This window comes from Pseudocitrobacter corydidari, from assembly GCF_021172065.1.
Taxonomy (GTDB): Bacteria; Pseudomonadota; Gammaproteobacteria; order Enterobacterales; family Enterobacteriaceae; genus Pseudocitrobacter; species Pseudocitrobacter corydidari.
This window is the reverse complement of record NZ_CP087880.1, coordinates 1038088-1094608: the sequence shown is the minus strand read 5'-3', so window position 1 is coordinate 1094608 and position 56521 is coordinate 1038088. Positions and strand designations below refer to the sequence as shown.

Sequence of the window (56521 nt, the reverse complement as noted above, 5' to 3'; positions counted from 1 at the left end):
CGCCCACGGGCACCACCCGGACGTCCACCTGCTGATCCGCAAACCACGGGTTGTAAATCATCGGCGCTTTAAAACCTTCCGTCGGATAACCCAGATGGGCAATTAACCGCGTGTGACCACTAATTTGCATCGGTTTCTCCCTGCGGAATATCCAGTTCGATACGTTTTACATCGCCAAGAATAAAGAGATACGCCACCACACCGAGCAGCGCGGCCCCGCCGATGTAGACAAGGGCGTAAAAGAAATCGCCAGAGACGGCGACGATAAACCCAATCACCAACGGCGTCAGGATACTGGCGAGGTTCACGCAAAAATTGAACAGCCCCGCGGTCAGGCCGCCTAGCCCTACAGGTGCCATATCTGAGATGAGCGTCCAGCCAAGCCCCACCATTCCCTGACCAAAGAAGGCGAAAGACATGACCAGGATCACCGCCGTGTTGCTCTCCAGCCAGTTAGCGGTGATGATGCAGCTTGCCATTAGCAGCCCCACCACGATCGGCAGTTTGCGGCCCAGGTTGGCGCTGCCTGTCGCTTTGAGGATTTTGTCCGATACCCAACCGCCAAACATCACCCCGCCCGCCGCTGCCAGGAACGGCAGAATGGCGAAGAAACCCACTTTCAGCCACGGCATATGGCGCTCGGTTGCCAGATAGGTGGGGAACCAGGTCAGGAAGAAGACCAGCACCGTGTTGCCGGCAAATTGACCAATACTGACGCCAATAATTTGCCGTTTGCGCAGCAACTGGCGCACCAGCGGCCAGCTGAAATGCGTTTTTTTCTCTGATCCGGTGGTGAAGCCACCGCCTGCAGCAATGTAGTCTCGCTCCTGAGTGCTCAGATATTTATCTTCGTGCGGTTCGCGATAGCAGCGCCACCACACCAGTGCGAACAGCAGGCCAAACACGCCGACGGTGATGAAGAGCGTTCGCCAGCCAAAACCGTCCATGATCCAGAACAGTAATGGCGCGAAGCAGGCCAGCCCGAGGTATTCTCCCACTGTATATACCGCCGTGGCGCGGGCACGTTCGTGCTGCGGGAACCAGGTGCTGACCACCCGGCTGTTAACCGGGAAGCAAGGCGCTTCACTCATCCCGAGGCCAAAGCGGCACAGCAGCAGCGTTTTCAGGCCGATGGCGAAACCATGCAGCAGCGTAAACAGAGACCAGAAACTCAGCGCCAGGAAGTAGGTCACTTTGTTCCCAAAACGGTCAAGAAACATCCCGCCGGGAATTTGCGCCAGCGCGTAGGTCCATGCGAACGCAGAGAACATCACCCCCATCAATGCCGCGCCAATGCCTAAATCTTGCATTAGCTGCGGCGCGGCGATACCCAACACCGTTCTGTCGAGATAGTTGATCATGGTGCCTGCGGCCAGTAGCGTCAGAATACCAAGACGCCGCCGTGAGCGGGGAACTGCCGCCACCGCCTCAGCGGTTGCCACGCGATTATGGCTATATGTGTTCATAGGGCTTACCTGTCGTTGTAGAGTGCAGATGAATGTTTATTGTTATGGTATTACGCCGGTGCGAACCGGATGGTACAGCTACAGCATCTGACGGTACTGCATCGCCGAAAGGCGTACGGCGGCATTGACGGCACCGTACTGGGCGTAACCGCCCCGCCTTTCGGTCAATTCGAAAAAGAAGCGTCCTTCGCTGAACGGCCAGCTATAGCGGTGGAAAAACTCGCCGCCCTGCGCATCGCGGTCATAAAGAATTTGCTGCTGTTGCAGCGTTGCCATCCCTTCCGGCTGACCAAAACGCGCCACCAGATCCTCGTAATAGTTCGCGGGAACAGGCAGTGAAATGGCCGGGGAGAATGGCGGCATTGCCGGTAAATCGCGGCAGGAAAAAGCGGCGTGCTGCAGGCCCGCGCCCTGATAACAAGCAACAGAGCGCGCAATCTGCGTAGCGCGGCTTTGCGAAATATTGAGTGCGAAGCGAATGTTGCCCTGCGGGCTTTGCACCGCCAGGCTGCGCACCAGCCCATACGGGTCGGGCATGGTTTGTTCGTGCTCAAGCTCAAAGCCAAACACCGATCGAAAGAACATCACCCAGTTATCGCGACTGTCGGCTTCCATGCCCAGCGCCAGATGATCGATGCCCGTAAAGCCATCAGGATTGTCATCAGGCGTCAGGGTGAAGTCCTGGGTGTAGATATTCTGTTTTTCATCAACCAGATAGATAAGACTTCCGTCCGGCGCGCACACCGCCGGAATGGTGCTTTCATTCGGGCCGACCTCCCCTTGCCTGGTGGCGTAGCCGTACGCACGTGCCCTGGCGATAACCGCCGCGCTATCGCTGACGCGCAACGCCATCGCGCAAAGAGAGACGCCGTGACGTTGATAGAAGTGATCCGCCCAACTGTGCGGTTGATAGTTGATGATGACTCGCGCATCGCCATTGCTCCACAGCGCCACCTGCTTGGAGCGGTGAGTGCCGGTCTGGCGAAAGCCCATTCCCGCCAGCATCGCGCCCAGTTTTTTGGCCTCTGCGGCGCTGGCGGTAAACTCGATGAATTCCATGCCAAGCCACTGCGGCAGCGGCTCGCTGACAAACAGATCCGCGTCGCTTTTACTCAGCGCCATGCGGGTTTGTTCCTCCAGCCACAGCAGAGAGCGATACCCATCTTTCGCCGTTGCACCGTTGGGCGAGGCGCGAAAACCGTCGTTAAAAATTTCCAGCGACCAGGGGCCGCGATAGCCACGGCGCGTCAGTTCGGTCGCAAATTCGATCAGCGGCAGCTCGCCCTGACCGGGGAAGCAGCGAAAATGGCGGCTCCACTCCAGCACATCCATCTTCATTAACGGCGCATCGGCCAGTTGCAGGAAGGTGATTTTATCCAGCGGTACCTCATTCAGGCGCGAGAGATTATCGCCAAGCGACAGCACGTGAAAACTGTCCAGCACGATCCCCATTGCCGGGCTATTGACCGCTTTGACGCGCTCCCACGCCTGATACCAGTGATTGACGTGTGTCCCCCATGCCAGCGCTTCGTAGCCAATACGGATATTTTCCTGCTCCGCCAGCGTCGCCAGCGCCCGCAGGTCGGCAACCTGCAGGTCAAAATCCGCCGAGCAATTCGGCGACACGTTGCTGCACAGCAGCAGGGTGTCGCACCCCAGTTCATGCATCAGCGCGAATTTACGTTTCGCGCGTGCCAGATTGGCGGCGAACTGTTCGCGGCTTGCGCCTTCGAAGTCACGAAATGGCTGGAATAAGGTAATTTTTAAGCCCAGATCGTCGGCCAGCATTCGGATATCGGCGGGCGTACCGGTATAATAGAGCAGATCGTTTTCAAAGATTTCAACGCCCTGATACCCCGCCGCCGCAATGGCGCTCAGTTTTTCAGGCAGCGTCCCGGAAATGGAAACGGTAGCAATGGAGCGCAGCATAGGTTTCGCCCTGTGTGAATGAAGAGATGAAACGAATATGAATCATTTGGTTCATTTATGCCAGATTCGGTTGCTAAATTGTGATCATTGTGTGTATTTTTTGTTCTTGAGAATAAACAGGAGTTGCTATGTCCGCCGTTGCTCACGATGAAGCACAGTCTCTGAAAGACAGGATTTTTACCGCCGCGATCGCCGTTTTCGCCGAGCATGGGCTCGCCGGGGCGCGTATGGAACAAATCGCCGGGGAAGCGCAAACCACCAAGCGTATGGTGGTGTACTACTTCAAAACGAAGGAGCAGCTTTATCAGGCCGTGTTGCAGCACGTTTATGCGCGTATACGCGAAACGGAGCAGCAACTAGGGCTCGAAAATGTGCCGCCGGTCGAGGCGCTGGTGCAGCTGGTGAAATGGAGCGTGCGTTATCACGCCACGCACGCCGATTACATGCGGATTATCTGTATGGAGAATATGCAGCGCGGGAAATGGCTATTATCGTCCGATGACTTTAAGCGGGTGAATAAAAGCGCACTTTCGCTGCTGGAGAATATTCTCCAGCGCGGTCAGCAGCAGACGATTTTTCAGCCCGGCGTGGAAGCGCGTGATGTGCACCGCCTCATCAGCAGCTTCAGCTTTTATCAGGTCTCCAACTTTTACAGTTTTAATAGTCTGTATCTGGACGGCCCGTTGCCTGAAATTGATGATGAAGCACTAATTGCGCACCATAGCGATATTGCCGTTAAGGCGGTACTGCGTTTTGTGATTGCCTGAAAACATGGCCCGGCGGGGTTACTGCCCTGCCAGCGCTTTGATCACTTTTTCCATGGCTTCACGCGTCAGTTCTGAACGCTGAATTTTGCTGTTGGCCAGTGCTGTACGCACCACGCCCGCAATCACGATATGTTTCGGTTCCTGGCCCAAATCGCGCATTTCGAGCACAACTTTACCGACCACTCGACACATCTCCTGGTACAGAACCTCGTCTTTACTCAGATTTCCCATTGCGCGCGCTCCCTGTTTTCCATTAATAATCAAAATATTATTGATTCAAATTTAATATAAATCAAATTGATGAATCTACGCCTCTTTCTGCCGTAAAACCGCCTTTTGCGGCGAGGAATTCATCAATAAACCTTACCACGTTGTTATAATACCTTACTGGAAAGGTTTTTATTTTGTTAATGTTAATCTTTCGAATTTTGAAACGCTGTTTTTATTTTCTTTTTGTGATGTTACACCGTATAATACGCGCCGATTCTTTCTTGAATGGTTTCAGCTCATTGAACTGTATTAATAACCAACATAATTATCGTACCCTTCAGTTTGCTGAACCACGAGCACACTTTCCTCTGCACGCTTTTTTGATGTCACCTATCCTTATGATGGCGTGGCGTCGCAAGTTTCGTAACACAGGTTTGACTCCGTGGCTGTGCGCTTATGGAGCGAGATTCCCATATCCTTCTCAACTTACTCAACTTAAAGACTAAGACTGTCATGAAAAAGACCAAAATTGTTTGCACCATCGGTCCGAAAACCGAATCCGAAGAGATGTTAGGCAAAATGCTCGATGCGGGCATGAACGTTATGCGTCTGAACTTCTCCCACGGTGACTATGCTGAACACGGTCAGCGCATCCAGAACCTGCGCAACGTGATGAAGAAAACCGGCCAGAAAGCCGCTATCCTGCTGGATACCAAAGGTCCGGAAATCCGTACAATCAAACTGGAAGGCGGCAACGACGTCTCCCTGAAAGCAGGCCAGACCTTCACCTTCACCACTGACAAATCTGTTGTCGGTAACAACGAAATCGTTGCTGTAACCTATGAAGGTTTCACCACCGACCTGTCCGTTGGCAACACCGTTCTGGTTGACGATGGTCTGATCGGCATGGAAGTTACCGCTATCGAAGGTAACAAAGTTATCTGTAAAGTGCTGAACAACGGCGACCTGGGCGAAAACAAAGGCGTTAACCTGCCGGGCGTTTCCATCGCGCTGCCTGCACTGGCTGAAAAAGACAAACAGGACCTGATCTTCGGTTGCGAACAAGGCGTTGACTTTGTTGCGGCATCCTTCATCCGTAAACGTTCTGACGTTGTTGAAATCCGTGAGCACCTGAAAGCGCACGGCGGCGAGAAGATCCAGATCATCTCCAAAATTGAAAACCAGGAAGGCCTGAACAACTTCGACGAAATCCTCGAAGCATCCGACGGCATCATGGTTGCGCGTGGCGACATGGGTGTTGAAATCCCGGTTGAAGAAGTTATCTTCGCGCAGAAAATGATCATCGAAAAATGTATCCGTGCACGTAAAGTCGTTATCACTGCGACCCAGATGCTGGATTCCATGATCAAAAACCCGCGCCCTACCCGCGCAGAAGCTGGTGACGTTGCCAACGCCATCCTGGACGGCACCGATGCGGTTATGCTGTCTGGCGAATCCGCTAAAGGTAAATACCCGCTGGAAGCTGTGACCATCATGGCGACCATCTGCGAACGTACTGACCGCGTGATGACCAGCCGTCTGGAGTTCAACAACGACAGCCGTAAACTGCGCATCACTGAAGCCGTTTGCCGTGGCGCGGTTGAAACTGCTGAGAAACTGGACGCGCCGCTGATCGTGGTTGCGACCCAGGGCGGTAAATCTGCTCGCGCAGTGCGTAAATACTTCCCGGATGCCACCATCCTGGCCCTGACCACCAACGAAACCACCGCGCGTCAGCTGGTGCTGAGCAAAGGCGTTGTGCCGCAGCTGGTGAAAGAAATCTCCTCCACTGATGATTTCTATCGTCTGGGTAAAGAAGTCGCTCTGGAAAGCGGCCTGGCGCAGAAAGGCGACGTTGTCGTGATGGTTTCTGGCGCACTGGTACCAAGCGGAACCACCAATACTGCATCCGTACACGTACTGTAATAATTTACAGATCTATTTCAGATGCGAATAAAAAGCGCCCTTCGGGGCGCTTTTTTTATTACGTCTAATCACCATGCTCAATAAAAAAGCAAATCGGATTTTACTATTTAAACTAAAATTATCTAAGACGAATCCGATGGAACTCCCCTGTTTTCATAGAGTTTTTCTTTCGCCAGAGCAAAAGTCGATGCTTCTTTGAGCGAACGATCAAAAATAAGGGTTTTCGGATAAAAAAATATTCTCAAGATAAAAAAGTTTGTGTAATACTTGTAACGCTACATGGAGATTAACTCAATCTAGAGGGTATTTATAATGAATCGTACTAAACTGGTACTGGGCGCGGTAATCCTGGGTTCTACTCTGCTGGCAGGTTGCTCCAGCAATGCTAAAATCGATCAGCTGTCTTCTGACGTTCAGACTCTGAACGCTAAAGTTGACCAGCTGAGCAACGACGTGAACGCAATCCGTTCCGACGTTCAGGCTGCTAAAGATGACGCAGCTCGCGCTAACCAGCGTCTGGACAACCAGGCTCACTCTTACCGTAAGTAAGAGTTCTGGTAATAAAATGGCGCACATTGTGCGCCATTTTTTTTGCCTGTGATTTAGCAACCGCTATTGCGTTACCGTCCCTGAAACCTCGCCTTCCGACACCGCATCACCACGCTGACCACTCTGCATCGATAATGACGGCTCTGTCGCACGCGCTGCGCCATTTTCTCCACTCACAGCGACCGGATACCCCGCCCGACGTGTCAACGCCTTCTGGAGCTGCTCCTTGCGCACATCAGCATGTTGTGCAAACTGCGTGAAGTCAGACGAGAGCGTGAAGCTCAGATTCTGCGTGTCCTGTTCCGGGTTCTGCGACAGCGGACGATGCACTTCAACGTAACGCATGCCATTCGGCTCAACCGAATATTTCACCGGCTCATTGATGACGCGCACCGGCGTACCGCTTCGAACCTGGCTGAACAACGCTTTGATATCCGGCGCGTTCATGCGAATACAGCCCGAACTCACACGCAGCCCTACGCTGTCCGGCGCGCTGGTGCCGTGAATCAGGTATTCACCGTTGCCGTAAGCCAGACGCAGCGCATAGCGCCCCAGCGGGTTATTGGGCCCGGCGGGTACGACGGCAGGTAGATGAATCCCCTTCGCCGCAGAACGTGCGCGAATGCCTGCCGGAGGCGTCCAGGTTGGATTAGGGATCTTCTGCCCGACGCGGGTCGTCATCTCCGGCGTTTCGAGCCCCTGCAAGCCGATACCAATCGGATAAACCTGTACCTGATTTTCTCCCGGTGGGAAGTAGTAGAGCCGCAGCTCGGCCAGGTTGACGATGATACCTTCACGCGGGGCATCCGGCAGCAGCATCTGCGATGGGATGGTCACGACCGTGCCCGGTCTCGGTACTGGCGCCATGGTGTTATTGGCTTCAATAAGCAGCATCGCCGCCGTATCGAAACGTCGTGCAATGGCCTGTAAGTTACGATCGCTCTCCTGAACCGTGTAAGTTTGGTTCTGACCAATCAGACGACTGTTGGCCGGAGGCAGCGGATAATCAACAGCCCAGGCGCTATGTACAGCACTAAGAGCCGCTAAGATGCTAAGAGTTATAAGAGACGCGCGCTTCATATGGGATTCCTTATTCACATTCACTGACAAACCGCCAGAAAGCAGAACGGCCAGCGAGGCGGTTCCTGCCTCGCGTAACTGTATGAAAGCTGTCTATATTATATTAGCTGAAGTTAGCGACTTGCGCGCGGATCGCGCGAATCATGGCTTCCAGCCCCTGCGAGCGCGAGGGCGTAAGGTGTTGGGTCAGCGCCATCTGGCTGAACCACGGGCGAACGTCAAAAGAGAGAATATCGTCTGGTGTCATTTGGTCGTAGAGAATAAACACCACGGCAATCAATCCCTTCACGATGGCCGCATCACTGTCACCCTGTAGTTCGACTACGCCGTCTGCATTGCGGGATACTACGATCCATACCTGACTTTGGCATCCCTGAATGATGTTTTCCGGGTTATGCGCCTCTGAGCTTAACGGCGCGAGACGCTGACCCAGCTCGATAATGTAAAGATACTTCTCCTCCCAGTTTGCGCACCGGCCAAAATTACGCACCAGCTTCTCTTTATCCGGTAAAGCAGCCATCGTTCCTCCCTGTTATCCCAATAAGTGATGAATGCGTCGCAGCCCCGTCACCAGACGGTCGACCTCTTCAAAGGTGTTATACATCGCCAGCGACGCCCGGCACATTGCAGGAACCTGATAGAACGCCATCAGCGGCATCGCACAGTGATGCCCGGTACGCACGGCAATGCCGTAGTTATCAAGGAAACTGCCGACGTCATAGGCGTGATGCGTGCCGAGGTTAAAAGCAATGACACCCAGTCTGTTCGCCGGGCCATAAAGATGGAGATCGGGCACGTCTGCCAGCGCGGCCAGAGCGTAATGCATCAGCGTTTGTTCATACTCGCCAACCGTTTCAAGGCCCAGCGCATTGAGGTAATCGAACGCCGCGCCGAGCCCAATTATGCCGCCCGTATTCGGCGTGCCAGCTTCGAAGCGCCAGGGGGCCTTCGCCCAGGTGGTGCCTTCCGTCAGGCTGACGGTCGCAATCATTGAACCGCCGCCTTCCCACGGCGGCATCGCCTGCAGTATCGCTTCTTTCACATACAGCACGCCGATCCCCGTCGGCCCGTAGAGTTTATGGCCCGAAAAAGCGTAGAAATCGCAGTCCAGCGCCTGCACATCTACCGGGTGATGCATCACCGCCTGTGCGCCATCGATCAGTGCTTTCGCGCCATATTGATGCGCCAGCGCGATAAGCGCCGCCACCGGGTTTTCTGTTCCGAGCACGTTCGACACCTGGGTCACTGCCAGCAGCCGGGTACGCTCATCAAACAGCGTCGGCGCAATATCCATCTGCAATGTGCCATCGACATTGAGCGGGATCACGCGCAGTTCCGCGCCGGTACGGGCGCAAAGCATTTGCCACGGTACGATATTGGCGTGGTGCTCCATCGCGGTAATCACAATGTTGTCGCCTGCACGCACGTTGTCACTGCCCCAACTGTTGGCCACCAGGTTTATCCCTTCGGTGGTACCGCGCACAAAAACCAGCTCTTCAGCGGAACGGGCGTTAAGGAAGTTTGCCGCTTTCTGGCGCACCTCTTCCATCCGCTGCGTCGCTTCAGCGCTCAACGTATGAATGCCGCGATGCACCGCCGCGTAACCGTGACGATAGAACTCCGCCTCTGCGCGGATCACCTGCTCCGGTTTTTGCGCGCTGGCAGCGGAGTCGAGATACGCCAGCGGTTGACCGTTCACTTCCCGGCTTAACACCGGGAAATCGGCGCGCACCTGTTGTACGGAAAATGTCATTGTGCTCCTCCTGGCAAGCGCTGACCGATTCGCGTCAGGACTTGCTGTTTTAGCGCATCGTTGGCGATGGCTTCCGTCAACTCGGCGGCGAAGGCGTAGATAATAATTTTGCGCGCGTCGCGATCGCTTATCCCGCGCGAACGTAGATAAAAGAGCTGTTCATCATCAATGCGCCCCACCGTCGCCCCGTGGCTACATTTGACGTCATCGGCATATATTTCCAGCTGCGGTTTGGTATCCGCCTCGGCCAGCCGCCCCAGCAGCAGATTGTTATTGGTCATCTGCCCGTCGGTTTTGATGGCGTGTTTCGCCACGTTAATCAGGCCATTAAATACCGCGCGGCCTTTATCGCTGACGATGGTTTTGTGCAGCTGACGGCTGTTGCAATAGCCTTTGTTGTGCTCAAGCCACGTTCGGGTATCACACACTTCCGTATTCACCGGCATCGCCAGGCTGTTCATACGTAAGGTGGTGTTTTCACCGTTTAACTGGCTGCTGGTGTGGTGGCGCGTGACCGCCGCACCGAGCAGAAAACTGCTGCTGTGGGCGCTGGCATCCTGACCCAGCCGAATGTCGTTATGGGCGAAGTGGAAGCTCTGCGGATTTTCAAAACCCAGCTTCAGATGATGCAGATGCGCGTTGTCCGCCACGTCCATGGTGAATCGCGCCCCGGTAAAGTGGCGTTGATCGTTCAGGCTGACGTAATGTTCTATCACCGTGGCCTCCGCCCCGGTTTCCAGCGCAATGTGGTGGCGATAATGGGCGGTGTTCATCTCCTCGCCCGCCAGCCCCCGCGTGATATGCATCAGCAGCAACGGTTTCGCCGGACGTTGATTGCGTGCAACGCGAATATGCGTCACCGTCGCCGCCAGACTTTCGGTGAGGTGCAGGAAAATCTCGCTATTCACCGCGGCAGGCAGGTCTTCATGCACATTATTAACGACAACCTCGAACCCGCTCTCATCCAGCCCATCGCTCACCCCCGGCGCAAAATGACCGTCGACAAACACCAGACGCCACGCATCCACCGTTAAGGCCAGCGAATCGGGCGCAATATCTTCAAGCGTGGTCAGCCGTGGCGCGACGAACTGGCTACTGAGCAAACGATCCAGCGCGGTGTATTTCCAGTCTTCATCTTTACGCGTCGGCAACCCGAGACGCAGCACCTGTTGCAGATGTTCACGCGCCTGTGGAGAACGCTGTTCGCCCTGCGCTTCAAACAGATGATGCCACTGTTGCAGCGCGTTACTGCTGTTCGGTAAGCCAGCCATAGCCCTGCTCCTCCAGTTGTTTCACCAGGGTGAAGTCGCCAGATTTCACAATCCGCCCCTGATAAAGCACATGCACCACATCCGGCTTGATGTAGTCGAGAATGCGCTGGTAGTGGGTGACGATAATGAACGACCGTTTACCGTCACGCAGGGAGTTCACGCCGTCTGCCACTATCTTCAGCGCGTCGATATCCAGCCCGGAATCCGTTTCATCCAGAATGCACAGCTCTGGCTCAAGCACCGCCATCTGCAAAATGTCATTGCGCTTTTTCTCACCGCCCGAGAAGCCGACGTTTACCGAGCGGGTGAGCAAATCCTGCGGCATTTTCAGCAGGTTGATTTTCTCTTCCATCAGGTCCTGAAAATCAAAACGATCCAGCGCATCCAGACCTCGGTATTTACGCACCGCATTCAGCGCCGTTTGCAGGAAAAACTGGTTGCTGACGCCCGGAATTTCCACCGGATACTGGAAGGCCATAAAGATGCCTTCCCCCGCCCGATCTTCAGGAGAGAGCTCCAGCAGGTCTTTGCCCTTAAAGGTGACCGCGCCGCCGATCACTTCATAGTCTTCGCGCCCGGCGAGCGTGGCGGAAAGCGTACTTTTCCCGGAGCCGTTCGGCCCCATAATGGCGTGCACTTCCCCTGGTTTTACATCAAGGCTCAAGCCGCGCAGGATTTCTTTCTCTTCAACGGCAACCTGTAAATCTTTAATACTTAACATAGAGATCCCTTAATCCTTATCCGACGCTGTGTTCGAGGCTTATCGCCAGCAGTTTTTGCGCTTCCACGGCAAACTCCAGCGGCAGCTCGGAGAAAACGTCCTTACAGAACCCGTTAACGATCATCGAGATCGCATCGTCTTCGCTGATCCCGCGTTGCAGGCAGTAGAACAGCTGATCTTCACCGATGCGCGAGGTGGTGGCTTCGTGTTCCAGCTGTGCGCTGTTGTTGCGGCATTCGACATACGGGAAGGTGTGCGCACCGCAGTCCGGGCCAATCAGCATCGAGTCACACTGGGTGTAGTTACGCGCGTTGGTCGCGGTTGGCATGATTTTCACCAGCCCGCGATAGCTGTTTTGGCTATGTCCGGCGGAGATCCCTTTCGAGATGATCGTCGATTTGGTGTTTTTGCCGATGTGGATCATTTTGGTGCCGGTATCGGCCTGCTGATGCCCGCTGGTCAGCGCCACGGAGAAGAACTCGCCAATCGAGTTATCACCGCGCAGTATGCAGCTCGGGTATTTCCAGGTGATGGCGGAACCCGTTTCCGACTGGGTCCACGACATTTTGCTGTTTTCGCCTTCGCACAGGGCGCGCTTGGTGACAAAATTGAGAATACCACCGGTGTTGTTATCGCCAGGGAACCAGTTTTGTACCGTGGAGTATTTCACTTCCGCATCTTTGTGGATGATCACTTCCACCACCGCCGCGTGCAGTTGATAACTTTCACGCACCGGGGCGGAACACCCTTCGATGTAACTCACATAGCTGCCTTCATCGGCAATCAGGATCGTGCGTTCAAACTGGCCGGTTTTTTCGGCGTTAATGCGAAAATAGGTCGACAGTTCCATCGGGCAGCGCACACCTTTCGGGATGTAGATGAAGGTGCCATCTGACGCCACTGCCGCATTCAGCGCGGCAAAAAAGTTATCGTTAGACGGCACCACGGTGCCCAGATACTGTTTCACCAGTTCGGGATGATCGTGGATCGCTTCGCCGAACGAACAGAAAATAATGCCCTGCTCAGAGAGTTTTTCCCGATAAGTGGTGGCCACAGAAACCGAGTCGAAAATCGCATCGACGGCCACTTCTTTGCCTTCGCGCACCGGTACGCCCAGCTGATTAAACGCCGCTTCGACTTCATCGGTGAGGAAGGTATTGGCGCCCGTCTGTTGCACCGCGCCCGGCTCAGAGGCACAGGTTTCATCACAGTTGCCGCAGGACGGCGCAGAGTAGTAGCTGTAATCCTGGTAATTGAGCGAAGCGTAGTTCGCTTTCAACCAGTGCGGCTCTTGCATCTGCTCCCAGGCGTGGAAGGCATTCAGGCGAAACTCGAGCATCCATTCGGGCTCATTGCGTTTTGCCGAAATGGCACGGACCACCTCTTCGTTGATCCCTTTTGCCAGTTCGTCGGTCTTTAACTGGGTGAAGAAGCCCTCTTTGTAATTCAGCGGGCCGCCGGTCCAGGTTTTGACATCGTCAGTTGCTTCAGTATTGCGCGTCATAATCGTACCGCCTATACCCCAAAACTTTCGCCGCAGCCGCATTCGTTCTGCGCTTTCGGGTTATGAAATTTAAATATCTGATTTAATCCTTCGCGCACATAATCCACTTCGGTGCCGTCGATAAACGGCATCGCCGAAAGAGGCACCCACAGTTTTGCGCCGTCAGACTCAAATAACAGATCATCGGCATGGGGCTCGGTTACCGTATCCAGCACATAGCCAAACCCGGCACAGCCGGTCTGCTTCACGCCGAGACGCACGCCCTGCATACCCGGTTGTTTGCTAACCAGATTGCGAATTTGTGTTGCTGCCGCAGGCGTTAACGTCAGGCCACGCCAGGCAAAATCATTCGGATCAAACGTTCCAGAATCTACTTCCATTGGTCTACCTCATCGGTTAAGCCATCGAAGGCATAACACTATGTTAGTGATAATGATTATCACTTCAACCCATCTGCAACAGGGGTATTACGTTCGAACCTGTTTTACAGCGCCTTTTTATAAGCATAGACCCTCATTCTGCGGGCAACCGGGATAGATGATTTTTTACAACACTTTGAAAAATAATAGATTAAGAAGAGGTGATTACTGGAAGTGGTTGATGGATAAAACATGCATCGCTAATGCCTATTTATTTGATAGCTTTTGCTGACCTTCTCTGACTGGCAGCAGCCATCCCCTTACGCAGGGGTGATACCCATGCATTTATTGTGTGTTTAATGTTTATTTATTAACCTCCCGGATTCAGATCAATTTCTACAAATAGCAGATGTTTTGCATGTTTGATTATCATCAAAATTCTCTAAAAGATGCATTTAAAGTAATTGTTTAACAGTGAATGTGATTTATATCAAAGTGGATATCACAACGATGAAATAGATTGATGCCAGGACTTAAAAATAAAACACGATTATTTATAAATAACGTACCCAAGGAGTATCGCGATTATGTTTTACGCTATATTCAAAAAAATTAAATTTCAGCGTTTAATTTTTATTCCCTTTCTGTTTTTAACGGCGTTTAGTTTACATGCTGAATTATCAGGAACATTAACTATCCGAGGCGCGGTGGTAGATGTTCCCTGCGTGATTGAAACCGGCTTTAACCAGTCACACCTGCTATGCCGCCATAATGGGCAAAGAAAGCGTTATGCCGTTGCGACTGAAGGTGTGACAAATACGCACCAAGAATCGACCATCAGCGAAATCAAAACGCAGATTATTAATAAAGCCAACAATGTTTACCTTACGAGTATTTCCTATCGTTGAGCACGATTATTATTTGTGCCATTCAGTTGTCTTAATCGTATAAAAAAAGGCCCATCATTGAGCCTTTATTTCGTTTAAATTACCGCCGTAGTCAGACGCGATGTACAACATAAGCGCCCTTCTTCATCGAATATTTCGATTTGCCACACCTGGCTGCGACGCCCGGTATGAATAGCTTTACAGACACCGCGTACGCGCCCGCTGCGTACCGCGCGAATATGGTTGGCATTAATTTCCAGACCGACTACTTTTTGATCGCCCTCGGTACAAAGATAGCCCGCCATTGAACCCAACGTCTCAGCCAGAACGACCGACGCCCCACCATGCAACAAACCGAATGGCTGATGCGTGCGATGATCAACAGGCATGGTCGCCTCCAGAGAATCATCGGTAAGGGCCACATAGCGAATATCCAGCAGCGCCATCATCGTCCCTTCGTTCATCGCATTCAGGGCATCGTGGGTCGTCTGTCGTCTCCAAATCATCCAATAATCTCCAGAAGTGCCTGTAACGGATGGCGCACGCCATTACCTTCCACGCGCTTCACCTGACTACGACATGAGTATCCGGTAGCCAGACAGCGATTACGCGGCAGGCGTTGCATGGCCTGCTGCCATGATAGCGCATAAATCCCCAGCGAGTTTTGGTGGTTTTTCTTTTCGTGGCCATAGGTTCCCGCCATCCCGCAGCAGCCGACGTTGACGTTTTCCAGCTTCGCGCCAAACCGGGCAAAAATAGTGGCCCACTGTTTTGGCGCAGAAGGCAGCGCGGTAACCTCGGTACAGTGCCCAAACAAATACCAGGGCTCGCCGCCGAATTCATGGCTATCGATACCGTCCAGCGCCTGAGGCAGCCATTCATGGACCAGCATGACGTTGAAGTCACCGCGTTTATCGCCCAACACTTGCTTGTATTCGTCGCGATAACACAGTACCAGCGCCGGATCGACGCCCACCATAGGAATGCCCAATTCCGCCACGCGGTTCAGGTACTCCGCCGTTTTACGTGCGGTTTTGGTAAAGCGGGTGACGAAGCCTTTAATATGCTGTGCTTTGCCATTGGGCGAGAACGGCAGCAGTACCGGCTGAAGGCCCAGCTTATCGATAAGACGAATAAAGTCGGCCACCACCTGTGCATCGTAGTAGCTGGTGAAAGGATCCTGCACCACCAGCACGGTCATCGCTTTTTGTTCTGGTGTTAGCGCCTCCAGCTGTTCCAGCGTCATATTGGCGGAGCGGTGCGAAATCATCTGCTTTTGCAACGACGGCGCGGAGAGCATCGGCAAGTCAATCATGCCAATGTGTTTTTCCGACAGCTTGCGTACCAGCGGTTGATTCATAAAGAAGTTAAAGGTTTTCGGCGCGCGCGCCATCAGCGGCGCATAGCTTTCAACCGTCGCCACCAGATGATCGCGTACCGGACGCAGATAGCGCGTGTGATAAAGCTGTAAGAAACGTGCGCGGAAATCCGGCACATCAATTTTGATTGGGCATTGAGTGGAACAGGCTTTACAGGCCAGACAGCCCGACATCGCCTCCTTCACTTCATGGGAGAAATCGTATTCTCCCTTACGCGCGTGCCAGCTGTTGCGGGTACGCTCAATCAATGAGCGCAGGCTGGCGCGTTTGCCCGGCAGTTCTTTCTCAAGCAATAACGGATCGACCCCACGATCGGCCAACAAACGCAGCCATTCACGTACCAGCGTGGCGCGCCCTTTCGGCGAATGAATACGATCGTTGGTTATCTTCATTGACGGGCACATCGGGCTTTTGGCATCGAAGTTAAAACACAACCCGTTACCATTACACTCCATTGCCCCGCGCCAGGAGGAGCGCACGGCAATCGGGATTTGCCGGTCAAAGGTGCCGCGTTTCACCGCATCCACTTTCATCATCGGCGCATCCACGCCTTCCGGCGGGCAGATTTTTCCAGGGTTTAAGCGGTTAAGCGGGTCAAACGCTGCTTTGACCTTCCGCAGCTCGCCGTACAGCGCATCGCCGAAGAAGGCCGGGCTGTATTCTGCCCGGAAGCCTTTCCCGTGCTCGCCCCACAGCAGGCCGCCGTATTTCGCGGTGAGCGCCACCACATCATCGGAGATCTGCTTCATTAAGATCTCTTGTTGCGGGTCACACATATCCAGCGCCGGGCGCACGTGCAGCACGCCGGCATCAACATGGCCAAACATGCCGTAGCTCAGACCGTGGCTGTCGAGCAAGGCGCGAAACTCAACGATGTAATCCGCGAGATGTTCCGGCGGCACGCAGGTATCTTCGGCAAACGGAATCGGCTTCGCCGCGCCTTTCGCGTTGCCCAGCAGGCCGACCGCCTTTTTACGCATCGCGTAGATGCGCTCAATGCCGTCAAGCTCATTGCAGCGCTGCCAGCCAATCACCCCACCTTCCTGATTCGCGATGAGCGCGTCCAGGCGTTGGCATAACGATGTGACCTGCTCTTCAATCAGCGCGTCATCGTCACCGGCGAATTCGACAATATTCAGGCCGAGCATCTCTTTATCCGGCACATCGGTGATCAGTTCACTGACCGAATGCCAGACAATGTCTTCCCGCGCCAGATTCAGGACTTTAGAGTCAACCGTTTCCACCGACAACGCACGAGCTTCCACCATAAACGGCGCATTGCGCAGCGCCGAGTTGAACGAGTCGCACTTAATATTCACCAGACGACGCACCTTCGGCAGAGGGGTGATATCCAGCCGCGCTTCGGTAATAAACGCCAGCGTCCCTTCTGAGCCGGTGAGAATGCGGGTTAAGTCAAATTCGGTCATCTCGTCGTTAAAGACGTGTCGCAGATCATAACCGGTCAGGAAGCGGTTAAGTTTTGGAAACTTATCGATGATGAGCTGACGATTCGCGCGGCACCCTTCAAATACCGTGCGGTAAATGCGTCCAGATGCGGACTGCTCTTTCGCCAGCGTTTCCGCCAGCGCCACCGGTACGGGTTGGGTATCCAGAATATCGCCGCCCAGCAGCACGGCGCGCACGCCTAAAACGTGATCAGAGGTTTTGCCGTACACCAGCGAGCCCTGCCCGGAGGCATCGGTGTTGATCATCCCGCCCAGCGTCGCGCGGTTGCTTGTGGAGAGTTCCGGCGCGAAAAAATAGCCGTAAGGTTTGAGATATTGATTAAGCTGATCTTTGATAACCCCGGCTTCGACCCGCACCCAACCCTCTTCGGGATTGATTTCAATGATGCGATTCATATAGCGGGACATATCAATGATGATGCCCTGGTTCAGCGCCTGGCCGTTGGTGCCGGTGCCGCCGCCGCGCGGGGTGAAGATGAGCGACTGAAAGCGCTCTTCCGCCGCCAGTCGAGCCAGCAGGGCCACATCCGCCGTTGAACGCGGGAACACCACCGCATCCGGTAGCAGCTGATACACGCTGTTATCGGTCGCCATGGTCAGTCGGTCGGCGTAACGCGTGGCGGTATCGCCAGTAAAACCTTGTTGCTCCAGTGCTTGCAAATAATTCAGCACCAGTTGAACGACGCCCGGTGCCTGAGAAATCTGTGGGATCATGACGCTTGACCCTGTCTGAATAGTTAGTGTTGTTATACACGCGCAGCGTCGCCATGGGCGAGAAGCGCATGTTTAATCGTTTGCGTAGTGCATTCAACGTTGTATCACATTTTTTTCTTATGCGCCCGGTAGATTTAAGTGCAAAATCGGCCGCCTAAATGGATTGATATTATTATCAATAACAGGGTTTACGCCGCGCCAGCGTTCTGGCGCACAGAAGAAGGTAAATTTGAGATATGAGTACGCTTCAACGTCCTCGCGATATACCGCAAGTACTGCTATCGGTGCTGTTCCTGGCTCTGATGATCATCGCTTGTTTATGGATTATTCAGCCGTTTATTCTGGGCTTCGCCTGGGCGGCGACGATCGTTATTGCCACCTGGCCGGTACTGCTCCGTTTGCAACGCATGCTTTTTGGCCGTCGGGGCCTGGCGGTTCTGGTGATGACACTGTTGCTTTTTTTACTGTTTGTTATTCCCATCGCCTTACTGGTCAATAGCGTCGTCGACGGCAGCGCGCCGCTGGTGCATGACATCACCTCCGGCACGCTGGAGCTGCCTGACCTCGCGTGGTTGAACAGTATTCCGTTTATCGGCGCGAAGCTTTATCAGGGCTGGCATAGCCTGCTGGATATGGGCGGTAGCGCAATTATGGCCAAGGTCCGCCCCTATATCGGCACCACTACCACGTGGTTTGTCGGCCAGGCGGCGCATATTGGCCGCTTCCTGCTGCACTGCGGATTGATGTTACTGTTTAGCGCACTGCTCTACTGGCAGGGCGAAAAAGTCGCTTTTGGCATTCGCTATTTCGCAACCCGTCTGGCGTCAAAACGCGGTGATGCCGCCGTGTTGCTGGCAGGCCAGGCCATTCGCGCCGTCGCGCTGGGCGTGGTGGTCACTGCGTTAACGCAGGCGATTCTTGGCGGTATCGGCCTTGCCATCACCGGCGTACCGTATGCCACGCTGCTCACCGTCGTGATGATTTTTTCTTGCCTGGTGCAACTTGGGCCGTTGATCGTACTGGTGCCGTCAATCATCTGGCTCTACTGGACCGGCGATACCACCTGGGGCACCGTGCTGTTGGTGTGGAGCTGCGTGGTAGGCACCATGGATAACTTTATCCGTCCGGTACTGATTCGCATGGGTGCCGATTTGCCGATGATTCTGATTCTGTCCGGCGTTATCGGTGGCCTGGTGGCATTCGGCATGATTGGCCTGTTTATTGGCCCGGTGGTGCTGGCGGTCTCCTGGCGTCTGTTTGATGCGTGGATGCATGAAGTGCCCCCTCCGACGACCGACCCGGACCAGGTTCTGGAAGAGTTGCAGCAGTTTGATATGAGTGGAGAGAAAAAAGAGTAATTTCCTCACCTCGCCCCACTTAAGCATTTCTTATCAATAAAGCGTTGTTATGTTAACGGATGCCATCAAATGATGGCATTCGTACCTGTCTAAACTAAAAATCATTCACACTATTTTAACTATTGAGACGAATCCGATCGACGTGAAAATGTCGCATGCCTACTATTAGGACACGGTTATAAATCAACAGCTTGATTTATAAGCATGGAAATCCCCTGAGTGAAACAATGAATTGCTGTGTGTAGTCTTTGCCCATCTCCCACGATGGGCTTTTTTTTATCACTTCACATCGCACCAACTCATCATGCGCCAGTTCTCGGGCAGAACCCGTGTCTCGCCGCTGACATTGACCGTTACCCGCCCCTGAATATCCGCCGACGAACGGCCAACCTGGAGCTCAAACTCACCGGGTTCAACGATGCGTTGCCCCTGATAGCTAGTGAAATTGAGCATATCAATCGGTATCGTGAACGTGAGCGTGGCCGACTCGCCTGGCGCCAGTGCCACACGCTGGAACGCTTTCAGCTCCTGGAGCGGCCTGACCATTGAGGCGATGTTGTCGCGCGCATACACCTGTACCACTTCACTGCCGCTGCGCTCACCGCTATTTTTCACCGTCACGCTAAGCGTAACGTCGCCGTGAATATCCACGTTTTCGCTCAGCAGTGTCGGCGTGCCATAGTCGAACGTCGTCCAGCCCAGGCCATAGCCAAACGGGTACAGCGCGCCAAAATGGAAAGCGAACGGCGTGCCGCCGCTTTTCAGCTTATGGTTGTAGTAAAACGGCATCGCCCCAGCGCTTTTCGGCACGCTTACCACCAGCCTGCCCTGAGGTTCTGCACGACCGGTCAGCACATCGGCAATCGCCCAACCGCCCTCCTGGCCCGGCGCCCATGCCAGCATAAACGCCGCCACTTTCGACTCCAGCCCTTGCAGGTTATAGGGGCGTCCGCCCGTCATCACCACAATCACCGGTTTCCCGGTCGCCACCAGCGCTTCCAGCAGCTGTTGCTGTACGCCCGGCAGATGTAAACTATCGGTGTCTGACCCCTCGCCTACCGTTCCGCTCTGGAACAGCCCGGCGAGATCGCCCACGCAGGCAATCACCACGTCGCTCTCCTGCGCAGCATATACGGCTTCATTAATCAGCGAAGTGTCGTGAGAAACGGGAGAAGATTGCATCGGCTTACCTGAACTGTCCCCCGGGAACACCGGCGCACCGGCCAGGCGTTCTTTGATGATGTGGCAGCCTTTGGCGTAACGAACGTTATCCTCACCCAGATAGCTGCGCAGCGCCGCCAGCGGCGTAGTGACCTGCGCCGTGTTATCCACCATATCGCTGATAATCAGATGCACCGGGAAACTGTAGCCGCTCAACAACGCCAGCGGATCGTCCGCCGTCGGCCCAACGACCGCCACGCGCGGTTTCCCCGCAAGCGGCAGAATGTTACGATTTTCCAGTAGCGTAATTGACCGCGTGGCGACCTCTCTTGCCACCTGACGCGTAGCGGGCGACTGGAGTGAAATGGCGCTTTCGTCGGTGTACGGATGCTCGAACAGCCCCAGACGGAATTTCTCGGTGAGCAACCGCGCGACAATTTCATCAATTTTCGCCATGTCGAGCAGCCCGCGTTCCAGCGCTTGCGCCAGATGACGCGCGCAATCATCTTTTGGCAGCTCAACGTCCAGCCCGGCATTAAAAGCCAGTGCTGCCGAGTGCGCGGCATCTTCACTGACGCCATGATGCTGATGCAACAGGCTAACGCCACCGTAGTCCGCCACCACGATGCCATCAAACCCCCAGCGTTCCCGTAGCAACGTGGTCAGCAGGAACGCATCACTGTGCCCCGGTTGATTATCAATATCGTGATACGCGGGCATCACCGAACCCGCGTTCGCCAGTTTCACCGCCATTTCGAAAGGCAACAGGAAGGTATCGTTGAGCTCGCGAAAGCCCAGATGCACCGGCGCATGGTTACGCGCGCCTTCGCTAAAGGAGTGGCCGACATAGTGCTTAAGCGTCGCCAGCACGTCACGTTTTTCTCCCTGAAGCCCGTCAACGTATGCGCAGGCCATCACGCCCACCAGCCACGGGTCTTCGCCAAACGTCTCTTCGGTACGCCCCCAGCGCACATCGCGTGACACATCCAGCACCGGCGCCAGCCCCTGTTTACAGCCCGTTGTTCGCGCTTCTTCACCAATCTGCTGCGCGGCGCGCCTGACCAGTTCAGGCTCCCATGTGGAAGCGTAATTCAGCGAGGAGGGAAATAACGTCGCGTCTTTGCACAACAAGCCTACCAGGCACTCTTCATGGAACAGCGCCGGAATGCCAAGACGCGTCTCTTCCATCAACATTTTTTGCAGGCGGTTAGCCGCCCGCACGCCCGTTTTCGCATCCACGATATGCGTACCAAGCGGACGCGTGATTTGACCGACACCCAGCATTAAGCGCTCGCCCAGCGATGTCTGTTCGCTGACGCCGGAGAATTCATCGCTCATATCGGTTCTTTCCCGATGCTGACCGTCTGCAGACAGCACCAGCCAGTAGGCATGCATCTGGGCAAATTTTTCTTCGGGGGTCATGCGTGCCAGCAGGTCGGCAACACGCGCGTTCACAGGATGCTGGGGATCTTTATAAATGGGGGTCATAGCCTTCTCCTGAACAGGTTGAGTAAAACCAGTATTCAGAAGCACCGCGACGACAACAATTGTCTAAATTCGCAGGAGATTTACGTTTTTTGGTTTTTTCGTGGGAGTGTGATCGGTCGCAAGTTAAGAAGGGTCTGATAAGTTAGAAATAAGAAAGCCCCCGACGTTGCGACCGCCGGGGGCTTATTCAAACGATTACTTATTTAATTCCGCCAGGCTCAGCCAGGTTTGCACCACCGTGTCCGGGTTCAGGGAGAGGCTATCGATACCCTCTTCCATCAGCCATGCAGCGAAGTCTTCATGGTCAGACGGCCCCTGCCCGCAGATACCGACGTATTTGCCCTGTTTCTTCGCGGCGCGGATGGCCATCGACAGCAGCGCTTTAACCGCGTCATTACGCTCGTCGAACAGTTCAGAGACTACACCGGAGTCGCGATCAAGGCCCAGCGCCAGCTGCGTCATGTCGTTAGAACCGATTGAGAAGCCATCGAAATGTTCGAGGAACTGTTCGGCTAACAGGGCGTTAGACGGGATCTCGCACATCATGATGATTTTCAGGCCGTTTTCACCACGTTTCAGCCCCTGACGCGCCAGTTCGTCCACCACGGCTTTCGCCTGGTCAACGGTACGCACGAACGGAATCATGATTTCAACGTTGGTCAGACCCATATCGTTACGCACGCGTTTGACCGCGTCACATTCCAGGGCGAAACAGTCGCGGAAGCTTTCGGAAACGTAGCGACCCGCGCCACGGAAGCCCAGCATCGGGTTCTCTTCATCCGGTTCGTAACGTTCACCGCCGACGAGGTTGGCGTATTCGTTCGATTTAAAATCGGACAGACGCACAATCACGCGTTTCGGGTAGAACGCCGCGCCCAGCGTGGCGATCCCTTCCGTCAGACGACCCACATAAAACTCTTTCGGGGAGTCGAAGCCTTTCATCATCTCGCGGATTTCGTTTTGCAGCGCCGGTTCCTGATCATCGAACTCCAGCAACGCACGCGGGTGAACGCCAATCATACGGTTGATGATGAATTCCAGACGCGCGAGGCCAACCCCCTCATTCGGCAGGCAGGCGAAGTCAAATGCGCGATCCGGGTTGCCGACGTTCATCATGATCTTCAGCGGCATGTCCGGCATGGTGTCAACGCTGGAACTCTTAACGCTAAAGTCGAGCAGATCTGCGTAGACGTACCCCGTATCCCCTTCCGCACAGGAAACGGTGACTTTCTCGTCATCTTTCATGCGTTCGGTTGCGTCACCGCAGCCGACCACCGCCGGGATCCCCAGCTCACGCGCGATGATTGCCGCGTGACAAGTACGTCCGCCACGGTTGGTGACAATCGCCGCCGCTTTCTTCATGATCGGTTCCCAGTCCGGGTCGGTCATGTCGGTCACCAGCACGTCGCCGGGTTCAATGCGGTTCATCTCACTGATGTCGTGAATAACTTTTACTGGGCCCGCGCCAATGCGATGACCGATAGCACGGCCTTCAGCAATGATTTTACCCTGTGAATGCAGCGTGTAACGCTCCATCACCTGGCCGCGAGAACGCACGGTTTCCGGGCGCGCCTGAACGATAAACAACTTGCCGGTATGACCATCTTTGGCCCACTCGATATCCATCGGGCGGCCATAGTGTTTTTCAATCTGAACAGCCTGTTTCGCCAGTTCCTGCACTTCATCATTGGTCAATGAGAAGACATCGCGCTGCGCCTGCGGCACATCTTCAATTTTAACCTGCTTGCCGTGCTCCTGCGTTGGCGCGTAGACCATACGGATTTTTTTGGACCCCATGGTACGGCGCACAATCGATGGGCGATTCGCCGCCAGCGTCGGTTTGTGGACGTAAAATTCGTCCGGGTTTACCGCGCCCTGCACCACCATTTCACCCAGGCCCCAGGCCGAGGTGATAAAGACCACCTGGTCAAAACCGGATTCGGTGTCAATGGAGAACATCACGCCGGAAGACGCGAGGTCGGAGCGCACCATCCGCTGAACGCCCGCCGAGAGCGCGACGCCGCGATGGTCGTAACCCTGGTGGACACGGTATGAGATCGCGCGGTCGTTAAACAGCGAGGCGAAAACGTGTTTGACCGCAACCAGTACCGCGTCGTAGCCCTGCACGTTGAGGAAGGTTTCCTGCTGACCGGCGAAGGAGGCATCCGGCATATCTTCCGCCGTCGCCGAGGAGCGCACAGCAAAGGATGCGTCCGCGTCATCCGCAGAGAGCTGGTTGTACGCGTCACGGATAGCGGTTTCCAGTTCGCTCTGGAAAGGTGTGTCGATGATCCACTGGCGGATCTGCGCACCGGCTTTCGCCAGGGCGGTAACATCATCAATATCGGTTTGATCCAACAGTTGATAAATGCGCTGATTCACGCCGCTTTGGTCGAGAAATTGATTAAATGCATCGGCAGTGGTAGCAAATCCGTTGGGGACCGAGACACCCAGACCGGACAGGTTAGTAATCATTTCACCCAGGGAGGCATTTTTGCCCCCAACTCTGTCTACATCATTCATGCCGAGTTGGTTATACCAAAGCACCAGCGGTGACGAGCCATTGTTGGACATCGAGACAATCCTTTTTTGATTAAAAAAGCAGTGATTAAGAAACAACTGACTACTCAAATTATCCTGGCATATTTAAACAATTTAAAAAAACGGTGAATCGTTCAAGCAAATTAAATTTTTCTTTTTTAGGATTGATACCAGTAATGTGTTAACCCTCTGATTCTGTGGGAAAGTCGTTATAAATCGGCGCTAAATCTGCATATTCCGAAAAATGAACCGGACTTTTCATAAAAAATAAAAATAGCGTTCCACTTTCAGATATCAGACAAATGCGGTGGGGTTTTCTGCGAATTTAATTTATGCTTTCAGACAATTAACCTCACTTTTCTGGATTGTTAAAATGGAAAATGCAGTCGACAGGCAGGTTTTTTATATTTCTGATGGTACGGCGATTACCGCTGAGGTGCTGGGCCACGCTGTGATGTCGCAGTTCCCTGTGGTCATCAACAGTATTACCCTGCCGTTTATTGAAAGTGAAAGCCGCGCCCGCGCGGTGAAAGATCAGATCGACGCGATTTATCAGCAAACAGGCGTGCGTCCGCTGGTTTTCTACTCCATTGTCATCCCGGAAATCCGCGACATCATTTTGCAGTGTGAAGGATTTTGTCAGGATATCGTGCAGGCGCTGGTTGCCCCACTTCAGGAAGAACTTAAGCTCGATCCGACGCCGGTTGCTCATCGTACCCACGGGCTAAACCCGGGAAACCTTTTGAAATACGACGCGCGTATTGCGGCAATTGACTACACCCTGGCGCATGATGATGGTATTTCTCTGCGCAATCTCGATCAGGCGCAGGTTATTTTGCTCGGCGTTTCTCGCTGTGGAAAAACCCCTACCAGCCTCTATCTGGCGATGCAGTTCGGCATTCGCGCTGCCAACTATCCGTTCATCGCTGATGATATGGATAATCTGATCCTTCCTGCATCGCTCAAACCGTTGCAGCATAAACTGTTTGGGCTGACGATTAATCCTGAGCGCCTGGCGGCGATTCGCGAAGAGCGTCGGGAAAACAGCCGCTACGCCTCGATGCGCCAGTGTCGAATGGAAGTGGCGGAAGTTGAAGCACTGTATCGTAAGAATCAAATCCCCTGGATTAACAGTACCAATTACTCCGTTGAGGAAATTGCTACCAAAATCATGGACATCATGGGATTAAGCCGCAGAATGTACTAACACACTAGTACAATGAGTGAAATTTGTTTATCATAACGCCGTGATTGAATGCACATCACGCCCCGCTCTTGAAATCAGCCGGGATTGGTTTATCGTGATGTGCATCACTTCCCGGCATTTTGTCTGGCGAAGAAACAAATTTCTGAGAAACTCATGAATAAGACCGATGAATTGCGTACTGCTCGTATTGAGAGCCTCGTTACGCCTGCTGAACTTGCTCAGCGTTACCCCGTCTCCCCGGATGTTTCCGCCAGCGTCACCGCTTCTCGTCAGCGGATTGAAAAGATCCTTAATGGTGAAGATCGTCGTTTGCTGGTGATTGTCGGGCCTTGCTCTATCCACGATCTTGATGCGGCGATGGATTATGCGCGTCGTCTGCAAACCCTGCGCGAAAAGCATCAGGGCCAGCTGGAAATCGTGATGCGCACCTATTTCGAAAAACCGCGTACCGTTGTTGGCTGGAAAGGATTGATTTCTGACCCCGACCTTAACGGCAGCTACCGGGTTAATCACGGCATTGAGCTGGCGCGAAAACTGCTGTTGCAGGTGAATACCCTCGGCGTGCCAACTGCGACCGAATTTTTGGATATGGTGACCGGTCAGTTTATCGCCGACTTGATTAGCTGGGGCGCGATTGGCGCACGTACCACCGAGAGCCAAATCCACCGCGAGATGGCTTCTGCGCTCTCCTGCCCGGTAGGCTTTAAGAATGGCACCGACGGTAATACGCGTATTGCTGTCGATGCGATCCGGGCGGCGCGTGCCAGCCATATGTTCCTGTCGCCGGATAAAAACGGCCAGATGACCATCTACCAGACCAGCGGTAACCCATATGGTCATATCATTATGCGTGGCGGTAAAAAACCGAACTACCATGCCGACGATATTGCTGCGGCCTGCGATACGCTGCATCAGTTTGATTTGCCAGAACATCTGGTCGTCGATTTCAGCCACGGCAACTGCCAGAAGCAACATCGCCGTCAGCTGGATGTATGTGATGATATCTGCCAGCAAATTCGCAACGGCTCGACCGCTATCGCCGGTATTATGGCCGAAAGTTTCCTGCGAGAAGGCGCGCAGAAGATTGTTGCCGATCAGCCGCTCACCTACGGGCAGTCCATCACCGATCCGTGCCTGAGCTGGGAAGACACCGAAGTGCTGCTGGAAAAATTGGCTGCCGCGGTCGCCACTCGTCTTTAGTCCTATCCTCCCTGTCGCACCCGCGATGGGGAGTTTCTTGTCCCCTCCCTCGCCCTTTTTTAACAAAAAAATGTTGCACCCGCTCACTCATTATTGATAATACTTATCATTGTTGTTTTTATTACTATTTTAATTTGTTAAGACGCTTATGGATGATAACGCACAACACGTTCCCGTTAAGGACAATACCCCCCGTCCGCAAAATCACGATCGCCGGGTTAACAGCGAGGCGTTGTTAGGCGAGGAAGGTCGTGTGGTGATAGAACATGAAGGTCAGCAGTATCTGCTGCGCCAGACGCAGGCGGGTAAGCTGATATTGACGAAGTAGCGGGTATGTTTTTGCCTGATGGCGCTTCGCTTATCAGGCCTACAAAACCGGTGCATGTCCATGCCGGACAAGCGCAGCGCCACCGGCATGTTGTTCAGCTCGAACAACTCACTTCCAGCCGTTTACCCCAATCGGGCGGGCGTTGAGCATAATCATCGTCACGATCAACCCACGGGTTTCTCAAAGCTTCGTGCAGCCGATGGAGTTCTTGATAATCGCCCTTCTCCGCCGTTTCAATGGCCCGCTGCGCCAGCCAGTTGCGTAATATTATCGCCGGATTCACCTGCTTCATCGCCTGCTGGCGTATTGCATCGTCGATGCCTTCCGGCTGTATACGCGCCCGGTACTGCGCAAACCAGCTATCAAAGGCGGCACGGTCGATAAACTCGTCGCGTAATGGCGATGCGGCGCTTAACTGTTCCATTTCGCTCAACATACGGAAAGTACGCGTGTAATCACCCCCCTCTCGCGCCATAAGTGCAAACAACGCGTTAAGCAGATCGTTATCGCCCACCTCTTCCGTAAAGAGCCCCAGTTTCTGACGCATACGCGTGCCATATTCGCTAAACAATGCAAGCTGATAGCCATCAAGCGCATCATTCAGCGTATCAACATCGATAAAAGCAGAGAGCGACTGCGCCAGACGTTGCAGGTTCCATAACCCCACCGCCGGCTGATTCTCAAAGCTGTAGCGCCCCTGATAATCCGAATGATTACAAATAAAGCCCGGCTGGTAATCATCAAGGAAGCCAAACGGGCCGTAATCAATCGTCAGCCCCAGAATCGACATGTTATCGGTATTCATTACGCCATGCGCGAAACCGACCGTTTGCCAGCGCGCGATCATCTGCCCGGTGCGCGTAACCACGTCGCGGAACCAGAGTGCGTAGCGATCCGCTTCCTGCTGAAGATGCGGCCAGTAGTGGCGAATAACAAAATCGGCCAGCTGCTGGACTTTGTCCATTTCACGACGATAGTAGAAATGTTCAAAGTGGCCAAAACGGACATGACTTTGCGCAATACGCATGAGCATAGCGCCCTGTTCAATGGTTTCACGCTGGATGGGCGTATCACTGGTTACAATGGAAAGCGCGCGCGTAGTAGGAATACCGAGATGATGCATCGCTTCCGAGGCCAGGCTTTCACGAAGCGTGGAGCGCAACACAGCACGGCCATCGCCCATTCGCGAATAGGGAGTTAAGCCGGCGCCTTTCAGGTGCCAGTCTACCGACGTGCCGTCGGCCAGTTGCTGTTCACCCAGCAGGATGCCGCGCCCATCACCCAGTTGCCCCGCCCAGACACCAAACTGATGCCCGCTATACACCTGCGCCAGCGGTTTCATTCCGGGGAGCAAGGCTTCACCACCCCACACGCCAGCGCCACGTTCAGGCGCAAACAGGGATGACGCGATGCCGAGTTCATCGGCAAGCGGGGTGTTATGCCATATCAGGCGGGCATTCTGTAGCGGCGTCGGATTGAGCTCGCTGTAAAAACCTGGCAGCTCATCGCGCCAGCGGGTATTAAAAGACAGGGTCATAGGTCCTCCTGTCTGTAGTGTAGGGGTTAATGCCCGTTTAAACACCCGGCAATATGCAAGGTTATCCCTGCACCAGCGTCAATAACGAGGATCCCGGCACAGCGGGCCATAGCTCGCCCAGCATGCCGCTGAAACCGAAAGGTAATACACGTTCACGTGCGGATTCCGTATTAATCCCCGCAATCATGATGCCCTGGCAATAGGGCTGAACTTGCGTGGTAATGGCGCGAATAAAGGGCTCGAAGGATGCAGAAGAGAGCTGGCGCTGAACAAACTGACGATCGATAACAATGCGCTGAAACAATCCAGCAAATACAGCGCGCGTAGAGGCTTCACCGGAGCCAAAGTTTGCTAACGCCAGCGGGAAGCGTTTTGCCAGAAGTGTGAGCGGATGGGTGTCGTCTGGCTGGTTGAGCCCAGGGAATCGTTCGCTCACCACCAGCTCGACAAACGGATAACGTGAAACCTCGGCTGCCAGCAATGCGTCCGAGAGTATAGCGTTAACAATCGCAGGGGTAATTGCAAGCCACGCCGTCACCTGCTGCTGAATAAAAAACAGTTGGCAGGTATTAAGCAACGCGAGCTTTTCGCGAAATAGCACTAACTCTTCATCGGGCGTCAGTTTCGGCAGGATGAGATTCGTCGGGATACGTACAGAGTTCTCTACACCAATAAAATGTGCAACGACTTTCAAACCAATCAGTTTGCCATCAGCATTTCGGGCAGGTAGAAATAACAGCTCTGAACGCCAGGCACGGTCAAGGGTTACAATCATTGCGACAGCCCTTCTCGATAAGTCATTTCAAGGGTCCTGAAGTCACAAAACAATAAACGTGGGTCGATTGATTTTAGTCGGATTGCTTTCATTTTCCGTTTTATTTTCACATTCCTTCGCTGGAATGTAATGATTGTAATCGAAAATCATAGATTAATACAATCTATGACCAGGTGACTTTCAAATTGTTAACAAAAACAATAATGAGTCGTAATCTGTTTTTTAAATATCATTAATTTAAATACGCCGAAGGGGCATCACGCCCCTTCGTCATTTAACCATTAAATTCGTCTGGCCTGCCAAAATTTCTTGCGCCAGTAGACGTTATCCAGCGATGAGCGCGTGACGCCCTGGCTGGTCGATGCATGGATAAACTGGTTATCCGTATCATAGATACCGACGTGGAGGCCACTGTCCCCTGAGCCGGTCTTGAAGAAAACCAGATCGCCGGGTAGCAGATCGTCTTTATCAATTTCGGTGCCAATCTTTGCCTGCTGACGCGTTTCGCGCGGTAACTGCATTTCAAATTTATCGCGGAAAGTGGTTAGGACAAACCCGGAACAATCAATTCCACGGCGATTCATCCCACCATAGCGGTAAGGCGTGCCGTGCCAGTTGCGCAACTGATCGTTTAAATTAGCAATTACGGTTATTGAATCCGACAGTCTTGGATTTGGGGGCGGTGCATGGTGACTACATCCCGCCAAAAATAAAGCCGCTATAAAAATAATCAAGAATCGCATATCCGGCGAATCCTCTCTTTTTTAATTTCCCGATAATTTAGCCCGGTTACTTATTCCCTGGCAAGTAAGCAATGATACTTAATGTTTCCCTGGCGCCCCTGGTTCGTTTTCCAGGCCAGACTTACCCGGCAACCAGCATCTGGTGCCCTGCAATCTCCAGACGCTGGAAAGAAATATTATAGGCGCTAAAGAGTAAAGCGGGCGTTAATACATCTTCCGTTGTCCCACTGGCGATTAATTGCCCTTTGCATAACAGCCATACGTTGTCGGCATGCCGCAGCGTGTGATTGAGATCGTGACTGCTCATCACTATCGCAATACCGCGAGAACGCAATGTGTCCAGCACACGATCAAGGGCTGCCTGCTGTGCAACATCGAGACTGTTCATGGGCTCATCGAGTAGCAGAAGTTGACCATGGGGATTGCCAGAAGGATGAATCTGCAGGATTACCGCAGCAAGCCGCACGCGCTGCCACTCGCCACCGGAAAGCTGATTCACATTACGGCCCAGTTTATCTACCAGACCTAGCGCTTCCGTTACCTGCGCACAAAGCGTATGTTCCGTTTTATCATGCTGATGCAACAGCAGAAAATGCCAGACGGGCATGGCGAATGGTGGCGACTGATGCTGGGAAAGATACGCACGCTTTTGCGCCAGCTCCAGTGAGGTCCATTCGCCCAACGGTTTACCGTTTAGCGTGACGGCGCCCTTCCCGGAACTTAACCCCGCCATGCGGGTTAACAGCGTACTCTTCCCCGCGCCGTTCGGCCCTACGAGGTGGATGATCTCGCCAGCGTGAACCTCTGCGCTAAACTGCGTTAAACGCATTCCCTCACTGACGTCTTGCAGTTGCATCAGCATTGTCATTACAGAACCAGTGCTTTCTGAATCGCATTAATCAGAATCGGATCTTCCGGCGACATATCCGGTGAGAAGCGTGCGACTACGCGACCGTCACGGCCAACGAGGAATTTCTCAAAATTCCACAGAATGTCGCCAGGCTGCGCAGGCGCACGACCTTTGCTGGCCATTTTTTCATAAAACTCGCTGCCCTTCGGCGCTATGGCTTTTGGCGCGGCGCGCGTTAAGGTCTGATAGAGCGGATGACGCCCTTCGCCATTAACGTCGATTTTACTAAACATAGGGAACGTCACGCCGTAGGTGGTGCGGCAGAACGTTTTAATGTCGTCTTCACTGCCCGGCTCCTGTCCCAGGAACTGGTTGCACGGGAACCCCAGCACCGCAAAGCCTTCATACTCAAGCGACGTTTGCAGGCTTTCCAGCTGTTCGTACTGCGGGGTTAATCCGCATTTAGATGCCACATTCACGATCAACAGGACGTTCCCTCTGAAACGTTCCAGGGTCGTTTTTTCACCATCAATCGTTGTAACTTCAATGTTCAGAATTGTGTTTTCCATAATATCCTCATTAGCATATGTACTGAACGTCAGCGCCCAGAACGCAATAATAGCCAGATAAAGACGGGCGCTCCCGTGGTCGCCGTCACAACACCGATAGGAAGTTCAGCCGCCTGAAGTGCCAGCCGCGCAATGATGTCCGCCGCCAGCAACGTGCTTGCCCCTGCCAGTGCGCAGGCCGGCAGCAGCACCCGATGATCGGACAGACCGCACAGCCGCAGCATATGTGGCACCACAAGGCCGACAAAGCCGATTGCCCCCGCCAGCGCCACGCTGACGCCAACCAGCCAACCGGTGGCAATCACCAGCAGTTTACGCCACAGCCAGATGGGGACACCCAGTTGTCGGGCTGAAGTTTCGCCCAGCGCCAGTAAATTTAGCGGCTGTGATTGCAGGCAAATCCATGCGATGACCGGAATCAGCCCCAGCATCAGCCAGCTCTGTTGCCAATCCACACCGCCAAAGCCGCCCATCATCCAATACATTAGCTGGCGTAAATCAAAAGATGTAGAGAAGTAAACGGCCCAGGTCATCAGCGCGCTGCAAATAATGCCCAGCGCCACCCCGGCTAAGAGTAGTTTACTGGTAGAAAGATGGCGTCTGGCAAAACGCATCAGAATAAAGGTAATAAGCAACGCCCCGAGAATTGCTGACAGGCCGAGCGCCCAGCCGGGCAGCATTCCCTGCCCTAACATCACGGCGGCAATCAGCCCGACGCCTGCACCATTAGAAACCCCCAGCAGGCCAGGCTCCGCCAGCGGGTTTTCAAACAGCGCCTGCATTACGGCGCCCGACAGCGCCAGCGCGGCCCCAACCAACAGAACCGCAACGGTACGCGGCAGGCGAATCTGCCAGATAAAGAGCTTTCCGGTAGCGCTAAACCAGCTGCCTGGGGCGATCCATCGGTCTCCGGCACAGAGGCTTATCGTCAGCGCAGCAAGCAGGGTGAGCGCCAGTATCATGAGCCAGCGCCGATTGCGTCGCTGCTGAAGATGTACGTAGTCCAGCATAGTAGTCCATGTGCCAGCAAGAGAGGTGTTTGATTTTACGGTGGTTCCACGTGCGGGAAAAGAAAAAAGGCCGCATAGCGGCCTTTTTGGTTAGTGCAATTACTCTTCTTTGGGCGTCGCGTTTTCGACACGGCTTTTTAACTTCTGACCGGGTCTGAAGGTCACCACGCGCCGGGCTGTAATGGGAATATCTTCGCCCGTTTTCGGGTTACGACCCGGGCGTTGATTTTTGTCTCGCAGGTCAAAATTACCAAAACCGGAAAGTTTAACCTGTTCGCCATTTTCCAGAGCACGACGGATCTCTTCAAAAAACAGCTCAACCAGCTCTTTGGCATCCCGCTTGCTAAGCCCAAGCTTATCAAACAGATATTCTGACATTTCAGCTTTTGTAAGCGCCATAGGTTCAATCCCTCAATGATGCCTGGAATCGCTCTTTTAATGCCTCTACACACTTGGCAACGGTAGTGGCAATATCCTCTTCTTCAAGTGTACGGCTGGTATCCTGAAGGATCAGGCTGATAGCGAGGCTCTTATACCCCTCCGCAACACCCTTACCACGGTACACGTCAAATAAGTTTACGCCAACTATCTGATTTACGCCAACTTTCTTACATTCGGACAAAATATCCGCTGCCGGTACGTTTTCTGCCACCACAACCGCGATATCACGACGGTTTGCCGGGAAGCGAGAAATCTCTTGTGCCTGAGGAACCACGCGGTCTGCGAGCTTGCTCCACTCCAGTTCGAACACCAGTGTGCGACCGTTGAGATCCAGTTTACGTTCCAGTTCCGGGTGAACAACCCCAATGAAACCAATACGTTCACCTTTCAGATAAATCGCCGCGGACTGGCCCGGATGCAGTGCCGGATTGGCTTCAGCTTTAAACTGAATATCAGACAGTTTACCGGTCAGATCGAGAACAGCCTCGAGATCGCCTTTTAAATCATAGAAATCAACGGTCTCTTTTGCCAGGTTCCAGTGCTCTTCGTAGCGGTTGCCGCAACTCACGCCGCCCAGCATCACATCCTGACGAATGCCCAGCGGAGCCTGGGTATCCGGTACAAAGCGCAGACCGGTTTCGAAGATACGTACGCGGTTCTGCTGACGATTCTGGTTATAGACCACGGTGGTCAGCAGGCCGCTCCACAGAGAAAGACGCATCGCGGACATTTCACTGGAGATAGGGCTTGGCAGAATCAGCGCTTCTTCGCCCGGGTGAATCAGCTGCTGCACTTTCGGATCGACGAAGCTATAAGTAATCACTTCCTGGTAGCCTTTGTCATTCAGCATCGTTTTTACGCGCTTGAGCGACAGGTTAGCTTCTTTATGGCTGCCCATTACCAGACCGGCCTGCACAGGCTCGTTCGGGATGTTGTCATAGCCAAACAGACGCGCAACTTCTTCTACCAGGTCTTCTTCAATTTCCATGTCGAAACGCCAGCTCGGCGCAACGGCCTGCCACTGGTCGTTACCGACGGTCACTTCACAGCCCAGACGCTGGAGAATATCGGTCACCACGTCATCGGCAATGTGATGACCAATCAGGCGATCCAGCTTGCTGCGACGCAGGGTGATGGTCGCACGTTTCGGCAGCGTAGATTCGTTGGTAACATCGATAACCGGGCCAGCTTCACCGCCGCAAATATCCATCAGCAGGCGGGTGGCGCGCTCCAGGGCTTTGTACTGCAGCGCCGGATCGACACCACGCTCATAGCGGTGAGAGGCATCCGTATGCAGGCCATGACGACGCGCGCGGCCAGTAATAGACAGCGGGTTGAAAAAAGCGCACTCCAGCAGAACGTTTTGCGTTTCGCCATTCACGCCAGAGTGTTCGCCACCAAAGATGCCGCCCATTGCCAGCGCTTTGTTATGGTCGGCAATGACCAGGGTATCGGATTTCAGTTTCGCTTCGCTACCGTCAAGCAGAACCAGCGTTTCGCCCTCTTTTGCCATGCGCACAACGATACCGCCCTCGATACGATCTTTATCGAATGCGTGCATCGGTTGGCCCAGTTCAAGCAGCACGTAGTTGGTGACGTCAACAACCGCGTCAATGGAACGAATACCGCAGCGACGCAGTTTTTCTTTCATCCACAGCGGGGTTGGTGCTTTGACGTTGATGCCTTTCACTACGCGACCCAGATAGCGCGGGCAAGCGTCGGCGGCTTCAACGGTGATCGGCAGCGTGTCGTTGATGGTGGCGGCAACCGGCGTAATTTCCGGCTCAACCAGCGGCAGTTTGTTCAGCACCGCTACATCACGGGCAACCCCGATGATACCGAGGCAGTCGGCGCGGTTCGGCGTGACGCTGATTTCGATGGTGTTGTCATCAAGCTTCAGATATTCACGGATATCGGTACCGATCGGCGCATCCGCTGGCAGTTCGATAATGCCGCTATGGTCGTCGGAAATACCCAGCTCGGAGAACGAACACAGCATCCCTTCAGACGGTTCACCACGCAGTTTGGCGGCTTTAATTTTGAAATCGCCCGGCAGTACCGCGCCGATGGTGGCAACTGCCACACGCAGGCCCTGACGGCAGTTTGGCGCGCCACAGACGATATCAAGCAGGCGTTCACCGCCTACATTCACTTTCGTTACGCGCAGTTTGTCGGCGTTCGGGTGCTGACCGCACTCAACCACTTCGCCCACAACCACGCCGTTGAATGTGCCCGCAACCGGCTCAACGCCGTCGACTTCCAGGCCAGCCATGGTGATTTGGCCGGACAGCGCTTCGCTATCGATGGCCGGGTTAACCCATTCGCGTAACCACAGTTCACTGAATTTCATTGTTTTGCCCTGCCCTTATTTAAACTGTTTGAGGAAACGCAGATCGTTTTCGAAGAATGCACGTAAATCGGTGACGCCGTAACGCAGCATGGTCAGACGCTCCATCCCCATACCGAAGGCGAAACCAGAGTAAACTTCCGGGTCAATGCCGACATTGCGCAGCACGTTCGGGTGAACCATCCCGCAGCCGAGCACTTCCAGCCATTTACCGTTTTTACCCATCACGTCAACTTCCGCAGACGGTTCGGTGAACGGGAAATAAGAAGGACGGAAACGAATCTGCAGATCTTCTTCAAAGAAGTTACGCAGGAAGTCATGCAGTGTGCCCTTCAGATTGGTAAAGCTGATGTTTTTATCAACGATCAGACCTTCCATCTGATGGAACATCGGGGTATGCGTTTGGTCGTAGTCGTTACGATATACGCGGCCCGGTGCAATGATGCGGATTGGCGGCTCCTGATCCTTCATGGTGCGGATCTGTACGCCAGAGGTTTGGGTGCGCAGCAGACGCGTGGCATCAAACCAGAAAGTGTCGTGGTCAGCGCGTGCCGGGTGATGTCCTGGAATATTCAGCGCATCGAAGTTGTGGTAATCATCTTCGATTTCCGGACCGGTCGCCACGGTAAAGCCGAGCTCACCGAAGAAACTTTCAATACGGTCGATAGTACGGGTAACCGGGTGCAGACCGCCGTTTTCAATACGACGACCCGGCAGGGAGATGTCGATGGTTTCAGCAGCCAGACGGGCGTTCAGAACTGCACTTTCCAGCTCAGCTTTACGGGCGTTCATCGCCTGCTGAACTTGCTCTTTTGCTTCGTTAATGACCGCACCTGCTGCCGGGCGCTCTTCTGGCGGCAGATCACGCAGTGTTGTCATCTGAAGGGTCAGATGCCCTTTTTTGCCAAGGTACTCGACGCGAACGTTATCTAACGTGGCGACATCCGAGGCCTGGTTAATGGCTGCCTTCGCACTGGCAACCAGCTCTGCGAGATGTGACATGGTTTTCCTCATTGTGTCGGTGAAGACACTGGTTCGTTGGACTTAATTTTTGTGCTGTACAAACGAAAAAAGCCTCCACTGGGGAGGCTTTCAGGCGCTGTTTTTCGTTTCTTCTTTCACGCGCTAGCCTCCTGGTTTCAGGTGCTAAAGTAAAAAAAGAAGCGGAAAATAGCAGCATTCATGCTTGCGTTACCTTAAGGGTAAAATTCGTCTGACGTTTATTGAAAGGCTTGCCACAATAAAAGTCAATGTTTTGATAGCGTTGAAACGAAAAGAGGGAGACAAGCTCCCTCTTTCAACTGGCTTATGCCAGAGCTGCTTTCGCTTTTTCGACCAGAGCGGTGAACGCTACTTTGTCGAATACGGCGATATCAGCCAGGATCTTACGGTCGATTTCAACAGAGGCTTTTTTCAGGCCGTTGATGAATTTGCTGTAAGAAATACCGTTCTGACGTGCTGCAGCGTTGATACGTGCAATCCACAGTTGACGGAACTGACGCTTACGTTGACGACGGTCACGGTAAGCGTACTGACCTGCTTTGATAACAGCCTGGAAGGCAACGCGGTATACGCGAGAACGCGCACCGTAGTAGCCTTTAGCTTGTTTCAAAATTTTCTTGTGACGTGCACGTGCAATTACACCACGTTTTACGCGAGCCATGTGTGCTCTCCTGTATCTATTCTAATTAAAAAGTTAAAAAAACGTTAACGACTTATGCGTACGGCAGGCACGCGATTACCAGGCCCAGATCGCCTTTGGAAACCATGGCTTTCGGACGCAGGTGACGTTTACGTTTGGTCGCTTTTTTGGTCAGAATGTGACGCAGGTTAGCGTGCTTGTGCTTAAAACCACCTTTACCGGTTTTTTTGAAGCGCTTAGCAGCACCGCGTACGGTCTTAATTTTTGGCATTTTAATAACTTCCACTTCGCATTGTTAATAAACGAAACAAAGGCGAATCAACCTGTGAGCCGAGGCCCACAGGAATGATTACTTGATGGCCTTACTGTTTCTTCTTAGGAGCGAGCACCATGATCATCTGGCGGCCTTCGATCTTCGTTGGGAAGGATTCGACTACTGCCAGTTCACTCAGATCGTCACGAACGCGCGTCAGCACTTCCATACCAATCTGTTGGTGGGCCATCTCACGACCGCGGAAACGCAGCGTGATCTTGGCCTTATCGCCATCTTCCAGAAAGCGAATCAGGCTGCGGAGTTTTACCTGATAATCGCCATCGTCGGTACCAGGACGGAATTTAATTTCCTTAACCTGGATAACTTTTTGCTTTTTCTTCTGTTCCTTAGAAGACTTACTCTTTTCATAAAGGAACTTGCCGTAGTCCATAATACGACAAACTGGCGGTTCGGCGTTAGGGCTGATTTCAACTAAATCTACTCCAGCTTCTTCAGCTTTTTCGATCGCTTCTCTCAGACTCACAATTCCCAGCGCTTCGCCTTCCAGACCTGTTAAGCGAACTTCCTGGGCGCGAATCTCGCCATTGATACGATTCGGACGTGCCGTTTGAACTCGTTTTCCGCCTTTAATACCTTATTCCTCCAGTTGTTGAAGACTGCGGCTGCGAATCTCTTGTTGCAGCTTCTCGATCACTTCATTTACGTCCAGGCTGCCCAGGTCTTTACCGCGGCGGGTGCGAACGGCCACTTTGCCTGCTTCCACCTCTTTATCACCACAGACCAACATATAAGGGACACGACGTAAAGTGTGCTCGCGGATTTTAAAGCCAATCTTCTCATTTCTCAAGTCTGCTTTTACACGAATGCCTGCATTTTGTAGTTTACGGGTCAATTCGTTAACATATTCAGCCTGAGAATCAGTAATATTCATGACGACGACCTGCACCGGGGCGAGCCAGGTTGGGAAGAAGCCGGCGAATTCTTCGGTCAGGATGCCGATAAAGCGTTCCATCGACCCCAGAATTGCGCGGTGAATCATTACCGGAACCTTACGCTCGTTGTCTTCGCCTACATAAGAAGCGCTCAGACGAGACGGCAAGGAGAAGTCCAGCTGTACAGTACCGCACTGCCATGCACGATCGAGGCAGTCATACAGGGTAAATTCAATTTTCGGACCGTAGAATGCGCCTTCACCCAGTTGATACTCAAACGGGATGTTGTTTTCTTCCAGCGCAACCGCTAAGTCCGCCTCAGCACGATCCCACATCTCGTCGCTACCGATACGTTTATCCGGGCGAGTGGAGAGTTTGACGACGATTTTCTCGAAGCCAAAGGTGCTGTACATATCGTAGACCATACGAATACAGGCGTTCACTTCATCGCGGATTTGCTCTTCAGTACAGAAGATATGCGCGTCATCCTGAGTGAACCCACGTACACGCATCAGGCCGTGCAGCGCGCCTGACGGCTCGTTACGGTGGCAGCTACCGAATTCCGCCATACGCAGCGGCAGATCGCGGTAGGATTTCAGACCCTGGTTGAAGATCTGAACGTGGCCTGGGCAGTTCATTGGTTTGATGCAGTATTCACGGTTCTCAGAAGAGGTGGTGAACATTGCGTCTTTGTAGTTATCCCAGTGGCCGGTTTTTTCCCACAGCACGCGGTCCATCATGAACGGACCTTTTACTTCCTGGTACTGGTACTCTTTCAGTTTCGAACGAACGAACACTTCCAGTTCACGGAAGATAGTCCAGCCGTCGTTGTGCCAGAAGACCATACCCGGCGCTTCTTCCTGCATATGATACAGGTCGAGCTGCTTACCGATTTTACGGTGATCGCGTTTCGCCGCTTCTTCCAGACGTTGCAGATACGCATTCAGCGCTTTTTTATCTGCCCACGCGGTACCGTAGATACGCTGCAACATTTTATTGTCGCTGTCGCCACGCCAGTACGCGCCTGCGGTTTTCATCAGTTTGAAGTGATGGCAGAAACGCATGTTCGGCACGTGCGGACCGCGGCACATGTCGACGTATTCTTCGTGATGATACAAGCCAGGCTTATCATCATGCGCGATGTTTTCATCAAGGATGGAAACTTTGTAGATTTCACCCCGTTTTACGAAGGTCTCGCGGGCTTCATGCCAGCTGACTTTCTTCTTGATGACATCGTAGTTTTTCTCGGCGAGCTCGTGCATACGTTTCTCGAGCGCGTCGATGTCTTCCTGGGTCAGGGTATGGTCAAGATCAACGTCATAGTAGAAGCCGTTGTCGATAACCGGACCGATTGCCATTTTTGTGTTCGGCCAGAGCTGCTTAATAGCATGACCGAGCAGGTGTGCGCAGGAGTGACGAATGATCTCCAGCCCTTCTTCATCTTTCGCGGTAATCAAAGAAAGGGTTACATCGTTTTCAATCACATCAGACGCATCGACCAGTTCACCATTAACGCGACCGGCGATAGTGGCTTTTGCCAGCCCTGGACCGATATCCAGAGCCACATCCATTGGGCTTACTGCGTGGTCGTAATGGCGTTGGCTGCCATCAGGAAGAGTAATTACAGGCATGTTATGTCCTTATTTGCAGTGGTGCCCCACACGAAAGAGCACATACAAAACAATATAATGAAATTTATCAACAAGTTATGGACTGATTCCCGCTTCACTCTGCGAAATATGAGGCATCGATACGAGGTATTGAGGCCACCTACATCCGCTTGTTGATAACACCGCCAACTAGTTTACACATCATTGTTACGTGATTAAAGCCGCAATTACTCTTCCCTGCTTCTGATGCTGCTTTTCCCTCCAACAGGATACAGAAGAGGAGCGGAAGGAAAACGCTCGGGCGATAAACGTTTAAAGGAATGTCATGGAAAGGAAAATAAACAAAAAGTGCGATCGATTAACATTTTAATCGATGCGGCAATGCTGACTGGCTGACGTTGTGCAATACAAAAATTAACAACCCGGTCATTTTGGCAGACAATTCTGACAATTAACAATCGGTAAGCTAAAACTCAAAATAGAAAAACCGGTACATCTCCACCCGGTTTTTTCTGACCACCAAATAATAAGAAATTCTTATTAATAAGGCGTGATGCTATCAGGACCACTCACCCGCGACCAGGGTATGCACATTGAAGGCATCATCCATTGAACGGCCAGTGGATTGAGAGCCAGGCGCGATGTTTGAGCCCGCTTCAACGTCATGCGCGGAGGTGATTCCGACGTGCTGGGTTGCAGGAGTACTGGCAGAAGGCGTTGCAGGTTCAGCGGCAAATACACCGAATGAAAGTGCAGACAGCACAGCTGCTGCTGTTGCGATTTTAATATTTTTCATAATGGTTATTCTCTGGTTTGATTAGCACTTTTGAATCCGGGCGTCATTTTCCGCCCTTGACAACAGTGTAGATCCAGATCACATTTTTGACCAGCCCTATTATTTAGCTTTTCGTGTCAAATTAGGTAAAAATATATCAACAAGATTAATTATGGAGATATTATGGAGGAATCTTCTTTTTATTAAATTTAAAACGTTGTTGAGAATTTAATAATACAGGCGGGCGTTATTTATGACAAACAGGCCGGTGTTATTCCGGCCTGTTTAAAATTACATTTTATAACCGAGAGAAAGCGTGGTGCGACGATCTGTATGTTCCGGAGCCGTCGCTGGCGGCTCTGAGTTCCAGGTGACGTTGTAGGCAACCTTGAGACCAAAGTGCTCGTTGATTGCGACGTTCAGGGCGCTTTCGGAGTTTACCGTGGTGTCGTCGGAACCAAACACAGAAACACCCTGCGTGAATTTCGCCGTATCGGTCATCTGCCAGGCATAAGTGCCTGAAGCATAACCCAAAGCCTGGGTTTCTGTTTCGTCATTGGTGTACTTGTCATAACGAACACCAGGACCAAATTCAAAACGGAAACTGTGCACCGGGCCATTGAGGAACTGACGACCATAACCGGCGGTGAACACGTCGCGCTCGCGGTAACCGTTGTAACGGTCGGTCAACCAGCTGGCCTGGCCGAATAAATAGTCTGCATCCGTCATGTTATAACGGCTACGTCCACCTACCGCATATTTTTCAGAAGATCGCTCATCGTTAGAAGAGGTATTACTGGCGTTCCCCCACAGAGACCAGGCAGTCGTATTACCATACCAGGTTAAGGTGGAGTCAGCGGTCAGTGAGGAACTCTTGGTGTTACCCGACTGGGCCAGATAGCCCGCATTAACAGTGCCTTCAAAAGGCTTCTTCGCGGAGGAAGGGTCATCCATGACAGTAAAAACGGAATCATCGGCAGCTGCATACATTGACGCAAACACGCCACCCAGCAGCATCACAGCCGCAGGTACTGTCTTCAAAAGCTTCATTTATTAAGAGTCCGTACAACAAAAAAAGAGACCTTAACGGTCCCGGAAACTTTCGCGAGGATCAACGACAGGCGGTCCATTGAAAGGTAACAAATTATAAAAAGCGCCGCATAACATAGCAATGAATTCTTCTTTCATTTTTTGAATAAGAACGATCTCAAAACGCGCTTTATTTCATATAGATATTCGCACGTAAAGCTATCCATTTTATTGAAAATTATAGTGTTGTGACTTTCACTCTCGCCTTTTCGGTGCCAGACTTACATTCTGGCTGAGACAGGTCTGGCCTTATGGTCATAAAGGGAGGTAATAGTAATGGTTAAGATTTATACGCTCACATTCGCCCCTTCGCTCGACAGCGCCACGCAGACGCCGCAAATTTATCCCGAAGGGAAACTACGCTGTAGCTCACCGGTTTTTGAACCTGGCGGAGGCGGAATTAACGTCGCCCGCGCGATTACGTTTTTAGGCGGAAAGGCGACGGCAATCTTTCCCGTAGGCGGCGCAACGGGTGAACACCTCGCCGCCCTGCTCACCGAAGAACATGTCCCGGTAGAATGTGTTGAGGCGCGGGAATGGACACGCCAGAATCTCCACGTCCACGTCAACACCAGCGGCGAACAATATCGCTTCGTGATGCCCGGCGCTACGCTACATGAGGACGAAATTCGTAGGCTCGAAGAGAAAGTCACCCAAATTGAAGCTGGTTCACTGCTGGTGATAAGCGGCAGCCTTCCCCCCGGCGTCAGCCTTGAACGCTTTGTCGCGCTGATTAAGTCGGCACAACAGCATGGCGTACGCTGCGTTGTGGATAGCTCCGGCGATGCGCTGGCCGCCGCGCTGGATATCGGCCACATTGAGTTAGTCAAACCGAATCAGAAAGAGCTCAGCGCATTAGTGCAACGCGATTTAACTCAGCCAAATGATGTGCGCAAAGCAGCTGAAGAGATCATTCACAGTGGAAAAGCCACACGGGTGGTCGTCTCCCTCGGCGCTCAGGGCGCGCTTGCCGTGGATGCGAATAACTGCGTTCAGGTTGTGCCGCCGCCGATTAAGAGCCAGAGCACCGTTGGCGCTGGTGACAGCATGGTTGGCGCGATGGTGTTGAAACTGGCGGAAAATGCCGGGCTTGAGGAGATGGTGCGTTACGGCGTTGCCGCCGGGAGCGCGGCCACGATTAATCAGGGCACTCGTCTCTGCTCTCACGAAAACACGCAGCAAATCTTCGATTATTTGTCGCAGAATAAATAATGACATCCGACCCGGAATCTCCGTCCGGGTCGCGAAATCGCGCCAATCGACTATGCTAAAAAAATTCTATTGTTAACAATGAGGTGAATTATGAGCGGTGATGTCGCCCGTTACGTCGTGACGATTAAATTTCAGGAAGAGACGCTGACTGAGCTTAATGAACTCAATAACCATCTGACCCGCGCCGGATTTACTCTTACACTCACGGATGATGAAGGCAAAGTACACGAACTGGGCACCAACACATTTGGCCTGGTGAGCCCGCAAAATAGTCAGGAAATTAAGGCGTTAGTGAGTGGGCTTGCGGATACCGCTATCGGCAAATCCGTTGATATTGACGTAATCACATTCGAGCAGTGGCTGAAAGATCAATAAATGCTGTTCCGGCATTTTAACTCCTGGTTGTGCGTTAGTTCGAGTTTTTGCACCGCATTTGTGCGCTAACCTTATGATCTGGCAGAAAACATGGGGAGAGACATCATGTGGCAAGCGATCGGTAACCTGTTAAGTGAACAACTCGGCAAAGGTGAAATCGAGCAGCGCGACGAACTGCCAGGCGGTGAGATCCACGCCGCATGGCATATTCGCTACGCAGGTCGCGATCTCTTTGTGAAATGCGATGAACGTGAGCTGCTGCCCATCTTCACGGCGGAAGCTGATCAACTCGAACTCTTGTCCCGCAGTAAAACCGTGACGGTGCCGAAAGTTTTCGCCGTCGGTTCAGACCGCGATTACAGCTTCCTGGTGATGGAATATCTCCCTCCCCGTCCGCTGGACGCGCACAACGCTTTCCTACTTGGGCAACAAATTGCGCGTCTTCATCAGTGGAGCGATCAACCGCAGTTTGGCCTCGACTTTGATAACGATCTCTCCACCACGCCGCAGCCAAACGCCTGGCAGCGCCGCTGGTCCACCTTTTTTGCCGAGCAGCGTATTGGCTGGCAGCTGGAGCTGGCTGCGGAGAAAGGGATGGAATTTGGCGACATTGATGCCATTGTCGATCACGTTCAGCAACGCCTGAGCTCGCATCAGCCGCAGCCAGCGTTATTGCACGGCGATTTGTGGTCCAACAACTGCGCGCTCGGCCCAAACGGCCCTTATATCTTCGATCCTGCCTGCTACTGGGGTGACCGGGAATGCGACCTGGCGATGCTGCCGCTGCATCCGGAACAGCCGCCGCAAATTTACGATGGCTACCAGTCCGTTTCACCTTTGCCGGCTGATTTTCTTGAACGCCAGTCGGTCTATCAACTTTATACCTTGTTTAACCGGGCAATTCTGTTCGGAGGGCAGCATCTGGTGATTGCGCAGAAAGCGCTGGATAACGTGCTGGCAGCGTAAACTGGATAGCAAAAGCCCCCTATTCGGGGGCTTTCAGGTTTAGCTCATCTGTACGCCTTTAAGGCGGAACTCAATATTCATGATCAAACCGTTACCCGGCTTGCCGGCTTCGTAGCGCCATTTGCGCATCGCCGCTTTCACGTCGCGTTCGAACATATTCGACGGCTGCGCGGAGAGAATTTCAACATTTTCCACTCGACCATCTGCTGTCACATCGAACTTGACGCGAACTTTACCTTCGATACGCAGCGCCAGTGCGCGCGTCGGATAACTCGGCTGTGAACGATTTAACGCTTTCGGCCCCGTCGGTGCCGTGATCGTCGGCTTGCTGGTGCCCGTCTGGTTATTGGCGACAGCGCGCGCCGGTGGCGCATCGTTGGTCGTCGTCGATAATGGACGCGTCTCTACCGGCTTCACTTCCGGCTTACGCTCTTCCACTTTTTTCACCGGCTTAGGTTTCGGTTTTGGCTTCGGCTTAGGTTTCGGTTTTTCAATAACCACCGGTGCTTCTTTTGGCGGTTCGGGAACCACTTCCGGTTCTGGCTCGGGTTCAGGCTCGGCTACGGGTTGCGGTGGCTGAACGGCCTGAGGCGGCTCGAGGTCGGAAGGCGCAACCATCGTAATGGAAATAGGCTGAGCGGGTGCGGGCAGTTCAATAACCTGATGTACCGAGGTGTAAAGCAGGCCCGCCACGACGGCACCGTGAATACCAACGGACAGCAATGTTGGCCACGGAAAGCGGCGAGGTAAATCAAGGGTCATTGAAGTCATAATCGTTACTGTTGAAAAATGATGAGTGTGATTTTAAATGCAAATAGCAATCATATTCAATAAGGCATCTTATCTTCCGTCAAGTTTCCGCCGCTTTTGCTGAAAAAAAGCACGCCCGGCCACCCTGATTTATCATTGTTTTAACTTTGCATTGCAGTCGTTGCCGCTTTCACTTACCGTAATTTACAGCTAACTAAAACAGGAGTTCTGCCCGTGCTTTACGTCATTTACGCTGAAGATTACGCCGACACCCTTGAGAAACGTCTGTCTGTCCGCCCGGCTCACCTGGCCCGTTTACAACTGCTGCATGATGAAGGTCGCCTTCTGACGGCGGGCCCGATGCCTGCGGTTGATAGTAACGATCCCGGCGCTGCGGGTTTTAGCGGCTCAACGGTCATTGCTGAGTTCGAATCACTGGAAGCGGCGCAGTCCTGGGCACAGGACGACCCATATGTGGCGGCGGGCGTGTATGAACGCGTGACCGTGCGTCCGTACAAAAAAGTATTCTGAGTTCAGAAAAACATCGGGCACCGCAAGCGGTGCCCTTTTGCCATTAAAGATCGTAAATGGCATACAGCAAGCAATTACGCTGTCGCCCGACCAGGCACTTTCTGATGGAGTGGATACGCATATTACGGCGCGACTGCGCTTCCAGCCAACGGGCTTTGCGGCGGCTCGCCTGACGCAACATCCGCCAGCGCCCCACTTCCGGTCTACTACGCTTCATTTCTACCGCTCTTATCGAAGAAGAGCCGTTATTATACCCCCGGGAAATCGGCTTACCAGCGCTTTTCCCTCGCGTTTTTATTTGCCAGATGAATCCTGATGCGTAAACTCATAACAAACGCATTCAAAAGGACTTTCTGACTATGACAACCTTTTACACCGTCGTGAGTTGGCTGGCTATTCTGGGGTACTGGTTGTTAATTGCGGGGGTAACGCTGCGTATTCTGATGAAACGCCGCGCGGTTCCTTCGGCAATGGCATGGTTGCTGGTTATCTACATTCTGCCGCTGGTCGGGATTATCGCTTATCTCTCGGTGGGCGAGCTGCATCTCGGCAAACGCCGGGCTGAGCGCGCACGCGCGATGTGGCCCTCCACAGCGAAATGGCTGAACGATCTCAAAGCTTGCAAACATATTTTTGCGGAGGACAACAGCCCGGTCGCCTCGTCTTTATTTAAGCTTTGCGAACGTCGCCAGGGCATTGCGGGCATGAAGGGAAACCAGCTTCAGTTGCTGACCAGTTCTGACGACGTGATGCAGGCGCTGATCCGCGATATCCAGCTGGCACGCCACAATATTGAGATGGTGTTTTACATCTGGCAGCCCGGCGGCATGGCCGATCAGGTTGCTGAGTCGCTGATGGCAGCGGCGCGACGCGGCGTTCACTGCCGATTGATGCTCGACTCGGCGGGCAGCGTCGCCTTCTTCCGCAGCCCATGGGCGGCAATGATGCGAAACTCCGGCATCGAGGTGGTTGAGGCGCTGAAAGTTAACCTGATGCGTGTCTTCCTTCGCCGTATGGATTTACGCCAGCACCGCAAGATGATCATGATCGACAACTATATTGCCTACACCGGCAGTATGAATATGGTCGATCCGCGCTTCTTTAAACAAGACTCCGGCGTGGGTCAGTGGGTTGATTTGATGGCGCGTATGGAAGGCCCGGTCGCCACCGGGATGGGTATCGTGTATTCCTGCGACTGGGAAATCGAGACGGGCAAACGCATTCTGCCACCGCCGCCCGATACCAACATTATGCCCTTTGAAGAAGCCAGCGGGCACACGATTCACACCATTGCCTCAGGCCCCGGTTTCCCGGAAGACTTGATCCACCAGGCGCTGCTCACCGCAACCTACGCGGCCCGCGAGTACCTGATTATGACCACCCCCTACTTCGTGCCGAGCGATGATCTGCTGCACGCTATCTGTACCGCTGCGCAGCGTGGTGTGGACGTCAGCATTATCCTGCCGCGCAAGAATGACTCCGTTCTGGTCGGCTGGGCCAGCCGGGCATTCTTTACCGAGTTGCTGGCGGCGGGTGTCAAAATCTATCAGTTTGAAGGCGGCCTGCTGCACACGAAAAGTGTGCTGGTCGATGGCGAATTAAGCCTGGTGGGTACCGTGAACCTGGATATGCGCAGCCTGTGGCTTAACTTCGAAATTACGCTGGTCATCGATGATGCCGGTTTCGGCGGCGATCTCGCGGCAGTGCAGGATGATTATATCTCCCGCTCCCGCCTGCTGGACGCCCGTTTATGGATGAAACGCCCGTTCTGGCACCGCATCGCCGAGCGACTGTTTTACTTCTTTAGCCCGTTGCTGTAAAACGTGCCCATCAGATGTTAAACAGGTAATCATCATGGATATGGATTTAAACAATCGCCTGACCGAAGACGAAACGCTCGAACAGGCTTACGATATTTTTCTCGAACTGGCGGTTGATAACCTCGATCCCGCTGATGTCATTCTGTTCAACTTACAGTTTGAAGAGCGCGGCGGTGCAGAGTTATTCGACCCGTCAGAAGACTGGCAGGAACACGTTGATTTCGATTTGAACCCGGACTTCTTCGCTGAAGTGGTGATTGGCCTTGCCGATACCGACGGTGGCGAAATTAACGATATCTTTGCGCGCGTACTGCTGTGTCGCGAGAAAGACCACAAATTATGCCATATTCTTTGGCGCGAATAAGACGTGTGAAGGGGCAGCCAGCGCTGCCCCTTTTTTATTCTTCCGGTAGTTTCCCACCGCAGGCTTTACAATATTTCGCCGCCGTTTCATGCCCGCTCTGATGGCAGTCGGGGCAAATTCTTGCCAGCTGGCGTTTGGCTATTTCACCGCTCATTTGTGAGGTAATAATGCCGGTCGGTATCGCAATAACGGAATAACCAATCAAAATTAGCAGCGATGCGACCGCCCGGCCAGGTGCCGTGTGGGGCGTGATATCACCGTAGCCTACGGTCGTCACCGTCACAATAGCCCAGTAGACCGACGTACTTAAGGTGGTAAACCCATGCGCGGGCCCTTCAATGCCGTACATTAATGCACCGGCCACCACCATTACAATCGAGATAAATGCGTAGAACAGAATAAGCTGATGCCGCGATTTAACTATCGCACCCCAGATGCCATTTAAAGCGGGCATCATGCGTAATAATTTCAGAATACGCAGCACACGAATAACGCGCATCGCCCGCCAGGCGAAGAGATAATCAATGCCAATCTCCGGCCACAGCATGATCACGTAAAACGGTAAAATAGTGGCGAGATCGATAAAACCCCAAAGGCTAAAAACATAACGCGCTGGCTGAGGCCAACTGAATACACGCAAAAAATATTCGAGGGTAAACACCAACGTGAAAAAAACCTCTACCCACACAAAAAGGTGCCATTCATCGTACGTCAGGTGATACGTGGTTCCGACGCCTGATTCAATAAAAATCACCACCACGCTTAACAGGGCAAATAGCCCGCACAGCGCTTCAAAGCGCCGGGCGGAGCGCCGGTTATGGTCGAACAGCGCGTGATATATCCGTCGACGAAATGTTTGCATGACCAACACGTTTTAACCTCATAAGAAAAAGGGCTGACAATTGTCAGCCCTTGCGATTATAACGGGTCTACCTTCAGGCAGGAAACCGCGTGCCGGAAGCTGCCCTCCAGCACCGGTCGGGTTTTCGCACACTCCGGCCCGGCAATCGGGCAGCGGGTGCGGAAGACACAGCCAGACGGCGGGTTAATTGGCGACGGCAGTTCCCCCTCCAGCAGCTGAATGGTTTTCTGCTTTTCAAGATCCGGATCGGGCACCGGCACCGCCGACATCAGCGCTTTGGTATAAGGATGCAGCGGGTTGTGATACACCTCGTCATAGGTGCCGAGTTCCACCGCATGACCCAGATACATCACCAGCACGCGATCGGAAATGTGTTTCACCACCGCCAGATCATGGGCGATAAAGATTAACGACAGGCCCATTTCGCGCTGCAACTGCTGCAACAGATTCACAACCTGCGCCTGAATGGACACATCCAGCGCCGAAACCGGTTCATCGCAAATAATCAGTTTCGGTTCAAGGATCAACGCGCGCGCAATACCGATTCGCTGGCACTGACCGCCGGAGAATTCATGCGGATAACGGTTGACCAGATTCGGCAACAGCCCCACTTTCATCATCATCGCTTTCACCCGATCGCGCACTTCCTGGCGCGGCATTTTCGGATGATAAGTACGCAGCGGCTCGGCAATGATTTCACCAATGGTCATGCGCGGGTTGAGTGACGCTAGCGGATCCTGGAAAATCATCTGAATATCGCTACGCACGTCGCGCCATTCGTCGGGCTTCATGCCCAGCAAATCTTTCCCCAGCCAGGCCACGCGTCCGTCAGTGGCTTTCACCAGGCCGATAATTGCACGCGCAAAGGTGGATTTCCCGCAGCCAGATTCCCCGACCACACCCAGCGTTTCCCCTTCATACAAACGCAGCGTGACGCCATCGACGGCTTTCAGGGTTTTGGCCGGTTGCCAGAACCACTGTTTGCCATCCTTAATATCAAAGTGGACTTTTAAGTCGGCGATTTCGAGCAGAATTTTTCTATCTTCAGTGACGGCGTTCATACCAGTTCCCCCACAGGCTTAAAGCAGGCGCGTAAGCGACCAGGCGCGAACGTCTCAAGAGGCGGCGCGCTGCTGCAAATCTCCATCGCGTGTGGACAGCGCGGCTGAAACGGACACCCTTTCGGCAGGCGAAGCAGGTTCGGTGGGTTACCCGGAATGGTTAACAGCGATTCACCTTCCGCATCGAGACGCGGAACGGCATTGAGCAAACCAATAGAGTAAGGATGCGCCGGATGATAGAAGACATCGCGCGCGTTGCCGTATTCCATAGTGCGCCCGGCGTACATCACCAGCACTTTATCGCAGATACCCGCAACGACGCCGAGATCGTGGGTAATCATGATGATCGCGGTATTAAATTCGCGCTTCAGCTCATTGAGCAGCGTCATGATTTGCGCCTGTACCGTGACATCCAGCGCAGTCGTGGGTTCATCGGCAATCAGCAGCTTAGGCCGACACAGCAGCGCCATCGCAATCATTACGCGCTGACGCATGCCGCCAGAGAACTCATGCGGATACATCTTCATGCGCTTACGCGCTTCCGGCATTTTTACCGCATCAAGCATCTTGACCGATTCTTCAAACGCTTCAGCTTTACTCATGTTTTTGTGCAGCATCAGAACTTCCATCAACTGCTCACCAACGCGCATATACGGGTTCAGCGAGGTCATCGGGTCCTGGAAGATCATTGAGATTTGCTCAGCGCGCAGCTTATTCAGCGCGTGTTCAGGCAGGTTGAGGATCTCTTTACCGTTAAAGGTAGCCGAACCGCCAATCCGCCCGTTACCCGCCAGCAGCCCCATCAGAGCAAACGCGGTTTGCGATTTACCGGAACCGGACTCACCGACAATGCCCAGTGTTTCCCCGGCGCGCAGATTAAAGTTGAGGTCGTTTACCGCCGTCACATCGCCATCGGGCGTTTTAAACGTCACGCGGAGATCTTTTACATCCAGCAGCAGGCCCGTTCGCGCCTGCGGTTGCGGCGCTTTAGCCGTATCAATTACGCTCATCACGGCTCTCCTTAACGGTCTTTCGGGTCGAGGGCATCACGCAGGCCATCGCCGATAAAGTTGAAACAGAACAGGGTGACCACTAGGAAACCCGCCGGGAACAGCAGCAGCCATGGCGAAACTTCCATCGAGTTGGCGCCATCGCTCAGCAATGCGCCCCAACTGCTCAGCGGCTCCTGGGTACCCAGACCAAGGAAGCTCAGGAAAGATTCAAACAGAATCATGCTTGGCACCAGCAGCGAGGCATATACCACCACCACGCCCAGCACGTTCGGCACAATGTGGCGCACCACGATGCTGGCAGTAGACACACCGCCGACCTGTGCGGCTTCGATAAACTCTTTGCGTTTCAGGCTGAGCGTTTGCCCACGGACGATACGCGCCATATCCAGCCAGGAAACCATGCCGATAGCCACGAAAATCAACAGGATGTTCTGACCGAAGAAGGTCACCAGCAGGATAACGAAGAACATGAACGGGAAGGAGTTAAGGATTTCCAGCAGACGCATCATGACCGAGTCGACTTTGCCGCCGAGGTAACCGGATAGCGATCCGTACAGCGTGCCGACAATCACCGCCACCAGCGCCGCGGCAATCCCGACCATCAGCGAGATGCGCCCGCCGATTGCCACGCGCACCAGCAGGTCACGCCCGGAGGAGTCAGTACCAAAGTAGTGACCGGATTCCATATCTGGCGCACTCGACATCATGCCCCAGTCCGTATCGAAATAGGAGAACTGTGACAGCATCGGCGCCAGGGTCACGAACAGAGCGATCAGCACTAATACCACCAGGCTGGCAACCGCCGCGCGGTTATGCATAAAGCGACGGCGCGCATCTTGCCACAGGCTGCGACCTTCAACATCCAGCTGTTCACTGAAGTTCTCCAGCGCCTCGCTATTTTTCTTACTCAATATCATGGCGAACTCCAGACTCAGTAACGGATTTTAGGATCAATCACGGCGTAAAGCACATCCACGACCGCGTTAAACAAGATAGTCAACGCGCCGACCAGAATGGTCAGGCTCAGCACCAGCGAATAATCGCGGTTCAGCGCCCCGTTGACGAACAGTTGCCCGATCCCCGGCAGGCCATAAATGGTTTCAATAACCATTGAACCCGTAATGATGCCGACAAACGCAGGCCCCATATAGGAGAGCACCGGCAGCAACGCAGGTTTTAAGGCATGACGGAAAATAATCCGCCGCATCGGCAGGCCTTTGGCGCGCGCGGTGCGGATAAAGTTGGAGTGCAGCACTTCAATCATCGAGCCGCGGGTGATACGCGCGATACTGGCGATATAGGCCAGCGACAGCGCCACCATCGGCAGGATCATAAATTTCAGCGCCCCGCCGTTCCAGCCCCCACCGGGAAGCCATTTCAGCGTTATCGCGAAGATCATCACCAGCAGCGGCGCAACGACAAAGCTGGGTATTACCACCCCGGTCATCGCGACGCCCATTACTGAGTAGTCCCATTTAGTGTTTTGTTTAAGCGCCGCAATCACACCCGCAGTAACGCCTAATACCACCGCCAGAATAAAGGCGGCCGCCCCCAATTTCGCCGATACAGGGAAGCTGCTCGCCACCAGATCGTTAACCGAATAATCTTTATATTTAAAAGATGGACCGAAATCGCCGTGCGCCAGCTGCTTCAGGTAACTGAAGTATTGCGTAGTGATGGGATCGTTTAAGTGGTATTTCGCTTCAATGTTCGCCATGACTTCTGGCGGTAAGGTGCGCTCTCCGGTGAAAGGGCTTCCCGGTGCAAGGCGCATCATAAAGAATGAAATGGTAATAAGAATAAATAGCGTCGGAATCGCTTCCAGACAGCGACGAAGTATAAATTTCAACATTGCCCGTACCTTTTGGCCAGTGCCTTCAATAATGCGATAAGCGAGACACCGTGAGACAGGCCGGGCCTGCCTCACGTATTGCCATTAGTGCTTCACAATGTACATATTTTTAGTATACGTATTATCCATTGGGTCTTTGCCGGTATAACCGCCAACCCATGGTTTCACCAGACGGGCGTTCACGTAGTAATAAACCGGAACAATCGCGCTGTCTTTATCCAGCTGCTGTTCTGCTTTATCGTACAGCGCCGTACGCTGTGCCTCGTCGGTAGCTTTCAGCGTTTCTGCCATAATGCTGTCGAATGCCGGGCTCTTATAGTGCGGGGTATTCATCGAGCTATTAGAAAGCATCATATTAAGGAAGGATGTCGGTTCGTTATAATCGGCACACCAGCCTGCACGCGCGACATCAAAGGTTCCCTGATGACGTGTATCGAGGAAGGTTTTCCACTCCTGGTTGACCAGTTTAACATTGACGCCGATATTTTTCTTCCAGATTGAAGAGGCGGCAATTGCCAGTTTTTTATGCAGATCGGATGTGTTGTACAGCAAATTAATGGTTAACGGTTTGTCTGCGGTATAACCCGCTTCTGCCAGCAGTTTTTTCGCTTCTTCGTTACGTTTATCCTGGCTCCAGCTAAACCATTCTGGCTGTGTTAATTTTGCGCCATCGGTGTATGGCGGAGTGAAGCCAAATGCCGGTTTATCGCCCTGGGCTTTCACTTTATTGACGATAATATCGCGGTCCATACCCAGCTTCAGCGCGGTACGCACGCGCACATCGGTAAATGGCGCACGTTGGTTATTAATTTCGTAGTAGTAGGTGCACAGATACGGGTCGACGTGAACTTCGTCAGGGATCTCTTTTTTCAGTTTCTGGAACAGTTCAATCGGCATGTTGTTATAGGTCATGTCGATTTCACCGCTGCGGTAGCGGTTGACGTCGGTCACTTCAGAAGAAATCGGCAGGTAGGTCACCTGGTTAATAACGGTTTTGCCGTTATCCCAGTAAGTAGGGCTACGTTCAAGCACAATACGCTCATTGACCACCCAGTCTTTTAATTTATACGCGCCGTTGGTCACGATGTTCGCAGGCTGGGTCCATTTTTCACCAAATTTCTCGATAGCGGCTTTAGGCACCGGAGAGGTTGATGGGTGAACCAGCAGTTTATAGAAGTACGGAACGGGCTCACTTAAGGTGACTTCTAAGGTATGGTCATCAACGGCTTTCACACCGAGGTCGGTAATCGGTTTTTTCCCTTCGAGGATGCCATCAATATTGGCGATATGACCATATTGCAGATAGCTGGCGTACGGGGATGCCGTTTTCGGGTCAACGGAACGCTGCCAGCTATAGACGAAATCTTGTGCCGTTACCGGAGAGCCATCCGACCATTTTGCATCTTTACGCAGATGGAAAGTCCAGACTTTAAAATCTTTGTTGTCCCAGGATTCCGCCACGCCCGGAGACGGGTGACCATCGAGGTCGCTGACCAGCAGGCCTTCAAACAGGTCGCGGCTGATATTGGATTCCGGAACGCCTTCAATTTTGTGTGGATCGAGTGACTGTACTTCAGAGCCGTTATTGCGCACCAGCGTCTGTTTTTCTGCCAACTGTACGCCTGCGGGCACATCAGCAGCCATTGCTGCATTCCCTGCCAATAGCGCCGTGAAAATTCCCGCAGCGATTACGCTTTTCTTCGTGATGATGGACATTGTGTTGATACTCCGCTCATTATAATTACTGGATCTTGCCAGCCTGTTATCCCCTTTGGGGTCTCTGTACAGCGCAGGAGCTTTTGCGTCTGTCAGTTTTTTGGTACTGCTTGCTATCACCGACTTTTTTATTACGGCCACTCTTTGGCAGCCTGTCGTCGATTCATTCAAGGTGTCTCCCCTGTCGAGCCACCTGTTATCTCTTCATTATCCGCGACGGTATAAGGCCGGAAAGTACCAAATGCCCTTCTTCGTCGCCAATATAATTTACAAATTTGTTAAGCAATTCTCTTTTCATCGACATCAGGCCGCTTTATCTGTGAATTCAACGCCCTGCCAATTCAAAACAACGCGTTATTGTTCAAAGAGATAGCGACATCACCTCCAACAATCAGCGTATCAATGAAACTCCAGCTCATTTTATATACAAATAATTAACATTCGTTCATTATTTAGTACATTAATCTGTCGTATGGTCAAAATTACTAATATCATTTCGATTATCTGACAGCAAGCGTAACAGTATAGTGTGAGAGAAATAACATAAGGGATGGCAATGCCCGATGGGGGGTGCAGCGCTAAGGCAATGATATTAGTGAATTTTATCTATCATCACTAAGACTTATCGTTCATGCCATTAGCACTATATTCGATATGATTTGCGAATAATGAAGCAGCCGGCAGAGTCTGCTACTCTGCCGGCTGAGAAAGGATGTTAGTTCACAAGCCCCGGGAAAATGGCTTTTATTCCGGTCACAATAAATTCAATCCCCAGTGCCATGAGCAGCAGACCCATGATACGGGTGATGACGTTGATGCCGGTCTGCCCTAACAAGCGTACCAGCCAGGGCGCGATGCGAAAGAGCCCCCAACAGCAGAAAGCAAACAGCGCAATGGCCACCGTAAAACCGGCGAGATAAGGAAGCGTATGGAAGCGCGTTCCCCACACGATGGTAGAACTGATTGCGCCAGGCCCTGCCATCAATGGCAGCGCTAAGGGCACGACGCCCACGCTTTCGCGGATCGCCGTCTCTGATTTTTCCTGTTTGTTCTGCTTATCTTCCCCCAGCTTACCGCTGATCATCGACATTGCGATGGTGACCACCAGGATGCCGCCCGCAATACGGAAGGAGTCGATGGAGATCCCGAAGAGTTGCAGAATGCCATCGCCGAGAAACAGCGAGGTCCACAGAATAATGGCGACGGAGAGGTTGGCCGTCATGTTGGTTTTATTGCGCGCGGCCGCCGTCTGGTAGCTGGTCATACTGATGAAGACGGGGATGATCCCTACCGGGTTTACCAGCGCGAATAGCCCAATAAAAAACTTCACAAAAATCGGAAAATCAAACAGAGCCTGAGTCACATGAACTCCGAAACACCATAAAAAGTGGTAGTTGACGAAAAATGAATACAAAAACTCCGCAGAAGATACGCTGTTTGGCGGCACACTTCACCAGAATTCTGCAAAAATCGCGGAAATACAGAATGTTATATATTGATTTAAATTATGCTAATGTGCACGTCAATCACCACAACCAATAGTTAACAATTTACAATCTTTACTAAAATGGGGCTGCTGAAAGGTGTCAGCTTGGCGTATTTTTGACGCCGATCACATATTTCATACTCAGAAGTGAGTAATCTTGATTACGCCGACAGATTTCAGGGAAATTCTCTGAAAGAAGTTCAGGCAACGCTCTTTGAGTTCGAAGCTCTTTTAGTAAATCAGTGAATCGGGAACGGGTTGTGGATTGTTCCTTTAAGGTCTAAGCAAGCTGGTAGCGCTCTGTCTATACTGACTTGTCGAGCAAATGATTTACTAAAAAAGTTTAACATTATCAGGAGAGCATTATGGCTGTTACTAATGTCGCTGAACTTAACGCACTCGTCGAGCGCGTAAAAAAAGCCCAGCGTGAATATGCCAGTTTCACTCAAGAACAAGTCGACAAAATCTTCCGCGCCGCCGCTCTGGCTGCCGCAGATGCTCGAATTCCTCTCGCAAAAATGGCTGTTGCCGAATCCGGCATGGGTATTGTTGAAGATAAAGTGATTAAAAACCACTTTGCTTCTGAATACATCTATAACGCCTATAAAGATGAAAAAACCTGTGGCGTCCTTTCTGAAGACGACACCTTCGGTAC

At 52.9% G+C, this 56521-nt stretch carries 56 protein-coding genes, 1 other RNA gene and 1 other annotated feature (2 of these 58 running past the window's edge); of the genes, 17 read left to right on the top strand and 40 right to left on the bottom strand.

Translation table 11 applies throughout. From position 1 onward, the window contains the following. The 3 genes from G163CM_RS05060 to G163CM_RS05050 all read right to left on the bottom strand — a co-directional run. A protein-coding gene (locus G163CM_RS05060) for a shikimate dehydrogenase family protein (RefSeq protein WP_231827110.1) crosses the window boundary here: on the bottom strand, nucleotides 1–130 show its beginning. The gene continues 707 nt to the left of window position 1, outside the view; 130 of the gene's 837 nt are visible here — the first part of the coding sequence; its start codon is at nucleotides 128–130; its stop codon lies beyond the left edge, outside the window. Continuing rightward, the gene (locus G163CM_RS05055) at nucleotides 120–1466 is read right to left on the bottom strand and encodes an MFS transporter (RefSeq protein WP_231827109.1); all 1347 of its coding nucleotides are present in this window, start codon (nucleotides 1464–1466) and stop codon (nucleotides 120–122) included. The genes G163CM_RS05060 and G163CM_RS05055 overlap by 11 nt, the downstream gene beginning before the upstream one ends. Nucleotides 1467–1544: 78 nt before the next feature. Then, complete coding sequence (locus G163CM_RS05050; protein ID WP_231827108.1) at nucleotides 1545–3395, bottom strand: bifunctional sugar phosphate isomerase/epimerase/4-hydroxyphenylpyruvate dioxygenase family protein; 1851 nt, start codon at nucleotides 3393–3395, stop codon at nucleotides 1545–1547. Nucleotides 3396–3523: 128 nt separating this feature from the next. Between G163CM_RS05050 and G163CM_RS05045 the strand changes: the two genes are divergently transcribed. Further along, nucleotides 3524–4162, top strand: a complete 639-nt coding sequence (locus G163CM_RS05045; RefSeq protein ID WP_015964207.1) for a TetR/AcrR family transcriptional regulator — start codon at nucleotides 3524–3526, stop codon at nucleotides 4160–4162. An 18-nt stretch (nucleotides 4163–4180) separates the two neighbouring features. Here the strand turns inward: G163CM_RS05045 and fumD are convergent, their stop codons facing one another. Then, nucleotides 4181–4393 (bottom strand): fumarate hydratase FumD, encoded by a 213-nt coding sequence (fumD, locus tag G163CM_RS05040; RefSeq protein ID WP_149462668.1) that lies wholly within the window; start codon nucleotides 4391–4393, stop codon nucleotides 4181–4183. 179 nt (nucleotides 4394–4572) lie between these two features. Here fumD and ynhH point away from each other — a divergent pair, with 179 nt between their 5' ends. From ynhH to G163CM_RS05030, 3 genes are all read left to right on the top strand, one after another. After that, nucleotides 4573–4878: a protein YnhH gene (gene ynhH / locus G163CM_RS23535; protein ID WP_420851437.1), complete on the top strand. Its 306-nt coding sequence runs from the start codon at nucleotides 4573–4575 to the stop codon at nucleotides 4876–4878. A 7-nt stretch (nucleotides 4879–4885) separates the two neighbouring features. After that, the gene (gene pykF / locus G163CM_RS05035; protein ID WP_015964205.1) at nucleotides 4886–6298 is read left to right on the top strand and encodes a pyruvate kinase PykF; all 1413 of its coding nucleotides are present in this window, start codon (nucleotides 4886–4888) and stop codon (nucleotides 6296–6298) included. Nucleotides 6299–6610: 312 nt separating this feature from the next. Further along, a complete protein-coding gene (locus tag G163CM_RS05030) occupies nucleotides 6611–6847 on the top strand; it encodes a major outer membrane lipoprotein (RefSeq protein WP_007374746.1) in 237 nt (78 codons plus the stop codon). A gap of 63 nt (nucleotides 6848–6910) precedes the next feature. On the opposite strand, the gene ldtE is transcribed toward G163CM_RS05030, so the two are convergent. The 7 genes from ldtE to sufA all read right to left on the bottom strand — a co-directional run bounded on the left by ldtE (nucleotide 6911) and on the right by sufA (nucleotide 13556). Beyond that, a complete protein-coding gene (ldtE, locus tag G163CM_RS05025) occupies nucleotides 6911–7927 on the bottom strand; it encodes a L,D-transpeptidase LdtE (RefSeq protein WP_231827107.1) in 1017 nt (338 codons plus the stop codon). A gap of 103 nt (nucleotides 7928–8030) precedes the next feature. Further along, on the bottom strand, nucleotides 8031–8447 hold the full coding sequence (gene sufE / locus G163CM_RS05020; RefSeq protein WP_231827106.1) for a cysteine desulfuration protein SufE: 417 nt from the start codon (nucleotides 8445–8447) through the stop codon (nucleotides 8031–8033). Nucleotides 8448–8459: 12 nt separating this feature from the next. After that, entirely contained in the window at nucleotides 8460–9680 is a 1221-nt protein-coding gene (gene sufS, locus G163CM_RS05015; RefSeq protein WP_231827105.1) for a cysteine desulfurase SufS, read from the bottom strand. Further along, nucleotides 9677–10951, bottom strand: coding sequence for a Fe-S cluster assembly protein SufD (gene sufD / locus G163CM_RS05010; RefSeq protein ID WP_231827104.1), 1275 nt, complete (start codon nucleotides 10949–10951; stop codon nucleotides 9677–9679). The genes sufS and sufD overlap by 4 nt, the downstream gene beginning before the upstream one ends. Continuing rightward, nucleotides 10926–11672 (bottom strand): Fe-S cluster assembly ATPase SufC, encoded by a 747-nt coding sequence (gene sufC, locus G163CM_RS05005; protein ID WP_231827103.1) that lies wholly within the window; start codon nucleotides 11670–11672, stop codon nucleotides 10926–10928. Before sufC ends, sufD begins: the two co-directional genes overlap by 26 nt. A 16-nt stretch (nucleotides 11673–11688) precedes the next feature. Further along, nucleotides 11689–13176: a Fe-S cluster assembly protein SufB gene (gene sufB / locus G163CM_RS05000; RefSeq protein ID WP_231827102.1), complete on the bottom strand. Its 1488-nt coding sequence runs from the start codon at nucleotides 13174–13176 to the stop codon at nucleotides 11689–11691. Nucleotides 13177–13187: 11 nt separating this feature from the next. Further along, entirely contained in the window at nucleotides 13188–13556 is a 369-nt protein-coding gene (sufA, locus tag G163CM_RS04995; protein ID WP_015964198.1) for a Fe-S cluster assembly scaffold SufA, read from the bottom strand. A 566-nt stretch (nucleotides 13557–14122) separates the two neighbouring features. On the opposite strand from sufA, the gene G163CM_RS04990 reads away from it, so the two are divergent. After that, nucleotides 14123–14443, top strand: coding sequence for a hypothetical protein (locus G163CM_RS04990; RefSeq protein WP_231827101.1), 321 nt, complete (start codon nucleotides 14123–14125; stop codon nucleotides 14441–14443). A 74-nt stretch (nucleotides 14444–14517) separates the two neighbouring features. Here G163CM_RS04990 and menI read toward each other — a convergent pair whose 3' ends face one another. Further along, complete coding sequence (gene menI, locus G163CM_RS04985) at nucleotides 14518–14928, bottom strand: 1,4-dihydroxy-2-naphthoyl-CoA hydrolase (RefSeq protein WP_231827100.1); 411 nt, start codon at nucleotides 14926–14928, stop codon at nucleotides 14518–14520. After that, a complete protein-coding gene (gene ydiJ / locus G163CM_RS04980; RefSeq protein ID WP_231827099.1) occupies nucleotides 14925–17981 on the bottom strand; it encodes a D-2-hydroxyglutarate dehydrogenase YdiJ in 3057 nt (1018 codons plus the stop codon). Before ydiJ ends, menI begins: the two co-directional genes overlap by 4 nt. A gap of 236 nt (nucleotides 17982–18217) precedes the next feature. On the opposite strand from ydiJ, the gene ydiK reads away from it, so the two are divergent. Both ydiK and rprA read left to right on the top strand, forming a co-directional pair. Continuing rightward, a complete protein-coding gene (ydiK, locus tag G163CM_RS04975) occupies nucleotides 18218–19339 on the top strand; it encodes an AI-2E family transporter YdiK (protein ID WP_231827098.1) in 1122 nt (373 codons plus the stop codon). Between the two features lie 172 nt (nucleotides 19340–19511). Beyond that, nucleotides 19512–19619, top strand: an RNA gene (rprA, locus tag G163CM_RS04970) — antisense sRNA RprA. Here rprA and G163CM_RS04965 read toward each other — a convergent pair. Then, on the bottom strand, nucleotides 19619–21988 hold the full coding sequence (locus G163CM_RS04965; protein ID WP_231827097.1) for a glycoside hydrolase family 3 N-terminal domain-containing protein: 2370 nt from the start codon (nucleotides 21986–21988) through the stop codon (nucleotides 19619–19621). The genes rprA and G163CM_RS04965 overlap by 1 nt on opposite strands. 195 nt (nucleotides 21989–22183) lie before the next feature. Then, complete coding sequence (gene ppsA, locus G163CM_RS04960; RefSeq protein ID WP_231827096.1) at nucleotides 22184–24562, bottom strand: phosphoenolpyruvate synthase; 2379 nt, start codon at nucleotides 24560–24562, stop codon at nucleotides 22184–22186. A 340-nt stretch (nucleotides 24563–24902) separates the two neighbouring features. Here ppsA and ppsR point away from each other — a divergent pair, with 340 nt between their 5' ends. The 3 genes from ppsR (at nucleotide 24903) to hemP (ending at nucleotide 27264) form a co-directional block, all read left to right on the top strand. After that, nucleotides 24903–25736 carry a posphoenolpyruvate synthetase regulatory kinase/phosphorylase PpsR gene (ppsR, locus tag G163CM_RS04955; RefSeq protein WP_015964190.1) on the top strand — a complete coding sequence of 278 codons (834 nt, stop codon included), beginning with the start codon at nucleotides 24903–24905 and terminating at the stop codon, nucleotides 25734–25736. Between the two features lie 153 nt (nucleotides 25737–25889). Then, nucleotides 25890–26936, top strand: a complete 1047-nt coding sequence (gene aroH, locus G163CM_RS04950) for a 3-deoxy-7-phosphoheptulonate synthase AroH (protein WP_231827095.1) — start codon at nucleotides 25890–25892, stop codon at nucleotides 26934–26936. Between the two features lie 148 nt (nucleotides 26937–27084). Further along, the gene (gene hemP, locus G163CM_RS04945; RefSeq protein WP_231827094.1) at nucleotides 27085–27264 is read left to right on the top strand and encodes a hemin uptake protein HemP; all 180 of its coding nucleotides are present in this window, start codon (nucleotides 27085–27087) and stop codon (nucleotides 27262–27264) included. Nucleotides 27265–27358: 94 nt separating this feature from the next. Here the strand turns inward: hemP and selO are convergent, their stop codons facing one another. From selO to G163CM_RS04865, 16 genes are all read right to left on the bottom strand, one after another. Then, nucleotides 27359–28801: a protein adenylyltransferase SelO gene (gene selO / locus G163CM_RS04940; protein ID WP_231827093.1), complete on the bottom strand. Its 1443-nt coding sequence runs from the start codon at nucleotides 28799–28801 to the stop codon at nucleotides 27359–27361. Between the two features lie 61 nt (nucleotides 28802–28862). Further along, entirely contained in the window at nucleotides 28863–29576 is a 714-nt protein-coding gene (locus G163CM_RS04935; RefSeq protein ID WP_231827092.1) for an EAL domain-containing protein, read from the bottom strand. Nucleotides 29577–29857: 281 nt separating this feature from the next. Next, a complete protein-coding gene (locus tag G163CM_RS04930) occupies nucleotides 29858–30319 on the bottom strand; it encodes a C40 family peptidase (RefSeq protein ID WP_015964185.1) in 462 nt (153 codons plus the stop codon). 121 nt (nucleotides 30320–30440) lie between these two features. Continuing rightward, a complete protein-coding gene (btuD, locus tag G163CM_RS04925) occupies nucleotides 30441–31187 on the bottom strand; it encodes a vitamin B12 ABC transporter ATP-binding protein BtuD (protein ID WP_231827091.1) in 747 nt (248 codons plus the stop codon). Continuing rightward, a complete protein-coding gene (locus tag G163CM_RS04920) occupies nucleotides 31187–31738 on the bottom strand; it encodes a glutathione peroxidase (protein ID WP_231827090.1) in 552 nt (183 codons plus the stop codon). Before G163CM_RS04920 ends, btuD begins: the two co-directional genes overlap by 1 nt. Nucleotides 31739–31767: 29 nt before the next feature. After that, the gene (gene btuC, locus G163CM_RS04915; protein ID WP_231827089.1) at nucleotides 31768–32748 is read right to left on the bottom strand and encodes a vitamin B12 ABC transporter permease BtuC; all 981 of its coding nucleotides are present in this window, start codon (nucleotides 32746–32748) and stop codon (nucleotides 31768–31770) included. A 99-nt stretch (nucleotides 32749–32847) separates the two neighbouring features. Next, nucleotides 32848–33147 (bottom strand): integration host factor subunit alpha, encoded by a 300-nt coding sequence (gene ihfA / locus G163CM_RS04910; RefSeq protein ID WP_003030571.1) that lies wholly within the window; start codon nucleotides 33145–33147, stop codon nucleotides 32848–32850. Between the two features lie 4 nt (nucleotides 33148–33151). Beyond that, nucleotides 33152–35539, bottom strand: a complete 2388-nt coding sequence (pheT, locus tag G163CM_RS04905) for a phenylalanine--tRNA ligase subunit beta (protein WP_231827088.1) — start codon at nucleotides 35537–35539, stop codon at nucleotides 33152–33154. A 15-nt stretch (nucleotides 35540–35554) separates the two neighbouring features. Continuing rightward, nucleotides 35555–36538: a phenylalanine--tRNA ligase subunit alpha gene (gene pheS, locus G163CM_RS04900; RefSeq protein ID WP_108476850.1), complete on the bottom strand. Its 984-nt coding sequence runs from the start codon at nucleotides 36536–36538 to the stop codon at nucleotides 35555–35557. A 62-nt stretch (nucleotides 36539–36600) separates the two neighbouring features. Continuing rightward, nucleotides 36601–36725 (bottom strand) — a sequence feature (Phe leader region). Further along, nucleotides 36676–36720: a pheST operon leader peptide PheM gene (gene pheM, locus G163CM_RS04895; protein ID WP_001386830.1), complete on the bottom strand. Its 45-nt coding sequence runs from the start codon at nucleotides 36718–36720 to the stop codon at nucleotides 36676–36678. It overlaps the preceding feature by 45 nt. A gap of 117 nt (nucleotides 36726–36842) precedes the next feature. After that, a complete protein-coding gene (rplT, locus tag G163CM_RS04890) occupies nucleotides 36843–37199 on the bottom strand; it encodes a 50S ribosomal protein L20 (protein ID WP_000124850.1) in 357 nt (118 codons plus the stop codon). A gap of 52 nt (nucleotides 37200–37251) precedes the next feature. Continuing rightward, entirely contained in the window at nucleotides 37252–37449 is a 198-nt protein-coding gene (gene rpmI, locus G163CM_RS04885; protein ID WP_001124225.1) for a 50S ribosomal protein L35, read from the bottom strand. A gap of 91 nt (nucleotides 37450–37540) precedes the next feature. Further along, a complete protein-coding gene (gene infC / locus G163CM_RS04880) occupies nucleotides 37541–38083 on the bottom strand; it encodes a translation initiation factor IF-3 (protein WP_071843507.1) in 543 nt (180 codons plus the stop codon). 3 nt (nucleotides 38084–38086) lie between these two features. Beyond that, on the bottom strand, nucleotides 38087–40015 hold the full coding sequence (gene thrS / locus G163CM_RS04875; RefSeq protein WP_015964179.1) for a threonine--tRNA ligase: 1929 nt from the start codon (nucleotides 40013–40015) through the stop codon (nucleotides 38087–38089). Between the two features lie 538 nt (nucleotides 40016–40553). Continuing rightward, nucleotides 40554–40790, bottom strand: coding sequence for a YdgH/BhsA/McbA family protein (locus tag G163CM_RS04870; protein WP_041686232.1), 237 nt, complete (start codon nucleotides 40788–40790; stop codon nucleotides 40554–40556). A 270-nt stretch (nucleotides 40791–41060) separates the two neighbouring features. Continuing rightward, a complete protein-coding gene (locus G163CM_RS04865; RefSeq protein ID WP_231827087.1) occupies nucleotides 41061–41819 on the bottom strand; it encodes a DUF481 domain-containing protein in 759 nt (252 codons plus the stop codon). 315 nt (nucleotides 41820–42134) lie between these two features. Here G163CM_RS04865 and pfkB point away from each other — a divergent pair, with 315 nt between their 5' ends. From pfkB to G163CM_RS04850, 3 genes are all read left to right on the top strand, one after another. Then, nucleotides 42135–43070 (top strand): 6-phosphofructokinase II, encoded by a 936-nt coding sequence (pfkB, locus tag G163CM_RS04860; protein WP_231827086.1) that lies wholly within the window; start codon nucleotides 42135–42137, stop codon nucleotides 43068–43070. A gap of 90 nt (nucleotides 43071–43160) precedes the next feature. Next, nucleotides 43161–43445 carry a type V toxin-antitoxin system endoribonuclease antitoxin GhoS gene (gene ghoS, locus G163CM_RS04855; RefSeq protein WP_015964173.1) on the top strand — a complete coding sequence of 95 codons (285 nt, stop codon included), beginning with the start codon at nucleotides 43161–43163 and terminating at the stop codon, nucleotides 43443–43445. A gap of 105 nt (nucleotides 43446–43550) precedes the next feature. After that, nucleotides 43551–44411: a fructosamine kinase family protein gene (locus G163CM_RS04850; RefSeq protein ID WP_231827085.1), complete on the top strand. Its 861-nt coding sequence runs from the start codon at nucleotides 43551–43553 to the stop codon at nucleotides 44409–44411. Nucleotides 44412–44450: 39 nt separating this feature from the next. Here the strand turns inward: G163CM_RS04850 and tonB are convergent, their stop codons facing one another. Next, nucleotides 44451–45173: a TonB system transport protein TonB gene (gene tonB / locus G163CM_RS04845; RefSeq protein ID WP_231828332.1), complete on the bottom strand. Its 723-nt coding sequence runs from the start codon at nucleotides 45171–45173 to the stop codon at nucleotides 44451–44453. 222 nt (nucleotides 45174–45395) lie between these two features. On the opposite strand from tonB, the gene G163CM_RS04840 reads away from it, so the two are divergent. Continuing rightward, nucleotides 45396–45692: a YciI family protein gene (locus tag G163CM_RS04840; protein WP_015964170.1), complete on the top strand. Its 297-nt coding sequence runs from the start codon at nucleotides 45396–45398 to the stop codon at nucleotides 45690–45692. 43 nt (nucleotides 45693–45735) lie between these two features. On the opposite strand, the gene G163CM_RS04835 is transcribed toward G163CM_RS04840, so the two are convergent. Further along, on the bottom strand, nucleotides 45736–45909 hold the full coding sequence (locus tag G163CM_RS04835; RefSeq protein WP_146745496.1) for a YciY family protein: 174 nt from the start codon (nucleotides 45907–45909) through the stop codon (nucleotides 45736–45738). Nucleotides 45910–46051: 142 nt separating this feature from the next. Between G163CM_RS04835 and cls the strand changes: the two genes are divergently transcribed. Continuing rightward, nucleotides 46052–47512, top strand: coding sequence for a cardiolipin synthase (gene cls, locus G163CM_RS04830; protein ID WP_149462702.1), 1461 nt, complete (start codon nucleotides 46052–46054; stop codon nucleotides 47510–47512). Between the two features lie 34 nt (nucleotides 47513–47546). After that, nucleotides 47547–47876: an HI1450 family dsDNA-mimic protein gene (locus G163CM_RS04825; protein ID WP_015964167.1), complete on the top strand. Its 330-nt coding sequence runs from the start codon at nucleotides 47547–47549 to the stop codon at nucleotides 47874–47876. 34 nt (nucleotides 47877–47910) lie between these two features. Here G163CM_RS04825 and G163CM_RS04820 read toward each other — a convergent pair whose 3' ends face one another. From G163CM_RS04820 to G163CM_RS04790, 7 genes are all read right to left on the bottom strand, one after another. Further along, the gene (locus G163CM_RS04820; RefSeq protein ID WP_041686230.1) at nucleotides 47911–48738 is read right to left on the bottom strand and encodes an ion transporter; all 828 of its coding nucleotides are present in this window, start codon (nucleotides 48736–48738) and stop codon (nucleotides 47911–47913) included. Nucleotides 48739–48794: 56 nt separating this feature from the next. Continuing rightward, the gene (oppF, locus tag G163CM_RS04815; protein ID WP_015964165.1) at nucleotides 48795–49799 is read right to left on the bottom strand and encodes a murein tripeptide/oligopeptide ABC transporter ATP-binding protein OppF; all 1005 of its coding nucleotides are present in this window, start codon (nucleotides 49797–49799) and stop codon (nucleotides 48795–48797) included. After that, nucleotides 49796–50809, bottom strand: a complete 1014-nt coding sequence (gene oppD / locus G163CM_RS04810; protein ID WP_231827084.1) for an ABC transporter ATP-binding protein — start codon at nucleotides 50807–50809, stop codon at nucleotides 49796–49798. The genes oppF and oppD overlap by 4 nt, the downstream gene beginning before the upstream one ends. 11 nt (nucleotides 50810–50820) lie before the next feature. After that, nucleotides 50821–51729: an oligopeptide ABC transporter permease OppC gene (oppC, locus tag G163CM_RS04805; protein ID WP_015964163.1), complete on the bottom strand. Its 909-nt coding sequence runs from the start codon at nucleotides 51727–51729 to the stop codon at nucleotides 50821–50823. Nucleotides 51730–51743: 14 nt separating this feature from the next. Further along, nucleotides 51744–52664, bottom strand: a complete 921-nt coding sequence (gene oppB / locus G163CM_RS04800; protein ID WP_015964162.1) for an oligopeptide ABC transporter permease OppB — start codon at nucleotides 52662–52664, stop codon at nucleotides 51744–51746. Nucleotides 52665–52748: 84 nt separating this feature from the next. After that, nucleotides 52749–54380 carry an oligopeptide ABC transporter substrate-binding protein OppA gene (oppA, locus tag G163CM_RS04795; RefSeq protein ID WP_015964161.1) on the bottom strand — a complete coding sequence of 544 codons (1632 nt, stop codon included), beginning with the start codon at nucleotides 54378–54380 and terminating at the stop codon, nucleotides 52749–52751. Nucleotides 54381–55095: 715 nt separating this feature from the next. Then, nucleotides 55096–55743 (bottom strand): YchE family NAAT transporter, encoded by a 648-nt coding sequence (locus G163CM_RS04790; RefSeq protein WP_015964160.1) that lies wholly within the window; start codon nucleotides 55741–55743, stop codon nucleotides 55096–55098. Between the two features lie 488 nt (nucleotides 55744–56231). Here G163CM_RS04790 and adhE point away from each other — a divergent pair, with 488 nt between their 5' ends. Next, nucleotides 56232–56521, top strand: partial view of a bifunctional acetaldehyde-CoA/alcohol dehydrogenase gene (gene adhE / locus G163CM_RS04785; protein ID WP_231827083.1) — the 5' end (the start) only. 2386 nt of this gene lie beyond the right edge of the window; the window shows 290 of its 2676 coding nt (coding positions 1–290); it begins with the start codon at nucleotides 56232–56234; its stop codon lies beyond the right edge, outside the window.

What these genes read in the sequence shown, in the direction of transcription:
- G163CM_RS05055 (WP_231827109.1), bottom strand. Translation starts at nt 1,466, where the DNA reads ATGAACACATATAGCCATAATCGCGTGGCAACCGCTGAGGCGGTGGCG.
- G163CM_RS05050 (WP_231827108.1), bottom strand. Translation starts at nt 3,395, where the DNA reads ATGCTGCGCTCCATTGCTACCGTTTCCATTTCCGGGACGCTGCCTGAA.
- G163CM_RS05045 (WP_015964207.1), top strand. Translation starts at nt 3,524, where the DNA reads ATGTCCGCCGTTGCTCACGATGAAGCACAGTCTCTGAAAGACAGGATT.
- fumD (WP_149462668.1), bottom strand. Translation starts at nt 4,393, where the DNA reads ATGGGAAATCTGAGTAAAGACGAGGTTCTGTACCAGGAGATGTGTCGA.
- ynhH (WP_420851437.1), top strand. Translation starts at nt 4,573, where the DNA reads ATGTTAATCTTTCGAATTTTGAAACGCTGTTTTTATTTTCTTTTTGTG.
- pykF (WP_015964205.1), top strand. Translation starts at nt 4,886, where the DNA reads ATGAAAAAGACCAAAATTGTTTGCACCATCGGTCCGAAAACCGAATCC.
- G163CM_RS05030 (WP_007374746.1), top strand. Translation starts at nt 6,611, where the DNA reads ATGAATCGTACTAAACTGGTACTGGGCGCGGTAATCCTGGGTTCTACT.
- ldtE (WP_231827107.1), bottom strand. Translation starts at nt 7,927, where the DNA reads ATGAAGCGCGCGTCTCTTATAACTCTTAGCATCTTAGCGGCTCTTAGT.
- sufE (WP_231827106.1), bottom strand. Translation starts at nt 8,447, where the DNA reads ATGGCTGCTTTACCGGATAAAGAGAAGCTGGTGCGTAATTTTGGCCGG.
- sufS (WP_231827105.1), bottom strand. Translation starts at nt 9,680, where the DNA reads ATGACATTTTCCGTACAACAGGTGCGCGCCGATTTCCCGGTGTTAAGC.
- sufD (WP_231827104.1), bottom strand. Translation starts at nt 10,951, where the DNA reads ATGGCTGGCTTACCGAACAGCAGTAACGCGCTGCAACAGTGGCATCAT.
- sufC (WP_231827103.1), bottom strand. Translation starts at nt 11,672, where the DNA reads ATGTTAAGTATTAAAGATTTACAGGTTGCCGTTGAAGAGAAAGAAATC.
- sufB (WP_231827102.1), bottom strand. Translation starts at nt 13,176, where the DNA reads ATGACGCGCAATACTGAAGCAACTGACGATGTCAAAACCTGGACCGGC.
- sufA (WP_015964198.1), bottom strand. Translation starts at nt 13,556, where the DNA reads ATGGAAGTAGATTCTGGAACGTTTGATCCGAATGATTTTGCCTGGCGT.
- G163CM_RS04990 (WP_231827101.1), top strand. Translation starts at nt 14,123, where the DNA reads ATGTTTTACGCTATATTCAAAAAAATTAAATTTCAGCGTTTAATTTTT.
- menI (WP_231827100.1), bottom strand. Translation starts at nt 14,928, where the DNA reads ATGATTTGGAGACGACAGACGACCCACGATGCCCTGAATGCGATGAAC.
- ydiJ (WP_231827099.1), bottom strand. Translation starts at nt 17,981, where the DNA reads ATGATCCCACAGATTTCTCAGGCACCGGGCGTCGTTCAACTGGTGCTG.
- ydiK (WP_231827098.1), top strand. Translation starts at nt 18,218, where the DNA reads ATGAGTACGCTTCAACGTCCTCGCGATATACCGCAAGTACTGCTATCG.
- G163CM_RS04965 (WP_231827097.1), bottom strand. Translation starts at nt 21,988, where the DNA reads ATGACCCCCATTTATAAAGATCCCCAGCATCCTGTGAACGCGCGTGTT.
- ppsA (WP_231827096.1), bottom strand. Translation starts at nt 24,562, where the DNA reads ATGTCCAACAATGGCTCGTCACCGCTGGTGCTTTGGTATAACCAACTC.
- ppsR (WP_015964190.1), top strand. Translation starts at nt 24,903, where the DNA reads ATGGAAAATGCAGTCGACAGGCAGGTTTTTTATATTTCTGATGGTACG.
- aroH (WP_231827095.1), top strand. Translation starts at nt 25,890, where the DNA reads ATGAATAAGACCGATGAATTGCGTACTGCTCGTATTGAGAGCCTCGTT.
- hemP (WP_231827094.1), top strand. Translation starts at nt 27,085, where the DNA reads ATGGATGATAACGCACAACACGTTCCCGTTAAGGACAATACCCCCCGT.
- selO (WP_231827093.1), bottom strand. Translation starts at nt 28,801, where the DNA reads ATGACCCTGTCTTTTAATACCCGCTGGCGCGATGAGCTGCCAGGTTTT.
- G163CM_RS04935 (WP_231827092.1), bottom strand. Translation starts at nt 29,576, where the DNA reads ATGATTGTAACCCTTGACCGTGCCTGGCGTTCAGAGCTGTTATTTCTA.
- G163CM_RS04930 (WP_015964185.1), bottom strand. Translation starts at nt 30,319, where the DNA reads ATGCGATTCTTGATTATTTTTATAGCGGCTTTATTTTTGGCGGGATGT.
- btuD (WP_231827091.1), bottom strand. Translation starts at nt 31,187, where the DNA reads ATGACAATGCTGATGCAACTGCAAGACGTCAGTGAGGGAATGCGTTTA.
- G163CM_RS04920 (WP_231827090.1), bottom strand. Translation starts at nt 31,738, where the DNA reads ATGGAAAACACAATTCTGAACATTGAAGTTACAACGATTGATGGTGAA.
- btuC (WP_231827089.1), bottom strand. Translation starts at nt 32,748, where the DNA reads ATGCTGGACTACGTACATCTTCAGCAGCGACGCAATCGGCGCTGGCTC.
- ihfA (WP_003030571.1), bottom strand. Translation starts at nt 33,147, where the DNA reads ATGGCGCTTACAAAAGCTGAAATGTCAGAATATCTGTTTGATAAGCTT.
- pheT (WP_231827088.1), bottom strand. Translation starts at nt 35,539, where the DNA reads ATGAAATTCAGTGAACTGTGGTTACGCGAATGGGTTAACCCGGCCATC.
- pheS (WP_108476850.1), bottom strand. Translation starts at nt 36,538, where the DNA reads ATGTCACATCTCGCAGAGCTGGTTGCCAGTGCGAAGGCAGCCATTAAC.
- rplT (WP_000124850.1), bottom strand. Translation starts at nt 37,199, where the DNA reads ATGGCTCGCGTAAAACGTGGTGTAATTGCACGTGCACGTCACAAGAAA.
- rpmI (WP_001124225.1), bottom strand. Translation starts at nt 37,449, where the DNA reads ATGCCAAAAATTAAGACCGTACGCGGTGCTGCTAAGCGCTTCAAAAAA.
- thrS (WP_015964179.1), bottom strand. Translation starts at nt 40,015, where the DNA reads ATGCCTGTAATTACTCTTCCTGATGGCAGCCAACGCCATTACGACCAC.
- G163CM_RS04870 (WP_041686232.1), bottom strand. Translation starts at nt 40,790, where the DNA reads ATGAAAAATATTAAAATCGCAACAGCAGCAGCTGTGCTGTCTGCACTT.
- G163CM_RS04865 (WP_231827087.1), bottom strand. Translation starts at nt 41,819, where the DNA reads ATGAAGCTTTTGAAGACAGTACCTGCGGCTGTGATGCTGCTGGGTGGC.
- pfkB (WP_231827086.1), top strand. Translation starts at nt 42,135, where the DNA reads ATGGTTAAGATTTATACGCTCACATTCGCCCCTTCGCTCGACAGCGCC.
- ghoS (WP_015964173.1), top strand. Translation starts at nt 43,161, where the DNA reads ATGAGCGGTGATGTCGCCCGTTACGTCGTGACGATTAAATTTCAGGAA.
- G163CM_RS04850 (WP_231827085.1), top strand. Translation starts at nt 43,551, where the DNA reads ATGTGGCAAGCGATCGGTAACCTGTTAAGTGAACAACTCGGCAAAGGT.
- tonB (WP_231828332.1), bottom strand. Translation starts at nt 45,173, where the DNA reads ATGACCCTTGATTTACCTCGCCGCTTTCCGTGGCCAACATTGCTGTCC.
- G163CM_RS04835 (WP_146745496.1), bottom strand. Translation starts at nt 45,909, where the DNA reads ATGAAGCGTAGTAGACCGGAAGTGGGGCGCTGGCGGATGTTGCGTCAG.
- cls (WP_149462702.1), top strand. Translation starts at nt 46,052, where the DNA reads ATGACAACCTTTTACACCGTCGTGAGTTGGCTGGCTATTCTGGGGTAC.
- G163CM_RS04825 (WP_015964167.1), top strand. Translation starts at nt 47,547, where the DNA reads ATGGATATGGATTTAAACAATCGCCTGACCGAAGACGAAACGCTCGAA.
- G163CM_RS04820 (WP_041686230.1), bottom strand. Translation starts at nt 48,738, where the DNA reads ATGCAAACATTTCGTCGACGGATATATCACGCGCTGTTCGACCATAAC.
- oppF (WP_015964165.1), bottom strand. Translation starts at nt 49,799, where the DNA reads ATGAACGCCGTCACTGAAGATAGAAAAATTCTGCTCGAAATCGCCGAC.
- oppD (WP_231827084.1), bottom strand. Translation starts at nt 50,809, where the DNA reads ATGAGCGTAATTGATACGGCTAAAGCGCCGCAACCGCAGGCGCGAACG.
- oppC (WP_015964163.1), bottom strand. Translation starts at nt 51,729, where the DNA reads ATGATATTGAGTAAGAAAAATAGCGAGGCGCTGGAGAACTTCAGTGAA.
- oppB (WP_015964162.1), bottom strand. Translation starts at nt 52,664, where the DNA reads ATGTTGAAATTTATACTTCGTCGCTGTCTGGAAGCGATTCCGACGCTA.
- oppA (WP_015964161.1), bottom strand. Translation starts at nt 54,380, where the DNA reads ATGTCCATCATCACGAAGAAAAGCGTAATCGCTGCGGGAATTTTCACG.